This is a genomic window from Rothia sp. HMSC073B08, from assembly GCF_001812975.1.
Taxonomy (GTDB): Bacteria; Actinomycetota; Actinomycetes; order Actinomycetales; family Micrococcaceae; genus Rothia; species Rothia mucilaginosa.
On sequence record NZ_KV811082.1, the window covers coordinates 115343 to 173013 of the forward strand.

At 60.6% G+C, this 57671-nt stretch carries 44 protein-coding genes and 1 pseudogene (2 of these 45 running past the window's edge); 4 read left to right on the forward strand and 41 right to left on the reverse strand.

The annotated features are described in order from the left end of the window. From HMPREF2884_RS06735 to HMPREF2884_RS06760, 6 genes are all read right to left on the reverse strand, one after another. Nucleotides 1–437 carry the beginning of an FKBP-type peptidyl-prolyl cis-trans isomerase gene (locus HMPREF2884_RS06735; protein WP_070616357.1) on the reverse strand. It extends 622 nt beyond the left edge of the window, so only the first 437 of its 1059 coding nucleotides appear in the window; the start codon lies at nt 435–437; its stop codon lies beyond the left edge, outside the window. A gap of 220 nt (nt 438–657) precedes the next feature. Continuing rightward, the gene (gene pafA / locus HMPREF2884_RS06740; RefSeq protein WP_070616358.1) at nt 658–2130 is read right to left on the reverse strand and encodes a Pup--protein ligase; all 1473 of its coding nucleotides are present in this window, start codon (nt 2128–2130) and stop codon (nt 658–660) included. 29 nt (nt 2131–2159) lie between these two features. After that, nucleotides 2160–2354, reverse strand: a complete 195-nt coding sequence (locus tag HMPREF2884_RS06745) for a ubiquitin-like protein Pup (RefSeq protein ID WP_005506016.1) — start codon at nt 2352–2354, stop codon at nt 2160–2162. 195 nt (nt 2355–2549) lie between these two features. Continuing rightward, entirely contained in the window at nt 2550–4361 is a 1812-nt protein-coding gene (gene dop / locus HMPREF2884_RS06750) for a depupylase/deamidase Dop (protein WP_070616359.1), read from the reverse strand. A gap of 117 nt (nt 4362–4478) precedes the next feature. Continuing rightward, nucleotides 4479–6305, reverse strand: coding sequence for a proteasome ATPase (gene arc / locus HMPREF2884_RS06755; protein WP_070616360.1), 1827 nt, complete (start codon nt 6303–6305; stop codon nt 4479–4481). A gap of 141 nt (nt 6306–6446) precedes the next feature. Beyond that, on the reverse strand, nt 6447–7544 hold the full coding sequence (locus HMPREF2884_RS06760; RefSeq protein WP_070616361.1) for a tRNA (adenine-N1)-methyltransferase: 1098 nt from the start codon (nt 7542–7544) through the stop codon (nt 6447–6449). A gap of 274 nt (nt 7545–7818) precedes the next feature. Between HMPREF2884_RS06760 and HMPREF2884_RS06765 the strand changes: the two genes are divergently transcribed. Then, nucleotides 7819–11193, forward strand: a complete 3375-nt coding sequence (locus tag HMPREF2884_RS06765) for a type ISP restriction/modification enzyme (protein ID WP_070616362.1) — start codon at nt 7819–7821, stop codon at nt 11191–11193. Nucleotides 11194–11314: 121 nt separating this feature from the next. On the opposite strand, the gene HMPREF2884_RS09440 is transcribed toward HMPREF2884_RS06765, so the two are convergent. The 12 genes and pseudogenes from HMPREF2884_RS09440 to dnaJ form a co-directional block, all read right to left on the reverse strand. Continuing rightward, complete coding sequence (locus tag HMPREF2884_RS09440) at nt 11315–11437, reverse strand: hypothetical protein (RefSeq protein WP_256388080.1); 123 nt, start codon at nt 11435–11437, stop codon at nt 11315–11317. 1 nt (nt 11438) lies between these two features. Beyond that, the gene (gene mshC, locus HMPREF2884_RS06770; RefSeq protein WP_005508676.1) at nt 11439–12755 is read right to left on the reverse strand and encodes a cysteine--1-D-myo-inosityl 2-amino-2-deoxy-alpha-D-glucopyranoside ligase; all 1317 of its coding nucleotides are present in this window, start codon (nt 12753–12755) and stop codon (nt 11439–11441) included. 158 nt (nt 12756–12913) lie between these two features. Beyond that, on the reverse strand, nt 12914–13762 hold the full coding sequence (locus HMPREF2884_RS06775) for an undecaprenyl-diphosphate phosphatase (protein WP_044145830.1): 849 nt from the start codon (nt 13760–13762) through the stop codon (nt 12914–12916). Between the two features lie 243 nt (nt 13763–14005). Beyond that, nucleotides 14006–14908, reverse strand: a complete 903-nt coding sequence (locus HMPREF2884_RS06780; RefSeq protein WP_070616363.1) for a hypothetical protein — start codon at nt 14906–14908, stop codon at nt 14006–14008. A 171-nt stretch (nt 14909–15079) separates the two neighbouring features. Beyond that, nucleotides 15080–16828 (reverse strand): 2-isopropylmalate synthase, encoded by a 1749-nt coding sequence (leuA, locus tag HMPREF2884_RS06785; RefSeq protein WP_005506000.1) that lies wholly within the window; start codon nt 16826–16828, stop codon nt 15080–15082. Nucleotides 16829–17230: 402 nt separating this feature from the next. Further along, complete coding sequence (locus HMPREF2884_RS06790; protein ID WP_070616364.1) at nt 17231–18670, reverse strand: LCP family protein; 1440 nt, start codon at nt 18668–18670, stop codon at nt 17231–17233. Nucleotides 18671–18895: 225 nt separating this feature from the next. Beyond that, nucleotides 18896–20053: a GTPase Era gene (locus HMPREF2884_RS06795; RefSeq protein WP_210398947.1), complete on the reverse strand. Its 1158-nt coding sequence runs from the start codon at nt 20051–20053 to the stop codon at nt 18896–18898. 125 nt (nt 20054–20178) lie between these two features. Next, nucleotides 20179–21645 (reverse strand): hemolysin family protein, encoded by a 1467-nt coding sequence (locus HMPREF2884_RS06800; RefSeq protein ID WP_070616365.1) that lies wholly within the window; start codon nt 21643–21645, stop codon nt 20179–20181. A gap of 9 nt (nt 21646–21654) precedes the next feature. Next, nucleotides 21655–22176, reverse strand: a complete 522-nt coding sequence (gene ybeY / locus HMPREF2884_RS06805; RefSeq protein ID WP_005505992.1) for an rRNA maturation RNase YbeY — start codon at nt 22174–22176, stop codon at nt 21655–21657. Nucleotides 22177–22179: 3 nt separating this feature from the next. Then, on the reverse strand, nt 22180–23307 hold the full coding sequence (locus HMPREF2884_RS06810; protein WP_070616366.1) for a PhoH family protein: 1128 nt from the start codon (nt 23305–23307) through the stop codon (nt 22180–22182). A gap of 127 nt (nt 23308–23434) precedes the next feature. Beyond that, a pseudogene (locus HMPREF2884_RS06815) lies at nt 23435–24348 on the reverse strand (16S rRNA (uracil(1498)-N(3))-methyltransferase). A 21-nt stretch (nt 24349–24369) separates the two neighbouring features. Next, nucleotides 24370–25506: a molecular chaperone DnaJ gene (gene dnaJ, locus HMPREF2884_RS06820; protein ID WP_049337409.1), complete on the reverse strand. Its 1137-nt coding sequence runs from the start codon at nt 25504–25506 to the stop codon at nt 24370–24372. Between the two features lie 217 nt (nt 25507–25723). Between dnaJ and HMPREF2884_RS06825 the strand changes: the two genes are divergently transcribed. Beyond that, a complete protein-coding gene (locus tag HMPREF2884_RS06825; protein WP_070616367.1) occupies nt 25724–26593 on the forward strand; it encodes a DUF3097 domain-containing protein in 870 nt (289 codons plus the stop codon). 262 nt (nt 26594–26855) lie between these two features. After that, nucleotides 26856–27275: a DUF4870 domain-containing protein gene (locus HMPREF2884_RS06830; RefSeq protein WP_005508694.1), complete on the forward strand. Its 420-nt coding sequence runs from the start codon at nt 26856–26858 to the stop codon at nt 27273–27275. A gap of 656 nt (nt 27276–27931) precedes the next feature. Here the strand turns inward: HMPREF2884_RS06830 and hemW are convergent. From hemW to pyrR, 23 genes are all read right to left on the reverse strand, one after another. Beyond that, nucleotides 27932–29209 carry a radical SAM family heme chaperone HemW gene (gene hemW / locus HMPREF2884_RS06835; RefSeq protein ID WP_070616368.1) on the reverse strand — a complete coding sequence of 426 codons (1278 nt, stop codon included), beginning with the start codon at nt 29207–29209 and terminating at the stop codon, nt 27932–27934. 196 nt (nt 29210–29405) lie between these two features. Then, complete coding sequence (lepA, locus tag HMPREF2884_RS06840; protein ID WP_371260001.1) at nt 29406–31247, reverse strand: translation elongation factor 4; 1842 nt, start codon at nt 31245–31247, stop codon at nt 29406–29408. Between the two features lie 96 nt (nt 31248–31343). Then, nucleotides 31344–32366, reverse strand: coding sequence for a PAC2 family protein (locus tag HMPREF2884_RS06845; protein ID WP_070616369.1), 1023 nt, complete (start codon nt 32364–32366; stop codon nt 31344–31346). Between the two features lie 157 nt (nt 32367–32523). Next, complete coding sequence (locus HMPREF2884_RS06850; protein ID WP_049341900.1) at nt 32524–32859, reverse strand: hypothetical protein; 336 nt, start codon at nt 32857–32859, stop codon at nt 32524–32526. Nucleotides 32860–33359: 500 nt separating this feature from the next. Further along, nucleotides 33360–33623, reverse strand: a complete 264-nt coding sequence (gene rpsT / locus HMPREF2884_RS06855; RefSeq protein WP_005505969.1) for a 30S ribosomal protein S20 — start codon at nt 33621–33623, stop codon at nt 33360–33362. Between the two features lie 260 nt (nt 33624–33883). Next, a complete protein-coding gene (locus HMPREF2884_RS06860) occupies nt 33884–34546 on the reverse strand; it encodes a type II toxin-antitoxin system PemK/MazF family toxin (protein WP_049356901.1) in 663 nt (220 codons plus the stop codon). A 15-nt stretch (nt 34547–34561) separates the two neighbouring features. Next, nucleotides 34562–35596, reverse strand: coding sequence for a DNA polymerase III subunit delta (gene holA, locus HMPREF2884_RS06865; protein WP_070616370.1), 1035 nt, complete (start codon nt 35594–35596; stop codon nt 34562–34564). Between the two features lie 168 nt (nt 35597–35764). Further along, the gene (locus tag HMPREF2884_RS06870; RefSeq protein WP_246827941.1) at nt 35765–37708 is read right to left on the reverse strand and encodes a ComEC/Rec2 family competence protein; all 1944 of its coding nucleotides are present in this window, start codon (nt 37706–37708) and stop codon (nt 35765–35767) included. A gap of 65 nt (nt 37709–37773) precedes the next feature. Then, a complete protein-coding gene (locus HMPREF2884_RS06875) occupies nt 37774–38931 on the reverse strand; it encodes a ComEA family DNA-binding protein (protein WP_070616372.1) in 1158 nt (385 codons plus the stop codon). A 221-nt stretch (nt 38932–39152) separates the two neighbouring features. Further along, on the reverse strand, nt 39153–40118 hold the full coding sequence (gene whiA / locus HMPREF2884_RS06880) for a DNA-binding protein WhiA (protein ID WP_005505961.1): 966 nt from the start codon (nt 40116–40118) through the stop codon (nt 39153–39155). An 83-nt stretch (nt 40119–40201) separates the two neighbouring features. Continuing rightward, nucleotides 40202–41254, reverse strand: a complete 1053-nt coding sequence (yvcK, locus tag HMPREF2884_RS06885; protein WP_049345462.1) for a gluconeogenesis factor YvcK family protein — start codon at nt 41252–41254, stop codon at nt 40202–40204. A gap of 109 nt (nt 41255–41363) precedes the next feature. Beyond that, nucleotides 41364–42278, reverse strand: a complete 915-nt coding sequence (gene rapZ / locus HMPREF2884_RS06890; RefSeq protein WP_049337430.1) for an RNase adapter RapZ — start codon at nt 42276–42278, stop codon at nt 41364–41366. A gap of 355 nt (nt 42279–42633) precedes the next feature. Then, on the reverse strand, nt 42634–44043 hold the full coding sequence (locus HMPREF2884_RS06895) for a bifunctional phosphopantothenoylcysteine decarboxylase/phosphopantothenate synthase (RefSeq protein WP_070616373.1): 1410 nt from the start codon (nt 44041–44043) through the stop codon (nt 42634–42636). Between the two features lie 31 nt (nt 44044–44074). After that, nucleotides 44075–44533: a DNA-directed RNA polymerase subunit omega gene (gene rpoZ, locus HMPREF2884_RS06900; protein WP_070616374.1), complete on the reverse strand. Its 459-nt coding sequence runs from the start codon at nt 44531–44533 to the stop codon at nt 44075–44077. 286 nt (nt 44534–44819) lie between these two features. After that, entirely contained in the window at nt 44820–45377 is a 558-nt protein-coding gene (gene gmk, locus HMPREF2884_RS06905) for a guanylate kinase (RefSeq protein ID WP_005505951.1), read from the reverse strand. Nucleotides 45378–45418: 41 nt separating this feature from the next. Next, on the reverse strand, nt 45419–45799 hold the full coding sequence (gene mihF / locus HMPREF2884_RS06910) for an integration host factor, actinobacterial type (protein ID WP_005508715.1): 381 nt from the start codon (nt 45797–45799) through the stop codon (nt 45419–45421). Between the two features lie 440 nt (nt 45800–46239). Continuing rightward, nucleotides 46240–47115: an orotidine-5'-phosphate decarboxylase gene (pyrF, locus tag HMPREF2884_RS06915; protein ID WP_070616375.1), complete on the reverse strand. Its 876-nt coding sequence runs from the start codon at nt 47113–47115 to the stop codon at nt 46240–46242. Next, complete coding sequence (carB, locus tag HMPREF2884_RS06920) at nt 47115–50435, reverse strand: carbamoyl-phosphate synthase large subunit (protein ID WP_049341909.1); 3321 nt, start codon at nt 50433–50435, stop codon at nt 47115–47117. The genes pyrF and carB overlap by 1 nt, the downstream gene beginning before the upstream one ends. Then, on the reverse strand, nt 50436–51623 hold the full coding sequence (gene carA, locus HMPREF2884_RS06925) for a glutamine-hydrolyzing carbamoyl-phosphate synthase small subunit (protein ID WP_049327218.1): 1188 nt from the start codon (nt 51621–51623) through the stop codon (nt 50436–50438). Between the two features lie 166 nt (nt 51624–51789). Then, nucleotides 51790–52329 carry a PH-like domain-containing protein gene (locus tag HMPREF2884_RS06930; RefSeq protein WP_005508722.1) on the reverse strand — a complete coding sequence of 180 codons (540 nt, stop codon included), beginning with the start codon at nt 52327–52329 and terminating at the stop codon, nt 51790–51792. A gap of 144 nt (nt 52330–52473) precedes the next feature. After that, on the reverse strand, nt 52474–53775 hold the full coding sequence (locus tag HMPREF2884_RS06935; RefSeq protein WP_070616376.1) for a dihydroorotase: 1302 nt from the start codon (nt 53773–53775) through the stop codon (nt 52474–52476). A gap of 30 nt (nt 53776–53805) precedes the next feature. Further along, nucleotides 53806–54807, reverse strand: coding sequence for an aspartate carbamoyltransferase catalytic subunit (locus HMPREF2884_RS06940; protein WP_070616377.1), 1002 nt, complete (start codon nt 54805–54807; stop codon nt 53806–53808). Further along, on the reverse strand, nt 54804–55472 hold the full coding sequence (gene pyrR / locus HMPREF2884_RS06945; RefSeq protein ID WP_070616378.1) for a bifunctional pyr operon transcriptional regulator/uracil phosphoribosyltransferase PyrR: 669 nt from the start codon (nt 55470–55472) through the stop codon (nt 54804–54806). Before pyrR ends, HMPREF2884_RS06940 begins: the two co-directional genes overlap by 4 nt. Nucleotides 55473–55744: 272 nt before the next feature. Here pyrR and HMPREF2884_RS06950 point away from each other — a divergent pair, with 272 nt between their 5' ends. Further along, on the forward strand, nt 55745–57671 hold the 5' end (the start) of the coding sequence (locus tag HMPREF2884_RS06950) for a DEAD/DEAH box helicase (RefSeq protein WP_070616379.1). 2969 nt of this gene lie beyond the right edge of the window; 1927 of the gene's 4896 nt are visible here — the first part of the coding sequence; its start codon is at nt 55745–55747; its stop codon lies off the right edge, out of view.

A 57671-nucleotide genomic window follows, 5' to 3' on the forward strand; every position in this document is an offset into this window, starting at 1 on the left:
GTCACGCCCGCAGTGCTGCGCTGCTGCAGAACGTTGGTGGTGTACGAGAAAGAACCGCCAACCTTAATCTTCTTCAGGGTTTCGTACACCTGCGGTGCAGCCTGCTTCAGCTGATCGTTAATCGGCAGCAGAATCGGCTCGCTGGAGTAAGTGGAACCGTTAAGCTTGCCGTCGGTGCCGTTGAACACGGCAGCCTCAACGAGCACGTAGTCACCATCATTGATGGAGTCGCCGTTGCCTTCCTCAATCACGTACGCGGAGGGGCTAGAAGCGGCGAAGGGAGTCGCGAAGGACGCCTCAGGCTCAGCGGTCGCGTTCTTTAGGGTGTACTGCACCTTAGACAGGTCGCTGCTGGACTGCGCGCCACATGCAGACAGCGCAAGCGCGAGAGCTGCCGCGCTGGCACCGAAAATAGTGAGCTTAGAGCGTTTGGTCATAGTGTTATCCTCTGGGGTTTTCTGTGAGAGTGGGGCGTGTGAGTGCCCGTGTGCCACAGAACAGTTTACAGGTATAGGTTTAGCTGTTTTATGCTACGGCACGTAGCTGTGTTCAGGCTGTGTCGCGGCCGGGGTGTTCCCGAAGGCCCACAACCCCGACCGCCGGCGGGTTTCCCCTCATCAGAGCGTTTCTAGCAATGCTGTTTAGCAGTGCTGTTTATTAGCAGGGCGGCGGGAATGCCGCCTCCTGATGCTGACGCGCCTTAGACGCCAACAGGCTCAGCACCTCCTCCAGCTCATCGCTACCGGTAGCAAACGGGTCCTTACACACCAGCGTGTGCTGCGGGTAGGCGTTGAGCTTCAAATGCACCCAATCCACGGTGAACTGCTCCCCCGCCGCAACCGCCGCATTAATGAAACGCGAACGCTGCAGAGCGCGAGTGTTCGGCGGCTGAGTCTTCGCCGCCTCCGCAGCCCCCTCAGGCAGGATGCGCTTGACCGCACCGCGACGAACCAGCGCATGGAAGACGCTACGCTCCGGGTCGATGTCGTGGTACGCCAAATCCAGCTGACGGATGCGGGCACTCGCATAATCGGCAGGCTGACCAGCCGCGCGGGCGCGGGCAATATACGCATCCAGAAGCTTCTTCTTAATCGCCCAGTCAATCTCAGTGTCAATGCTGCTGTAGTCGCCAGACTCGATAGCGTCCAGGGTGCGCTGCCACAGGTCCAGGGCGTATTCCACGTGGCGGTGGTGCGCACCGTACTGCTGCACGTACTGACGTGCCGCATCCAGGTAGTGACGCTGAACGCTCAACGCCGTGTAGTGCTTACCGTCCGTGGTTTCGAAGGTCGCGGTGCCGGTCAGATCGTGGCTGATAGCGCGCAGAGCCGCCGGAACAGACACAATATCCAGGCTGGTGACCGGGAAGCGGTCCTCCAGCATGCGCAGCACCAGGTCGGTGCTGGCAATCTTCAGCAGGGTCGTCGGCTCCGCCATGTTCGAATCACCATTAATGACGTGCATGCGGCGGAACTTCGAAGCGTCCGCGTGCGGCTCGTCGCGGGTGTTAATGAGCGGGCGAGCGCGCGAAGTTGAGGTGGATGCCGCCTCCCAAATATGGTCGGCACGCTGCGAGAACGAGTACGAGGGCACACCTGTGCTGGACGCCGGGTCGGTCGAACCGGGCACCGGGCCGCCGTTCGGGTGGGTCTTACCGGCGCCGACCAGAATCTGGCGGGTCACCAGGAACGGCACGAGCTGCTTAATCAGGTCGTTGAACTGCAGTTTGCGGCTGATCAGGTAGTTCTCGTGGCTGCCGTAGGAGTTGCCCGCCGAATCCACGTTGTTCTTGAACAGGTACAGTTCACCGTCGAGGGGGCGGCCCTCCGAACCTGCGAGCAGGCGCTTGCGGGCGGTACGCGCCAGGTCAGCGAAAAGCAGCTCACCGGCGCGTTCCTGCGCGAGTAGTTCGTCAATGTTGCCGCATTCGGCGGAGGCGTACTCGGGGTGCGAACCCACGTCAAGGTAGAGCCTACCGCCGTTGGGCAGGAAGACGTTCGTTGAACGCCACTGATCCAGGACGGGCTTGAAAAGGGTGGCGGCGGACTCTTCGATGCTCAGCCGACCGAGCCCGTGCGGGACGTAGCTGAGCCCGAATTCGCTTTCAATGCCGAAAATACGGTGTTCCATGATGCTGACCCGGCGCGCAGGTGCGCCGGTTACTCGCCGCCCTTCTGGACGAAGCCGGTGACGAAGTCTTCAGCGTTCTCAGCGAGCAGGCCGTCAATTTCGTCGAGCAGGTCGTCGACCTCGCTCACGTCAGAGACAACGTGGGAGGCGGCGAGGGTCAGTTCCTGCTCCTGCTCGGCTGCGGTGGTTTCGGTCTGCTGTGCGCTGATGCGTTCGCGGCTCATGGTTCTCTCCTCAAGGGGTTTTCGGTTGTGGACAAATAAGTTTTTAGTGGGGTCGGGTGCGGGGTGTAAGGGTTTTGGTACCCGGATTCTCCTGCACCCTAACTGTGGGTTATGTGGTTTTTACTCTTCCGAATGGGGGTATTCACCCCGGGGAAGAATATGAGTTTATGTGGGTTTAGGGGTGGTGAGGTGCCACTAGCGCAGGCGGTTCAGCAGCTCATCCGAATGGTTCACCTCATCCAGTAGCGGCTCCACCTGGGCGGCACCGTACCGGGTCGGCTCCATCATCGTAAAACGAGTCAGATCCTTCGAATACCTGCCACGGCAGGACACCGTATCCCAGTTGATACCCAGAATCTCCTCCGGCCAACGCGCCATCAACGTGCCACGCAAAAACGCGCGCGTCTCACGCGGCGGCTCAGTCGTCGCACGCTCAATCTGCTCCGCAGAGAACAGCGTGCGCATGCGGCCACGCGACACCAGACGGTGATACAGGCTCTTCGACGGGTCAATATCAGCGTACTGCAAATCCAAAGCCTTCAACTTCGGATTCGCATAATCTACGCCCTGAGCGACATACCCGCGCACCAGCGCATACTTCGCCACCCAATCCAGACGATCCGCCAGCGAGAGCGGGTTGGTTTCCAAGGCGTCCAGAACCTCGCCCCACAGATCAAGGATCTGCGCGGTCGCAGCGTCCACGCCCGCCGGGTTCGACTCTTCGTGCGCACGGGAGGCCTCATAGTAGGCGCGCTGAATCTGCAGGGCACTCGCCGAACCACTCGTGGACACCGGGTTCGGCAGGGTCGCCGAAGACGGCGCCAGCGGCAGCTGAACCGACAGCGACAAATCGTGGCTGACCGCGTGCATCGCCGCCACCGGATCGGACAGGCGCACACCCGGCAGCACCGGAGCCTGCTCGCTATGCGACTCAATCAGGTTCATCACCAGCGCCGCCGTACCAAACTTCAACAGGTTCGAATAGTGCGAGAGGTTCGCGTCCGCCGGAATCACGTGCAGGCGGCGGTACTTCGACTCATCCGCATGCGGCTCATCGCGCGTATTCACAATCGGGCGGCGAATCGTAGTCTCCAGACCAATCGTGCGCTCAAAGAAATCAGCACGCGAGCTAATCTGAAAACCCGGAACCTCACCGTGCGTACCAATACCCACACGGCCCGCACCCGTAAAAATCGCGCGAGTCGCAAAGAACGGCAGGAGCGCATCCGCAACCTGCTCGAACGGAACATCACGGCTAATCAGGTAGTTTTCGTGGGCGCCGTACGACTGGCCCTTCGAATCGGTGTTGTTCTTGTACAGCTTCACCTGCGGCAAATCCTGCGCGTGGTTGCCCAACTCCACCAGCGACTCGTACGCCAGCGCGTCACCGGCAGCGTCATAGAGCACCGCGTCGGCGGGGGTCAGAACCTCCGGCGAGGAATACTCCGGATGCGCATGATCCACATACAGGCGCGCACCATTGGGAAGAATCGCGTTCATGGTCACGCGGTCCCAGTCCAGACGCTCCGGGAAACCACCGCGACCGTGCACACCGGCGAGCGCATCCAGGGCGCTACGCGGCTCGGCGGGTTCACCCGGTGCCTGAACGCCCGCCTCACGCATAATCTCCAGGGCGATGTCTTCGCTGGTCAGCTCGGTACGGGTGTGCGTCATCTGGCTCGAGTGGGCGGTGGATGCGTCCTGAACCTGACCGAACGCATCACGCAGCGGCGACTCGGACTCACCCAGCCACTGACCCTCGGGGGTTGCGGTCGAGTAGTTCTCTGCCTGGCGTGCCTGCTCGGCGGTCAGCTCATCCGCCAGGGCGCGGCGCTGTAGCTGTTCGCGGAAGGCGGCGCCGCGGCGGAAGGCGAGCTTGGCGTAGGTGTTGACCACCAGTGCGGACAGCACGGTTGGGTTGGTGCCCGGCGCGGAGGGGGCGATGACGCCGTACTCGGTTTCGGCACCCATAATGCGGTGCACGCCGTAGCTGGGGGTGGAGTTCATGGGGTTCTCCTGAAAAGTTCTATACCATCTAAAGGCTTTGGACCTGCGGTAATGCTGGGGTTGATGCGGGATAAGCGCGGGGTGTGGGCTGAGCGCACAGTTGAGCGGGCGCGCGGTTTAGCGCGGCGGCTCCACCGACACCAAGCGGCCACGTACACCGGCAACGGTGAGCGCATCCTCAATATCGGGCAGCGGCGGCAAGTCCACCTGATCCTCAAACTCGGCGCGTACCGCCTCCAGCAGGTGGCGGGTGCCAATACCCACGCTCGAGGCGTCCGCACCGGCGGTCAGCGCCTGCAGCTGCTCCTTAATCGCGGCCTTCTTCGCGCGGTCCACAATATTGCGAATCACCGCACCCGAAGCGAAATCGCCGCGGTACAGCGTGTGAGTGGACAGGTTCGCGCTCGCACCAGAACCAACGGCCATGGAAGAATCCACGGTCGCCACAGCGTACGCCGTGGAGGGGGTGCGCGCGTACAGCTGACCTGCCGCCGCCGCAATCATCGCGGTCAGGGCGGCGCGGGTCGAACCGGCGGCGGCCACCTCCGCAGCGTCCAGGGGCAGGTCCTCGGTCAGGTACAGGCCGAAAATCTCTGCCGCACCGGCGGCATCCGGGCGGTTAATGCGGATCTTCAGGTCGAGTCGGCCCGGGCGCATCACCGCGGCATCAATCAGGTCTTCACGGTTGGTCGCACCAATAACGATGACGTTCTGCAGCGACTCCACGCCGTCAATTTCAGCAAGCAGCTGCGGCACGATGGTCGTCTCAATATCGGAGGAACGACCCGAACCGCGCATACGGAACAGCGACTCCATCTCGTCGAAGAACACGACGACCGGGTGGCCCGCCTCCGCCTTCTCACGGGCGGCAACGAAAATATCGCGAATCTGACGTTCGGTCTCACCAACGAACTTATCCAGCAGCTCGGGGCCCTTAATGTTCAAGAAGTAGCCGCGAGTAGCCGAACCCGGGTTCAGCGCAGCCGCACGAGCCGCCAGGGAGTTCGCCACAGCCTTAGCAATCATGGTCTTACCGTTACCGGGAGGACCGTACAGCAGAATGCCCTTGGGCGGCGCCAGGTGGTAGCGCTCAAAAATCTCGGGGTGCAGGTACGGCAGCTCCACCGCGTCGCGAATCTGCTCGATCTGCGCGCCCAGGCCACCAATCTGCTCGTAGGTGACGTCCGGGATCTCTTCCAGAACCAGCTCCTGCGAGCGGGAGGCGGGAACCTGCGAGGTCAGCATGCGGGTGCGCGTGTCAAGGGTGACCGCGTCACCGGTGCGCAGCTGCTCAATGTCGAGGGAACCAGCCACGCGCGCCACCTGCTGAGCACCCGAGGACGTATCAACCAGCACGCGCTGCTCATCCAGCACCTCGCGCACGGTCACCACGTCACCGAAGGGTTCGGTGTCCAGGGCGAGTACCGCCTCCGTCTTGTCGTTGAGCAGCACGGTCATGCCGGGGGTCAGTGTGGACAGGTCAATGAGCGGGGACACGGGAATACGCATCATGCGGCCGCTCACCTGAACATCCAGGTAGGTGTCAATCTCGGCGGGGGTCTTATCGTCCGCGACCTGCTCGTAGGTCATGGTCTGACCCTCATGCACGGCCAGCACAATTGCCGAATTCAGCGGCGGCATAACGTTCTGCGACAGGGACGCGCGCAGACGCTCCACCTGGTAGCGCATGCTGGTGATTGCCTCAACGAGCTTGCGGTTCTTCTCCCCCGCACCACGAATCTGTCGGCTCATATTGTCGCGGGTTGCCTCCGCCGCAGAGAGTCGACGCAGCACGGCGTCATACTCCTGCGCACTGACGGGCTGACTGCCGGGCAGGGAGGTCGACCCGAAAGCAGCCGAGTAGTGCGGTGCCGCGCTGGCTGCACTGTGGGCGGTGCCGTACTGGGGGGTTCCTGCCTGATCTGCAGATTCGTGGGTGGACACGGTAGCTCCTTTAGCTGTTCGTCCTAATCGGCGGCTACTCGGTGCGGGTACTGGGTGGGTATCGGGCAAGGCGAGTAGCCTGGTGAGTGCACTGCGGGGGCTCCAGGCAACGCCCGTGCCCCCGCAGGTCAGTGGTTCAAATTATTCGGTGGATTCAGTCGCCTCAGCCGCTGCGCCGTTATTCTGCTCAGACTCCATGGCGTTTTGCGCAGTACCGTTCTGTTCCAGCGCAATCTCGTTTGCGCGTGCGGCGTGAGCGGCAAGGTTCTTCGCATCGCGGGCTGCGCGGCGAATCTTCTTATCGGTCACCTCACGCTCACCCACGTTCATGGGAATCCACGCGTTCATATCCTCTTCAGAGAAGTCAGTCTTGGACGCGCGACGCTTCGGCGCCAGGCGCACCGCACCGTCAGCCAGGCGACGAGCCACGACCAGGAACGCGGTGTGCGCAACCATGCGGTGGTCGGGGCGGACCGCCAGGCCCTCCACGTGCCAGCCACGCACAATGGTTTCGTCACATTCGGGTTCGGTGAAGCGGCCGTCCAGGCGCATGCCCTCAACCAGGCGGGACATCTGGGTCACGGTCGCAACGTAGCAGATGAGCACGCCGCCGGGTGCGAGCGCCTCCGCCACGGCGTCCAGGCATTCCCAGGGTGCGAGCATGTCGAGTACGACGCGGTCGACGCTGCCGGGCTCTTCAACCTGCGGCAGGGTGTCCTGCAGGTCACCGATGCTCAGCTTCCACGCCGGATGGGGGCCACCGAACATGGTTTCAATGTTGCCGCGGGCGACGTCTGCGAACTCTTCACGACGTTCGAAGGAGTGCACGCAACCGTAGTCGCCGACTGCACGCAGCAGCGCGATGGACAGTGCGCCGGAGCCGACGCCGGCCTCGACGACGCGTGCGCCGGGGAAGATGTCTGCCTTGACGATGATCTGGGCGGCGTCCTTGGGGTAGACGACGGCTGCGCCGCGCGGCATGGAGAGCACGAAGTCCTTGTAGAGGGGGCGCAGCGCCTGGTAGAGGATGCCGTGAGTGTTGGGGATGACGGTGCCTTCGGGTGCGCCGATGAGGTCGTCGTGCTTGAGGAAGCCCTTGTGGGAGTGGTATTCGCCGCCTTCGGCGAGGGTGATGGTGGTGATGCGGCCGCGTTCGTCAGTGATTTGGACGCGCTCGCCGGGGCGGAAGGGGCCGCGGCGGTTGATTGCGCCGGTGGGGGTGTGGGTGCCGCTGCTCACGGGGTGGTTCTCCTCGGGTTTGGGTCAGTCTGTGCTGTTCGCGCTTTGCGGCGAACTCTGGACGGAAAAAGTCCTTTTCTATTTTAGCGGAGTCTGCAAATCGGCTGTGGCGCATTACCCCGCGGGCGTGATAATGCGGGGCACGAATGAAGCGATGACCACTGAGCAATGAGAGCTACTCATTTTTAGTTAGACTTGAGGAGAGTTCGCCAGAATCCTTGGCGGGCAGAAACACCTTAGTGCCCACGAATTATGGGGCAAAGGAAAGAGTATTGTGACTGATTTCAACTCACTGATTGCCGAGTTCGGCAGGCAGGTGCGGGAGAATCTGCGCGTTGGGGATGGTGAACCGGAGGCTCAGCTGACGAACCCGGTTGCTACCCTGTTGCAGGACTTTGGCGCTTTGCATTCGATGAAGGTTGTGACCGTCCGTGAAACCTCGCTGAAAACAGCGGGGGGGGGTCTAATTTCTGAGGGTCTGGTGCGCCCTGATTACGCCATCATGGTCGATGGTGTTTTAACCGGTTACGTGGAGCTCAAGGCTCCGGGTAAGAACATTGACCCCGCTTCTTTCACTAAAAAGAGCCACGAGTATAGGCAGTGGCAGCGCCTGCGGAACCTTCCGAACCTTTTGTACACCAACGGCACCGAGTGGCGCCTGTATCGTTATGGCGAACCGGTGCTGACGAGCACCGGGTACGACGCAGTGCATATGCATGGTTCTTTTAGCGGCCATGGCACGCTGAGTGCACCGGATGCTCTCGCGACGTTTTTCCTGAACTTTTTGCGGTGGGTTCCTGCGCCGATTAAGAGCGCTGACCAGTTGGTGGAAACTCTCGCTCCCCTTGCGGCTTTGCTCCGTGAAGAGATGCTTTTGGGTCTTGCCGTACAGGAAAAGACATATAAAGCGGATCAGGCAAAGGCTAAGAAGAAGGGCGAAGAGGATTTTGTGATTCCTCCCCCGCTGGTGGGTCTGCGTAAGGATTGGCGCGATACTCTCGCCCCGAGTACCAGCAATGAGGAGTTTGCCGATAGTTTTGCGCAGACGGTGGTTTTCTCACTGGTGGTTGCTCTCTCAGAGGGGCACGACCTGAGCCTTGAGACATTCTCGACCATGGCGGGTCGTTTGCGTTCCCAACACGGTCTGCTGGGTAATGCGCTGGGTCTGCTGACCGAGCACCTGGATGAGAAGAGCTCCCTATATAACGCTCTAGCCGTGATTGTGCGCGTCATAGGTGCCGCCTCCTGGGTTGATATTTCCGGCGGCAAGTCGGATGTGTATCTGCACCTCTACGAGCACTTCCTGAAGGTCTATAACCCGGAGCAGCGTAAGAAGACCGGTAGCTACTACACCCCCGTTGAGGTGGTGGACCAGATGGTACGCCTGGTGGATGACGCCCTGCGTACCTACCTGGGTAAGGAGCACGGTCTGGCGAGTGAGGGTGTGTCCGTGATTGATCCGGCGATGGGTACCGGCACCTATCCCCTGTCGGTCATGCATCAGGTGGCGAAGGCGGAGAGCCTGGCTCCCGCTGCGCGTACTCGTGCTCTGAATCGTCTGGCGAAGAACCTGTACGGCTTTGAGCTACAGTCCGGCCCTTTCTCTGTGGCAGAGCTTCGCCTGAACCAGACTCTTAGGGAGATGGGTGCTGAGGTTCCTGAGGACGGTCTGAACCTCTATGTGGCGGATACTCTGGGTGACCCCTACGCTAAGCAGAAGCCGGTGAACGGTAATACTCTGCGTCTGCTTTCTCAGTTGTCGAATAAGGCAACTAGGGTGAAACGTGAGGTGCCTATTCAGGTGTGCATTGGTAACCCGCCGTATAAGGATAAGGCGGAGGGTATGGGCGGCTGGGTGGAGTCGGGCTTCCGCTCTGCCGATGTCGCCTCCCCTATTCTGGATGACTTCCGTGCGCAGGGTATGGGCAAGTACGAGTATGTGTTGAAGAACCTGTACGTCTATTTCTGGCGCTGGGCGTTCTGGAAGGTTTTTGAGGATTCTTTCCGTGCTCTGGAAGGTCAGCCCGATAGTGCTCAGCGTGCGGGTGTGGTCTGTTTTATTACTGCATCTGGCTATCTGAATGGGCCCGGTTTCGCGGGAATGCGCGAGTATATTCGTCGTTCGTCTAGCCGCGGATGGATTATCAATGTGACTCCTGAGGGCAAGCGCCCGCCGGCGAAGAACGCTGTCTTTGCTATTGAGACTCCGGTGTCTATTGCCCTGTTCTTGCGTGAAGAAAATACCGATGAGGAAACCCCCGCGGATATTCGCTACGTTGCCCTGCACGGTACCTTTGCGGAGAAAATGCAGGCTCTTGCAGCCCTCGAACTGGATAGCGCAGAGTTTGAACCGGTGCGTTCCGGCTGGGGTGATAAGTTCGCTCCCGAAGCGGGTGGTGATTGGGATAGCTACCCTGAATTGCCTGATTTCTATGCCAGCTGCTTCCCCGGTGTGAAGCCCAATAAGACCTGGGTTTATGCTCCTTCAGAGAGCGTACTACAGGAACGCTGGGCTGAACTCATTGAAGGTAATAATCTGGAAGTACGTGCTGAGCGGTTTAAGGAAACGCGTGATACCAAAATTACGGAGGGCAAGAATCCGCTTCCTGGGAGCGATACGTTCCAGGGAAGTCTCGAAAGCCTGAACGACCAGATTGCACGTGAGCTCATTCCTGATACGCCGAATATTGTGCAGGTGGGGTATCGTTCCTTTGACCGGCAGTATATTTTGGCTGATGCACGTCTTGCCGATATGCCCCGCCCCAAACTATGGGAGCATCGCATTCCCGAGCAGATTTTTATTGTGGAGCAGCACGCGCACTACCCCAAAGCGGGCCCGGGTTTACATTTCAGTGCCCTCATTCCTGATATGGATGCATTTAAGGGCAGCGAAGGAGGCCGTGCCCACCCAGTACTGAACATCAACGGCACCCCGAACCTCACCGAACCTGCCGCGCAGATGCTACGTGAACGCTTCGGCAATAATGCTCCGGATGACCTCGTCTACTACCTGGCGGCGCTCACCGGACACCCCGGCTACGTGCGCACCTTTGACGAGCCCCTCCAACAGGCGGGTATCCGTGTGCCCCTCACCGCCGACCCTGCACTCTGGGAACGCGCTGTTCAGCTCGGCAAGCAGGTTGTGTGGCTGCACACCTACGGTGAGCGCGGTGAGCCGCTACCGGGTATGAAGTACCTGCACCAGCTTCCCGAAGGTGCAGACTACGTCCTGCCGACCCCGACGGTAGACATGGGTAGGACGATGCCGGAGAAGAAGCCCAGCTTCTCCCCCGACCCGGTCGATAGCCTCTCTGAGGAAGAGAACAACCCCGTCATGGGCACCGTCTCCTTCGGTCGGGCACGCTGCGAGAACGTGGAGAAACGCGTCTTCGACTACACCGTCGGTGGCAATCAGGTATTGGGTCTGTGGGCTAAATACCGCCTCAAGAAGCCAGTAGTGCGCCGTAGTTCCTCACTCAACGATATTGTTCAGCGAGAATGGCCAGAAGCCTGGAGCGAAGAGTACGAGCGCCTGTTCTACACCCTTACGCACCTGGTGCACCTGGAACCCGCTCAGGAGAAGCTCCTGGATGAGGTTCTCGTCGGTGAACAGATTTTCCGTGAGGAGTTTGTAGACACCGAAAACTAGCCACTGAAGAGCATCATCAGTTATTGGGTTCTACAACCGGTTAAACGCAAGGGGGTGGGTGACCCTGGACTATTCCAGGATCACCCACCCCTTTGTTGGGCTCATATTGCTCTCAGAAGCCCTACGCTTCCTTCTGCGCCTCGTACGTGCGAACCTCAGCTAACATCTCTGCGGCGAGCGCATCGACCGTCTCACGGTCGTACGGGCGAAGAGCGTACAGCTCCTCCATGACCGACGAAGCCATCTTAGAGGACCACGCCCAGGCGTGCCGCCAGGATGTCACGCACCAGCGCGCCACCGCCGACGGTGGTGTCCGCCAGAGCCTTCACAGCCCACGCATCCACAGCCGCCAAAGCAGCCGGCGCGTTCAGGTCCTCGCCGAGTGCCTCACGCACAGCAGCCAGCAGCTCAACAGCCGCCTCATCGGTGACACCTTCGGAACCCTCACGGCCCTCAGCCACCGACACCGCATGACGGTACGTATCCAGGCGAGCCTTCGCGTGCTCCAGCAGCTCATCAGTCCAGAACCAATCCGAACGGTAATGCTGACCCATAATCGCCAGGCGCACCGCGTTCGCATCCTCACCGGCCGCGCGCAGACGCGAAACCAGCACCAGGTTGCCGCGGGACTTGCTCATCTTGTGGCCGTCCAAACCGACCATGCCGGTGTGCGCGTAATGCTTAGCGTGCGGGCGTGCAGACACAGCCCACGAATGGCCCGCACCCAAATCATGGTGCGGGAACGTCAAGTCGTTACCGCCTGCCTGAACGGTCAGCGAACCATCCACAAAACGGCGGGCAATCATCGTGCACTCAATATGCCAGCCCGGGCGGCCCGCGCCCAGCTCGCCGGCATCCCAGCTCGGCTCGCCCTCACGCTCAACACGCCACAGCAGCGGATCCAACGCGTCACGCTTACCGGCACGGTTCGGGTCGCCGCCGCGCTCAGCGAAAATCTCCAGCATCTCATCACGGCTCAAGTGGCAGACCTCGCCCGGCGCCCACGAGTAGCCCTCAGCGTTCGCGGGCAGCTCACGCACAGCCTTCAAATCCAGGTACACGTCACCGTCAGGATGCACCACACCCTGCTCGTCCGTGAAACCGGGCACGCGGTACGCCAGACCGCGGCGGAACAGGTCCTCAATCAGCGGGAACAGCCACTCAATGGACTCCACCACACCCACATAGTGCGCCGGCGGAATCACGTTCAGCGCCTTCATGTCGGTGCGGAACAGCTCAGTCTGATCCTCAGCCAGCTCACGCCAATCAACGTTCGTCGCGGTCGCACGCTCAAGCAGCGGGTCGTCCACATCGGTCACGTTCTGAACGTACGTCACCGGCACGCCCGCATCCAGCCAGGCGCGGTGCAGCAAGTCAAAAGCAACATAGGTGGAGGCGTGACCCATATGCGTCGCGTCGTACGGGGTGATACCGCAAACGTACAGGCTCGCCGCCTTATCCTCCTGAACCTGAACAATCTCACCGGCAGAAGTATCAAAAATACGCGGCAACGCGGCCTGACCGGGCAGAGTCACAGAGGCGGGGGCATCCCAAGCTCGCATGGGTTTCCTTTCCGTAAAAACGCCCACAACCGGTGGACGCGCCACACCCGCCGCCCAACCTCAAGGCATGCGGGTGCCAAAAAATCTACTCCAATAAGAATACCCGCCCGTGAGAAACTCACGGACGGGTATGTCATATCACGCTGAGGGCTAAAGCCTTAGAACGCCGAAGAAGTAGCGTTCAGAACGCCAGTGCCCAGACCAACGAAAATCAGGATACCGAGCGCAATACGGTACCAGATGAAAATGCCGTAGGACTTCGACGACACGTACTTCAGGAACCAGCCAATCATCAGGTAACCCACCACGAACGCGACCAGAGTAGCCACGATAGTCGACGGGATACCGTAGTAGCCGGTCGCCTCCTCGCCGGTGACCACCTTGAAGGTCTTGTACAGGCCAGACATGAACACGGCAGGCATGGCCAGCAGGAACGAGTAACGTGCCGCAGCCTCACGGGTGTAACCCATGAACAGACCCGCGGTAATGGTACCGCCCGAACGAGAAACACCCGGGATCAGTGCCAGCGCCTGTGCGCAACCGTACAGCAGGCCGTGACGGAACGTCAGGTCCTTCAGCTCACGCTGCTCGCGGCCAAAACGGTCCGCAAGGCCCAGGAACACCGCAAAGACAATCAGCATGGTCGCCACAATCCACAGGCTACGGAACTGGGTGTCAATGTAGTCTTCCAACAGCAGACCCAGAACACCGATAGGCAGAGAGCCAATAATAATCAGCCAACCCATGCGGGCATCCGGGTCATTGCGCGGTACGCGGCCGGTAAGAGCGCCAAACCACGCCTTCACAATGCGCACAATATCGCGCCAGAAAAAAATCAAGACCGCGGTCTCAGTACCCAGCTGGGTGATTGCGGTAAACGCGGCGCCCGGGTCAGCCTTCTCCGGCAGAATCTGGCCAACAATGTTCAGATGCGCCGATGACGAAATCGGCAGAAATTCGGTCAGGCCCTGAACAAAGCCCAAAATAATTGCTTGAATCCATTCCACGCATTCAAGGATACAGGAGGCGCACTCGCCCGGGGCGGTTCGCCGAAGGTGATGTGGAACCTCCGCAAACCGCCCCGTCCACACTGTGAAACGCTCAGGGTGCCGTTTCAGGAGGTACACCGCGGTGCAACCGGGGCTTATCCACGGTTCATCTACGGCTCAGGAGGCCGCCCAAACACCTCAAATGCGCGCTCTCCGGCGCATCAAAGGTGCGTCAACGGCGCGCTCTCCGGCGCAAGCGTACTAGCCGCACGACCAGTCAAAAACACCAGTCTCAAAATCAAAAACAGCGCTACCGCACCCAAAATTCAGCACATCAAACTCATCGAACTCAATATAACGAGCCGTCAGACCCTTCGGAAGAGCCTGCGCATAAAAATGAGTGCCACCCAGGTGAGTACCCACCGCAATCAGCGGCTTCGCCCACTCAAACCACGCCGAATCCTCCGCATCCCAATCGAAAGGACTCAAATAACCAGTCTGCGGGTCAACATTCTCAAACACATCACTGGGGACCTTACCGGCATTCGGGTCATCCGTCGGAACCCACCCCACAAGAGCAGGCTTACGATCCAGCGGTTGCTGACGATCCGCCAAAGCCCAGGCGCTGAAGCTCTCCTCCTCACCACGATGCTCACCCGGCCGGCGCACATCCTGCGGCGGCTCCGTACGGGACGAGAACTCCTCCTCACTCAGGTACAGCACCGCAAACTCAGCATCCAAAATATCGCGCAACAACAACTGATGCGGATGCACCCGCGCCTGCGCATACTGCACCTCAAACGGGTCATCACTAGCAGCATTAGCAACACCCTCAGTCGCCTCATCCTCAGCGAACTGGCCATCACCGGCGAAGAAAGAGAACGCCACAACGTCCGGATACTTCTGCGCATCCGGCAGGTACTCCCCCGGCAACCTCACCGTAAAAATATGCTGCATCGGCAAACCAGTGAACGTACTGCGCGGCCACTGATCCTGCTCAATACCGGGACCAGTCGAACCCACCCAGCCAGCCTCCCACACCTCGGTGGAACCGGTAGGCAGAGCAGTATCATCACCACCGCGCAGCTCATAATTCCAAGCACGAACAGAAGAATCGGTGCCCGCCGCATCAACGGGGCTAAACACCATCGCGTAGCTTTTCATGAGAGTTCCTCTCTGCAGACTATTCGCCCCACAGCACGCCGATGCACACAACACCTGCGCACATTAAACGAGTAAGGGCGGGATACATACTCCCAGTATGCATCCCGCCCCCACATCATGCACGGCTAACGGTCACCCGCCAACCCCGCACAAAGCATGTACGGCTATCGCCTACGCCTGGCGCTCATCACGCAGCGCACGGTTCACAGCCGAAATCATCGCCTTCAAAGCCGCACGAGTCGTCGAGTTGTCCACACCAATACCCCACAGCACGCGAGAACCAACAGCAGCCTCAACGTAGCAGGCAGCGTTAGCAGTCGACGAAGACGACATGGTGTGCTCCGAATAATCCATCACGCGAATATCCACGCCCTCGCCCGACAGGATGTTCTGCAGAGCATCCACCGGACCGGTACCCGAAGCCGAACGGGTGTAAGTGTGACCATCAATGTTCAGACCAACACGCAGAGTAGTCGCACCGGTATCAGCCGAATCAATGTTAATCGACTCAATACGGTACTTACCCCAACGGTTCTGCGGATCCGGAGCCGGCAGGTACTCATCCGCGAAGATGTTCCACAGCTTCTGGCTGGTCATCTCGCCGCCCTCAGCGTCAGTACGAGCCTGAACAATCTTCGAGAACTCAACCTGAGCACGACGCGGCAGATCCAGGCCGTGATCCTGCTTCAGCAGGTACGCCATGCCGCCCTTACCGGACTGCGAGTTCACACGAATAATCGCCTCGTAGGTACGACCCAGGTCGCGAGGATCAATCGGCAGGTACGGAACCTCCCAGTACACCTCATCCACGGTCTTACCCGCCTCAGCAGCGGTACGCTCCAGAGCCTCAAAGCCCTTCTTAATAGCGTCCTGGTGAGAACCAGAGAACGCGGTGAACACCAGGTCGCCACCATACGGCGAACGCTCGTGCACCTTCAGCTGGTTGCAGTATTCAACAGTCTTACGGATACCGTCAATATCAGAGAAATCAATCTGCGGATCCACACCCTGGGTGTACATGTTCAGGCCCAAAGTGACCAGGTCAACGTTACCGGTGCGCTCGCCATTACCGAAGAGGCAACCCTCAATACGGTCAGCGCCCGCCAGGTAACCCAGCTCAGCAGCAGCCACGCCGGTACCGCGGTCATTGTGCGGGTGCAGCGACAGCACAATGTGCTCGCGGTGGTTCAAGTTGCGGTGCATCCACTCGACAGAGTCGGCGTACACGTTCGGGGTAGCCATCTCAACGGTAGCGGGCAGGTTCACAATCAGCTCGCGGCCGTTCTGACCGACCTCCAGCTCCTCAGCTACAGCGTTCACCACGCGAGCCGCGTACTCCAGCTCAGTGCCGGTGAAAGACTCGGGCGAGTACTCGTAGATGACCTTAGTATCAGAGATCATCTGCTCTTCGTACTTGCGGCACAGGCGCGCACCCTGCAGGGCGATGTCCAGCACGCCCTCCTGATCCTGGTTGAACACCACGCGACGCTGCAGCACGGAGGTCGAGTTGTAGAAGTGCACAATCGCCTGCGGTGCGCCCTCAATCGCCTCAAAAGTGCGGGCAATCAGGTGCTCACGCGCCTGCACCAGAACCTGAATGGTCACGTCCGAAGGAATGTGGCCATCCTCAACGAGAGTACGCACAAAATCGAAGTCAGTCTGCGACGCCGAAGGGAAACCAACCTCAATTTCCTTGTAACCCATCTTCACCAGCAGCTTGAACATCGCAAGCTTACGGTCGGTGTCCATGGGGTCAATCAGCGCCTGGTTGCCGTCACGCAGATCCACTGCGCACCAGCGCGGAGCCTTCTCAATGACCTTATCCGGCCAGGTGCGGTCCGGCAGGTCAACAACAATCTGCTCGTGGAAAGGGCGGTACTTGTGTACCGGCATGGGGCTGGGCTTCTGGTGGTTTTTCATGATGAATTTCCTGTTGGTTGGTCCGTCTCGCTCTACCCCAATTGTGGGGCTCGTACCGTACCGGGTATCGGTCCCCGGCAGCCGTGTTCAAGGCGGTGCATCAGAAAGGATGCAAAGGTGAGATGCCGCGTCAAAAAGCCGGAACGGTCGCGGCAGATTCTAGTGTGCCCCGTTCCGGCGAATAAGCAGCAGATTCACTGCCTGGCGAGTAACCCCGCGCATGCTCTCACCGTCAATAGTCATGCCTCCACGCTATCACAGGGGTCGGAGGCGGCGGCAGGGCACCCGGGAAGCCGTCCATCATCTGGAAAGAATTAACGGCAAAGGGGCGCAGCCACCATTTCTGGCGCTACGCCCCTTCTGTTCGCTATTCACGCATCTGCGCTATGCCCTAGCTAGAACCTAGTAGGCGAAAGCAGTCTGGCACTTGTGCTGATCAGCAGTCTGACCGGTCGCGTTACCCGCAATCGCAGCCTCCTGCTTCTCCATCGCCTCACCGGACGGGAAGTCAGTACCAATCGTCACAGACACGCCCAGAACCTCTTCAGTCGCTACCACGCGGGTCACGTTCAGCTTCGCGGCAATTTCCTTCGCCTCCGCCTCGTAACCGGTCGAGTAGAACACCGTGGTGAAGTTCGTCGGGCTAGCGGAAGTACCGGGAGTAACATTCGAGTAGCCCAGGCCCTCAATCACCGAAGCGATCGTAGCCGAGCGGCCATCCAGACCGGTCGCGTTGTACACGTTCACCGGAACCGTACGATCCAGCTGAACCGGAGCGGCAGAAGTAGCCGGTGCCTCCGGAGCCTTCTCCTCCTTCAGCGACTTATCGTCACGCAGACGCTGGAACACGTTCGCAGCATCCGCAGAAACCTGCAGGCGGTTCTCATCCTGGCTCCACGGCTCAGTCGGCACCGTCGCAAACACAACATTCGACAGGTCCACGCCACCAAGAGCCGCACCAACACCCACCAGAGTGCTGATATTACCCAGGTTCTTATCCACCGTCACGTTCTGAGTAATCGCCTCAGCAATGTTAATCAGACGGCCCGGATTCGACAGAGTACCCTCGCTCTTCACCTTACGCAGCAGCGAAGACAAGAAGCCCTGCTGAGCCTGAATACGACCAATATCGGAACCATCCGAGAAGCCGTGGCGGCTACGCAAGAACGCAAGAGCCTGCTCACCCTCAACAGTAGAAGTACCCGCAGGAAGCTTCAGGCCACTGTACTCGTCATCAATCGGAGCGTCCACACACACCTGAACGCCGCCAACAACCTTCGACAGCTCCTTCACAGCGTTAAAGTCCACCAACATGAAGTGGTCAATATTCACACCGGTCAGCTTGCTAATGGTTGCCACAGTACAACCGGGGCCACCGCGAGACAGAGACTCGTTAATCTGAACGTTCTCCTCAGCCGGGTACACGGTGCCGCTCTCAGGGTCAGTACACTGCGGCACATCAACCATCAAGTCACGCGGGAACGACAGCACGCTCACATTCTTACGGTCCTTGCTGATCTGCAGCAGCATCATCACGTCCGCGCGAGCCTCAGAATTGCGGTCATCCTCATCACCGTACGCACCGTTATTACCTTTACGGGTATCGGAGCCAATCACGAGAATGTCCAAAGCGCCGTTCTCCAGGCCGTCCTTGTAATTGCTGATGTTCAGCTCCTGAGTATGCAGATTATTGCGCATACGCAGAGCCACCACGCCACCAAAGCCAACAACAATGACGAGCATGCAAGCAGTAAGCAGAGCAATCCACTTATTGCGATTTGAAGTCATCACCGTCGTGCGCATATGACGACCGGTGCTTCGTAAACGAGGTGCCTGGGGCATACCTTTTCTCTTTCTGCCGGTGAGCAAGTGCTTTCTCAGAGTAACACTCTTCCCTATGAGCGCCGAATGAGAGTGAAAAGTTTCACCCGGAGGCATGCACATATTTCTGCAAGTCACCGGGTGAAAACTATGGATGCGCGCCCACCCCGAAGACAACCTCTCAGGGCCACCTTTCGGGGTGACCTCTCAGCGCAAATTCTCTGGGCGATGCGCTCAGGAAAACTACTAGAATCCCAGGCGATTCAACGCACGCGCGTCAGACTGCCATTCCTTCGCAACCTTCACATGAATATTCAGGTAAATGCGGGTACCGAGCATCGCCTCAATCTGCTCACGAGCCTTCGTACCAATCTTGCGCAGGTTCGAGCCGCCCTTACCGATAATGATGTACTTCTGCGACTCACGCTCCACATACAGGTTCACGTGCACATCCAGCAGCGGGTTATCCTCCGGGCGGCCCTCACGGAACTCCATCTCCTCAACCGTCACAGCAATCGAGTGGGGCAGCTCCTCACGCGCACCCTCCAGTGCCGCTTCACGCACGAGCTCCGCGATGAGGGTTGCTTCTGGCTCATCGGTCAGCTCACCGTCCGGGTACAGCGGCGGCGACAGCGGAGTGTACTGCGCCAGCAGGTCAGCAACCGCATCCACCTGGAAATGCTTCACAGCAGACACCGGGATAATCGCAGCCCAGCCGCCCTTACCGTCAACCGGCATCGGCTCAGCAACCTCACCGGCATGGCGCTTAGCCGCAGGACCCGAACCCTTCGCGAAAGGCACAGCATCATTCTTGCCGCCCTTACCCTTGGGGCCCTTACCCTTCTGCTTCGCACGATGCGCGGCACGCTTAGCACGAGCCGCACGCTCAGCGCTCATGACCTCCTCGCCGAGCGCCTCAACAGCCAGCAGCTGCTCACGCAGCTCCTCAGAGCTCACAGTGTCAGCCTTCGTCACAATAGCAACCACCGGCTTATTGCTCGACGCCACCAGCTGCGACGCAATGTAACGGTCACCCGGGCCAATCTTCTCATTCGCCGGAATGCAGAAGCCCAGCACATCCACCTGCGAAAGGGTGCTTGCCACCAGGTCGTTCAGACGCTCACCCAGCAGAGTGCGGGGGCGGTGAATACCCGGGGTGTCCACCAGAATCAGCTGGTACTCGTCCTTGTGCACAATACCGCGGATCGTGTGGCGGGTCGTCTGCGGACGGTTCGAGGTGATAGCCACCTTCTGACCGACCATAGCGTTCGTCAGAGTAGACTTACCCGCATTCGGGCGGCCCACCAGCGACGCGAAGCCCGAACGGAAATCCGCCGGGTAGGTCGGCAGCGGGGTGCTCAAGTCCAGAGTGCTCAAATCGAGCGGGGTGTACTCCTGGTCCATTGTGTTTCTCCTTATCAAACCCCGTGCGGGGTGTATGGGATGCCAGCCTCATCTGCCTGCGCCTTCCGGGGCGGGGCGGCCGACTCAAAGTGTGTTAGGGAAATTGCGGCGTCTATGTTCGATGTCTAGCGGTTGCCGTGCTGATCGATTGCCGGCTCAGCCTCTGCAATATCTCCCGGAAGATCCGGATGCGCGTGCGGCTCAGCCACAGCGGGAGGCTCCGTATCCACGGTGAGGATGTCAGCAACCTCCGCGGAATTAGGCTCCGAGGAAGACGCAGAGGAACCTTCAGCGGTCTGCTGCTCATCACGAGGCGGCTCATACCACGCCTGCAGCATATCCACCTGGTGGCGGCGGCCCGACGAACCAATCGCACGAATATGAATACCGTCAATCTCAATCTCAGAACCGACAATCGGCACCATACCCAGATGCTTAGCGAGCAGACCGCCCACCGTATCAACATCTTCATCGTCGAGTTCACGACCGAAAATCTCGCCCAGCTCATCAATACCCAGACGGGCAGAGAGACGGAACGTGCCGTCATCGTTCAGCGTGTACTCGGGGCGCTCATGGTCGTACTCATCAGAAATGTCACCGACCAGCTCCTCAATCAGGTCCTCAAGCGTGATCAGACCGGCGGTGCCGCCGTACTCATCAACAATGATCGCCACGTGCGTGGACTCGCGCTGCATCTCACGCAGCAGGTCCATGGCGCGCTTCGACTCGGGCTCAAAACGAGCCGGGCGCATCAGCTCAACCACGGTCGGCAGGGCGGTACCTTCGGGGGCCTCACCGTGCAGGATGAAGGCGCGCATCGCGTCCTTCAGGTAGAGCACGCCCAGAATCTCATCGCTCGAATCACCAATCACCGGCATACGCGAATAACCCGAACGCAGGAACAGGCTCAGCGCCTCACGCAACGTGGTGTCGCGGCTAGCGGTGAGCATGTCGGTGCGCGGAACCATGAGTGAACGGATGCGGGTATCGTCCATCTCAAAGACGGACTGCACCATCTGCGCCTCGTCGTCCTCGATGGTTTCAGCGTCGGAGGCGCGGTCCAGGAACTCGCGCAGCTCCTCCTCATCGAACACGCCCACCGGGGCCTCAGCCGAACGTTCCGGCGCCAGGCGCACACTGAGCTTATCGAGCAGACCGGTCGCCGGGCTCAGCAGAACCGACAGGTAGTGCACCGGGCGAGCCAGCACACGAATCGACGTGACCGGGCGGTTACGACCCAGAGCACGCGCCAGCACGTGCAGAATCGGGTAGCCCACCAGCGCAACAATCACGAGGGTCAGCACGACGGCGAGCGCGTGCACCTCGACCAGGTTCAGCAGGCAGGTCATGGTGGCGAGCACCGCGGCGGCGGCGGCAATGAGGCGGGTCAGGCGTAGCGGGTGCGTGTACGCTTCGGAGTCACCGTCGAGGGTGCGCTGCAGGACGCGCGCACCGAGGGTGTCCGGGTGTGCCTCCACTGCTTCCTCAGCCTCGTTGTGCGGCAGGTAGGTGAACGCGGTTTCGGCGATTGCCGCGACCACGGTCAGGCAGAGCGCGAGAACGGCGAGGAGGGCTGTGAGTAGAATGTCCACGCCGCTCCCCTAGTGTCGGGTTTCGACCGGTGCCGGGCGGCCCAGGAACTCTTCGAGGATGGACCGCTGAATGCCGAACATTTCAGCTTCCTCTTCGGCGGTGCCGTGGTCGTAGCCGAGGCAGTGCAGAATGCCGTGGGTGGTGAGCAGGCACAGCTCGTCCAGGGTGCTGTGACCCGCGTCTGCGCCCTGACGTGCGGCGACGGGCGGGCAGAGGATGATGTCGCCGAGCATGCCGCTGGAGGGGTTTTCGGGGGTCCCCGGTTCCAGCTCGTCCATGGGGAAGCTCATCACGTCGGTTGCGCCGGGCAGGTCCATCCATTCGATGTGCACGCGTTCCATTTCGTCTTCGTTCACAATGGCGATGGACAGGTAGGTGTCATCGGCAAGGTGCATGCGTTTGAAGGCGTGCTCGACGAGGCGGGTGAGCACCTCGGTGTCTACCGCTTCGAAAGATTCGCGGATGAAGGCGTCGGTTGCCGGGTCGGCACCGGTTGCGGGTTCTTCACAGTCGAATTCGATCTCTGCCACCGTTTAGCGTCCTTCCGGGGTGGTCTGTGCGTTGTCGGAGTTGTTCTCGGCGTTCTTTTCGGAGCCGCCGTTGATGCCGGCGCGGTCCAGCAACTTCTCGGCTGCGGCCTCGATGGTGGCGCGCTTGACCTTGCGGTTGCGCTTGCGTTCCATTGCCTTCTGGTCTTCGCCCCACTGGTCGTAGGCGGACACAATGTTCGACACCAGGGTGTGGCGAACCACGTCAGAGGATTCCAGGATGCTGAAGTGAATATCCTCCACACCCTGCAGAATGTTGCGCACCTGCTTCAGGCCGGAGGCGGCGCCACCGGGCAGGTCAATCTGGGTGATGTCACCGGTAATGACCATCTTCGAGCCGAAGCCCAGGCGGGTCAGGAACATTTTCATCTGCTCGGCGGTGGTGTTCTGCGCCTCGTCAAGGATGATGAATGCGTCGTTGAGGGTACGGCCACGCATGTACGCCAGCGGTGCGACCTCGATGGTGCCCGCCTCCATGAGCTTGGGGATGGTTTCGGGTTCGAGCATGTCGTGCAGCGCGTCGTAGAGCGGTCGCAGGTACGGGTCGATCTTCTCGTTGAGGGTGCCGGGCAGGAAGCCCAGACGCTCGCCAGCCTCCACGGCGGGGCGGGTGAGGATAATGCGGTTCACTTCGTGGGTCTGCAGCGCCTGCACTGCCTTCGCCATGGCGAGGTAGGTCTTACCGGTACCCGCCGGGCCGATACCGAAGATGACGGTGTTCGCGTCGATAGCGTCCACGTACTTCTTCTGGTTAATGGTCTTGGGGCGAATCGTGGTGCCGCGGGTGGAGAGGATGCTGGTGGACAGCGAGTGCGCCGGGTTGCTCAGTTCGTCGCCGAGCATGCCCATGAGGCGGTGAATGACCTGCACGGTAATCTGTGTGTCGTGGCTGGAGAGCACGCGCAGCTCGTTCAGCAGCTTTGCGGCGGTGTTGACGGCCTCGGAGGGGCCGGTGATGAGCACGTCCAGGTCTTTGGGGCGCAGGCTAATCTGCTCGAAGTAGTCCTCGATAATTGCCAGGTGCGCGTCCTGCGGGCCGAGCACGGCGATCATTTCTGCGGCGCTCTTGAAGGATACGGTGCGCGCGGTCGAGAGAGGTCGGGAGGTAGTCATATGGGCTCCTTGGCTAGTGATGTATTTACAAGTATAGATGCGCGTGATGCACCACGCCCTGGTGGATGCCTGTCAGTTGGATTCCTGTCAGCTAGGTTCTATCGGAGGGAATCCAGTAGCGGGCGCTCTACCAGCGGCCCAGCACCACGTTCAGGGTGCACATGGCGGCAGAGCCAGCGGTGGAGGAACGCAGCACCTCATCGCCGAGTAGTGCCAGTTGCGCGCCGGCGTCGGTGAAGAGCTGCACTTCGCGGTCGCTGATGCCGCCTTCGGGGCCGACGAGCAGGTAGATCTCTTCGGGCAGGTTCTCTGCCTCTACAAGCTTGCATACCAGGGCGCTGAGGCGTTCGGTCGCCTGCTCATGCAGGATGAACACGGCGGCGGACTGCTCAGAACCCTCCCCAGCAACTTCTTCAATGAGTTCCACCAGGTCGGCGGTGCTGTACAGGTCGTACACTTCGGGAATGAGCGCGCGGCGGTGACAGTGTTCTGCCACTTGGTGTGTGCCTTGGAGGCGCGCTCCCCCTTCCAGCGCACGATGGAGCGGTCCGCGCTCCACGGAAGCACACCGTACACGCCCAGCTCGGTGGCGGTTTCGATGGCGAGCAGGTCGCGGCCGTCCTTCGCGAGCGCCTGCACCAGGTAGATGGAGGGCACGCTGCGTTCCTCGCGTAGCTCCTGCACCTGCACGCTCACGCCGTCCGCATTAATGGAGGCGACCGTACCGAGTGCGCGGCGGCCGGTGCCGTCACCCAGGTCGATGCGTTCGCCAAGCTCAAGGCGCTTGACGAGGGCGTGCTTGCCTTCGGAACCGCTAAGCGCGCAGGTGGCGCCGGGGGTGAGTGCGTCGTATTCTTCCGTGCTGATGTAGAAGATGGGGGCGCTCATGGTTCTCCTTGAGGTGCGGTTTAAAAGCGTGGGTAGTGTGCGGGTGGCGTGTGAAATAGGTGTGCTGCTTAGCGCGGGCGCGTACAGCGCAGCGCTGACAGCAGTGCTGACAGGAATGCGGCGGGTGCGGGGTGAGTACCGCACCCGCCGCATCCTCAGCTTGGTGTAGGAATCCTACTTAAACTGGTCCTTCAGGCGGGAGAAGAGACCGCCGCGGTGCTTGACCTGCGAACCCTCGGTGAGGGATTCACCGCGCAGGGCGGCGAACTGGCGCAGCAGTTCACGCTGTTCTTCGGTCATGTCGGTGGGGGTGACCACCTGGATACGCACCAGCAGGTCGCCGCGACGCTCGGTGCCGAGCACGGTTGCGCCCAGGCCGTTGAGGGTGATCACGTCACCGCTCTGAGTGCCTGCGGGGATCGCAACTTCCTGGTCGCCGTCGAAGGTCTTCAGCGGGATGGTGGTGCCCAGTGCCGCCGCAACCATGGGGATGTTCACGGTGGTAACCAGATTGTCGCCCTCGCGGCTGAAGTACTTGTCGCGCTTGACGTTCAGGTCAATGTACAGGTCGCCGTTGGGGCCACCGTACAGGCCTGCCTCGCCCTTGCCGCGCAGGCGGATACGCGCCTGGTCGTGCACGCCGGCGGGAACGTTGAAGGTCAGCGGCACGTCTTCACGTACTCGGCCCTGACCGTGACATTCAGGGCAGGGGGTCTTGATGACGGTGCCGTAGCCGTGGCAGTCGGGGCATTCGACCTGCTGCATGACGGTACCGAGGATGGACTGCACGCGGCGCTGCATGAAACCGTGACCGGAGCAGGTGGTGCAGGTTTCGGGCTGGGTGCCCTCTGCGGTGCCTTCGCCGTTACAGGACTTGCAGGTCACGGCGGAGCGACGCTCAATGGTCTTCTCAACACCGAACACGGCGTCCTGCAGGCTGATGGAGACGGTAATCAGGTCGTCCTGGCCTTGACGCATGCGGGATGCGGGGCCGCGGGCACCTGCCGCGCCGCCGGTGAACATGTTCAGCAGGTCCTCGAAACCGCCGAAGCCGCTGAATCCGCCGCCCGGGTAGCCGCCGCCTCCGGGGTAGCCTGCGCGGCCCTGTTCGTCGCCGGTGGTGTCATAGTTGCGGCGCTTTTCGGGGTCGGAGAGCACCTCGTAGGCGAGGGTGACGCGCTTGAATTCTTCGGCTGCGTCCTCGGAGGGGTTCACGTCCGGGTGCAGCTGGCGTGCCTTCTTTCGGTACGCCTTCTTGATCTCTTCGGGGCTGGCGTCGTTCGATACGCCGAGAGTATCGTAGTGGCTCATGCGTTTCCTTCCTCTCGAGACGATGGCGGTGCTCGATGAGTGCACCGCCAATAATGGTCGTATCAATTCTAGGGGATACTACCCCCGACCCGATACAATGGCTAGGCTGAATGGGGGTCGCTCCCGCTATCCGCTTAATCTGCGGTGCGTGTGCCCCTGAAATCGGCTCCGTAGTCCTATTGCGATTTTCACCCCTACCGCCCCAAAGGAGAATACGTTGAGTACCCACCACTCCCCCTACAGCTGGGGTGCCCAGGATCTAAACGCCGCCCGCATGAGCCGTCAGGCGCCGGCCCCGCGTAAGGTGCCGCTGCGCCGCGGCCTGCTGATTGAGGATATTAACGGCTGGGTGGGTGAGGTCGTGAAGGCTGAACGCATCGGCGGTGCCCTGTTCTTCGGACTCGAGGATGCGAAGGGTCGCGTGAAGAATTTCCCGTTGGGTCCGGGCTACCTGATTGAGGGTGAGCCCGTTGAGATTGTCGCTCCGGTGGCGGCAAAGGAGCCGAAGCGCACGATTTCTCGTTCCGGTTCTATTGCGGTGAAGAACGCCCCGGCTCGGGTGGCGCGCGCCTCCCGCATCTGGGTTGAAGGTCTGCACGACGCCGAGCTCGTGGAGAAGGTCTGGGGCCACGATCTGCGCGTTGAGGGCATTGTTGTGGAGCCGCTGCACGGCGTGGATGATCTTGCCGGCGCTATTCGTGAGTTCGCGCCGGGCCCGGGCCGCCGCCTGGGTATTCTGGTCGACCACCTGATTGAGGGCACGAAGGAGCAGCGCATTGTTGCGGATGCGATGGCTGTGCCGGGTGCCGCCGGGCATGTGAAGATCGTGGGCCACCCGTTCATCGATATTTGGCAGGCGGTCAAGCCGTCGGTGCTGGGTTTGAAGGTGTGGCCGCAGGTGCCGCGCGGTGAGGATTTCAAGAAGGGCACACTGCGTCGTCTGGGTCAGCCGCACGAAACGCAGGCGGATGTGGCGCAGGCATGGAAGCACATTCTCTCCCGCGTTGACTCATACGCTGACCTGGATCCGACGCTGCTCGGTCCGGTTGAATCGCTCATCGATTTTCTCACCGAACCGGGTGCCTAACCACACGGAAACCCGCTATTGCGCCCCCGTCTGCGGGCGCAGGTGTGAATTTGCTCAGAACCTTTCCCTCGAGGGCATTATCCTGTGGGTTTTGTTCCCTAAAGCGGTACAATAGTTGAGCGTGTGGCATTGCCCCTGTGGGTTTATGTTGCACCCTCACTACACTCTGGGTCACCACCGCTCAAACGATTTGCCTCTTCGGAGGGTATTTCCACCGGCTTAGGTGATCACCACAAGAAACTTCTATCGAACCAGGATTTTCGTGACTAACGATGTTCGCCCGGCAACCGGGCCTCAGAAAACCCGTAAGATTAGCGTGATTCAGGACCGCAACCGTGCGACTTTCGCGCATTTCGGCGGCATTCTCGGCATCATCCCTTCCGCTGCGGTTTTCTACGTCAGCCGCAATAACGCGCCCTTCGCTGAGCAGGAGGCTCGCGAGGCAATGAACTTCACCCTCCTGCCCTCCATTGCTCTGGTGGCGCTGTGGGTCGTGTCGTTCCTGCCCGGCATGGGCAACATTGCCATGGTTCTAGGTGCGCTCGTGTGGCTGTTCATGGCTATTGCGTCGCTGCGTGCCGGTATTGAGGTGAATCGCGGTGAGCCGTACAGCTACCGTATGAACCCGCGCCTGCTGGACCGCTTCTACTCCACCGAGAACGCAGAATCCGCAGAGTCCTAAGAACTGCCGGTCCTAAACCGCGCTGTCTCAGAACCGCGCTGATAACTTTTACGATGAACGCCCCGCACGTTGTGTGCGGGGCGTTCTACGTTTAAGTGGGGCTTCTTTGCCTAGTGCGCGTGAATTGCTGCAAACTCTACCGAATGGTGCTGTAGATAATCGTTGTTAAACGATCGTGGGCCCCTGTTACCAGGAGCCCACAACCGTATTCACTCAACTTCAGCAAAGACGAGAACACGCTGTTAGACATATACCGTCCTGCCATGACCTATTATGGCACAGCGTAACCTTCAACCACAACTTGAAATTGGGTGTTTTGGAGAATTTTTTCTAAGGAAAGTAATCGAAAAATACGCATCCCAAAAGCGGCATGAAGGAGTGGAAAATTCTTTCGGCTAGTCCAGCACAAATGCGAACAATTAGCACACCGGTGTAAGGTGTGATGCTCCCCCAAAGTCCCTCCAAACAGACCCGAAAAAATTTTTTAAAAGTTTTTCTGAACCCACAAAAACACCCCGAAATCACCGAAATATTACGGCAATACCGGGGTGCACGCCGCGTGCAGGCGGCGGCAGAGACAAGGGGCAAATGAAGTTGAACCAGATCTGAGCCAAGACACAGCTCCAGCTGAAAAGCCCCTAATCAAGCAGGTATTTCTAGTGCTCTTCAGAGACCTCCGGGAGCAGCTCACGGGTCACAGCGTCGCCCAGAAGTCGCCCCTTGAGGGTCAGTCGCACGTGGGCTTCAGGGTCAGGTTCAGCTTGAGAATTCAAAGCATCAGGCTCAATCAGAGCTTGAGAAACTAGCCAGCGCAACGAGGCGCCCAGCTGCGCCTCATCGTGCACCGCGAGCAGCTCGCGCATCGCCAAACCCTCACGCACACGGATCATGAGCATAATCGTCTCAAAAGCACGGGTGGCGGTCTCCAGCACCTCACGTGCCGCCGCCGGGGACTCCCCCGCACGCACCTTCTGCGCGTAGGGCACCGGGTGCTTCACGTTCCACCAGCGGGTACCGTTCACGTGCGAGTGCGCGCCGGGGCCAATGCCCCACCAGTCCTGGTTGCGCCAGTAGGCGAGGTTGTGGTCGCTGCGAGTGTCCGCGCTGCGCGAGTAGTTGGAGACCTCGTACCAGTTGTAGCCGGCTTCGGTGAGTAGCTCCTCGGCGAGCAGGTACATATCCGCCATGAGGTCTTCATCGGGCATGGTGTATTCGCCACGGCGGATCTGCGCGGCAAGCTTGGTGCCGTCCTCCACGATCAGAGAGTACGCGGAAATATGGTCCGGCTCGTAGGAAATTGCGGCGCGAACACTTTGCTCCCACTGCTGCTGGCTCTCCCCCGGCGAACCGTAAATCAGGTCCACGGACACCTGCAGGCCGACCTCCTTGGCCCAGGCGACGACCTTCGGCACGTTGGAGGGTATGTGGGTGCGGTCGAGTACCTGTAGCACCTCGGGGACGACGGATTGCATGCCGAAGGAGACGCGGGTGAAGCCACCGTCCTTGAGGGTTTGCAGGTCTTCGCGGGTGACGGAGTCGGGGTTCGCTTCGGTGGTGACTTCTGCACCCTCGACGAGGCCGAATACGTCGATGGCTGCCTGCAGGATGCGTACGAGGTCGCGGGCGGGCAGTTTGGTGGGGGTGCCACCTCCGAAGAAGACGGTGTGCATGGGGCGTTTTGCGACGCCGGAGGCTTCGAGGGTGCGGGCGGCGAAGAGGATTTCTGCGATGGCGTCGTCGGCGTAGGTGCCGAGGCCGATGCCGTCGCCGAAGTCTTCGGTGGCGTAGGTGTTGAAGTCGCAGTAGCCGCAGCGTACGGAGCAGAAGGGGATGTGTACGTAGAGGCTGAAGTCGCGGGTTTCGCATCCTGCCGCGCTGGTGGCGGGGATGCGCCCGTCGCGGGGTGCGGGGGCGCCGGTGGGCTGGGCGGGCATTCTGCCTCCTGGAACTAGGTGTAGAGGTCGGGGGGATCAAATATGGGCACCGCGCATGCGGCTACGCGGGTAGTATCAGCAGGCGGGTAGTATCAACAGACAGCGTGCAGAGAACCCGGCGGTACACGAGGCACCAGCCGGGTTCTCCACAATCAACAGGTCAGCACACAGCCGGAAAAGCTACAGCAGCGAAAGGCTACTTCTTCTTTTCCTTCTCCTCGCTCGAAGACAGTGCCGCAATGAAGGCTTCCTGAGGAACCTCCACACGACCAACCATCTTCATGCGCTTCTTGCCTTCCTTCTGCTTCTCCAGCAGCTTACGCTTACGCGAAATATCGCCACCGTAACACTTCGAAAGAACGTCCTTACGCATCGCGCGAATATTCTCGCGGGCAATAATACGCGAACCGATAGCCGCCTGAATCGGCACCTCAAACTGCTGACGAGGAATCAGCTCACGCAGCTTAGAAGTCATCATCAGGCCGTACGAGTACGCCTTATCGCGGTGAGTAATGGCGCTGAACGCATCCACCTTCTCACCCTGCAGCAGGATGTCGACCTTCACCAGGTCAGCCTCTTCCTCACCGTCGAACTTCCAGTCCAGCGACGCGTAACCGCGGGTACGGGACTTCAACTGATCGAAGAAGTCGAACACGATCTCTGCCAGGGGCAGGCGGTAACGCATCTCCACACGATCCTCGGAGAGGTAATCCATGCCGCCAATCTGGCCGCGGCGAGCCTGGCACAGCTCCATAATCGCGCCAATGTACTCGCTCGGGGCAATAATCGTACACGCCACCATGGGCTCGCGAATTGTCGCGACCTTACCCTCGGGGAACTCGCTCGGGTTGGTCACGCGCTTAGCGTTACCAGCCTCATCCACCACGTCGTAAATAACGTTCGGAGCGGTCGAAATCAGGTCCAGGTTGAACTCGCGTTCCAGGCGCTCACGCACAATCTCCAGGTGCAGCAGACCCAGGAAGCCACAGCGGAAACCGAAGCCCAGAGCAGCAGAAGTCTCCGGCTCGTAAATCAGCGCGGCATCGTTGAGCTTCAGCTTATCCAGCGCGTCACGCAGCGCCGGGTAGTCCGAACCGTCAATCGGGAACAGGCCAGAGAACACCATCGGCTTGGGGTCCTCGTAACCGCCCAGGGACTCCTGCGCAGGCTTCGCGGCGGAGGTGACGGTATCACCCACACGGGACTGACGGACGTCCTTCACACCGGTGATGAGGTAACCCACCTCGCCCACGCCCAGGCCCTTCGACGGGACGGGCTCAGGGGAAATCACGCCGATTTCAAGCAGGTCATGCTCAGCGCCGGTGGACATCATCTTAATCTTCTGACGCGGCTGCAGGCTACCGTCCACAACACGCACATAGGTGACCACGCCGCGGTAGGAGTCGTACACCGAGTCAAAAATCATGGCACGCGCCGGGGCGGATGCGTCACCCTGCGGGGCGGGAATCGCCTCCACAATACGGTCCAGCAGAGCCTCAACACCCTCACCGGTCTTACCCGATACGCGCAGAACCTCGTCCGGCTCGCAACCAATCAGGTTCGCCAGCTCCTCAGCGTACTTATCGGGCTGAGCCGCCGGAAGGTCAATCTTGTTCAGCACCGGGATGATGGTCAGGTCGTTCTCCATCGCCAGGTACAGGTTCGCCAGGGTCTGAGCCTCAATACCCTGGGCGGCGTCCACGAGCAGAAGCGCACCCTCACACGCAGCCAGGGAGCGGGACACCTCATAGGTGAAGTCCACATGGCCGGGGGTGTCAATCATGTTCAGCGCGTAGGAGGTGCCGTCAACATCCCAGGGCATGCGCACAGCCTGGGACTTAATGGTGATACCGCGTTCACGCTCAATGTCCATGCGGTCTAGGTACTGCGCCTTCATATCGCGCGGGGCAACCACGCCGGTGGCCTGCAGCATACGGTCTGCGAGGGTGGACTTACCGTGGTCAATGTGGGCGATAATGCAGAAGTTGCGAATAATCGCGGGGTCGGTCGCCGCTGGAACGGGCGGGTTCTTCGACATGGGTGCCAATCACATCATCCTTTCGAGATGCTGGCTGCGGGTATGGGCATAGTTACCTATCATTTTCCCATACCCGCGCCATATGTGCGAACGGACCTAACGTTCCGAAGAATCCTCCGCGGAATCCGCACCATCATCGGCAGGATTTACGCCCTCGGAGGCGCCGCTGAGGGAATCCAGGTAGCCCTCAATATCCTCGGCAATCACTTCGCCGGAGACAGTGCGCAGAGTCGAATCCATCTTCTGCTCAATCTCACGCACCAGCTCGACCTTCTCGTAGTCCTTCGCCATTTCTTCGGCGAGCTCCGCCTCCCACTCATCAGCGTGGGCACGCAGGCGGTCGTACTCCTCAGACTCGACCTTAATGCCGAGGATGACCTCCAGCGCCTCGATCAGGCTCACGACTGCGCGCGGGTTCTGCTGGTCAAAGCTCAGATACCCCGGGATGCTCATACGCAGCATGACCGAGGAGGACAGGCCGTGCTCGGCGGCGAGCGCAGACATTGCCATCGTCACCGAGGTAGAACCGGTGAAGTACTCGTGCAGAATACCGGGGATAGCCGCCAGCTTCTCGTCGTAAGTGGTCAGCGTGTACGGGTACGGGCGGGTGTGCGCCACCTGATCTTCAAAGGTCTCAACGAAGATTGCGTGGTCCACGTGGAGCTTCTTCACGTACTTGAAGAAGCGGGTCATGAACCGCCGCAGGCACAGGCTGGGTGCGGGGCCGGTCACCACGAGCAGGCGCAGGCGGCGCTCCGGGATGGTGACCATGTTGTAGAACATCTTGGGCCACACCAGAACCGTGGAATCGGAGTCGTCGCTGTTCTGCAGCTGCGGGGCGACGGAAGCATAGTCGTAGAAGTCGTCCATGTCGAAGCCGGGGCTCTCATCGCACGGGTCGAACGCGCGGTGAATCACGTCGAGGGCGTCCTCACCGTTGCCCGGGGGTTCCTTCACGGAGTTGAAACCGACCAGCATGACGGTCGTGTAGTTGTCCTCCTCGGAGGATTCGCCCAGGCCCAGCTTGCCGAGCAGGCCCTTCTTCGCGGGCTGTTCGGTGGAGGCGGGCTTGGCGAAAGCGTCAAAGAGTCGGGCGGGTGGGAAGTTCGGCTGGCTCATCGTTGGTCCTTAGCTCGTGGTCGGTTCACCGGGTACATGGGGGTGTATGGAAAGTTACCGGTGAACTGTCGGTGGTTGTGTAGTGGGTGGTGTTGTAGAAAATATGTTCTATATTCGGTTATGCCGCCCAAGACCCCGGGCGGAAAGGGAAACTATGTTAGAAAGGCAAAAGCGCCAAATCGTATGGAGTGCCAGCATAAACATCCGGCAACTCACCATTAGCTACCTTCTCACGATACAAAAGGGTTACTTCGCTATCGTCGAAGGGGAATTCCTTAGCTTCATACCTACGCTTAATCTCTGCTAAACCCCACTCATATTCGGCACCGGGGCGCGCAGCCGGAGCATTAAAAGAACGCCCCATCAACTCAGCACGCATCCACCCCTCCGGAGTATTTACGTCAAACGTGGGCTTCGTAAAATCGAACGGAGCACGCCAATACTCAGGGTCTTCACGATAATCGTAAGCTTCTTCTGCGATCTCGCTACTCATGGGGAACCTCCTGATAATATGCAAAAATGTGTACCCACACCGGCGCTATGTGCAACGCCGCTTAGGGCGCTACATGTAGGCGCGGGCGGTGTGCGGTACCGCCGATAGTTCCCACTATACGGGCTTCCACGCGACCCGCAAGCGGTTTCGTCACCGGGCGGGCGCCTCCCCGAATCTGGGCAGGGAATCTGGGCGTCATAAAACCACAGCGTGCGGGTATAGCAAAAGGCACCCCGCCACTTAGCAGGATGCCTTTCACAAAAGTTATGAGGAGTTAACCGGTGGTGCCTCCGGTGTCTTCTAGACCGAAGCATAAAGCCGCGGCCGCCCAAGCGTTATTGCCACACCAATAGGTGAGGCTCAGGGTTTCAGAGGGGTCGTTTAACTCCTTGAGCCCAAGTATACACGATAAAGAAACCCCCTGCGTTCCCCTTAGAGGAGGGGGAACACAGGGGGTCTCTGCCCTTAAACCAGAGAGGTACTCACGTACCCCGCAAGTTTTAGAAAGCCTTATTTACCAGCGCAGCAAGACCGGACTTCTTGTTTGCAGCGGTCTTCTTGTGCAGAACACCCTTGGAAACAGCCTTGTCCAGCTTACGGTTCACAAAACGCAGAGCCTCAACAGCAGCTTCCTGGTTCTGTGCCTCAACAGCAGCCTTGACCTTGCGGGTCGCGGTCTTCAGCTCGGACTTTACAATGTTGTTGCGCAGGCGAGCCTTCTCGTTGGTGAGGATACGCTTCTTCTGAGACTTAATGTTAGCCACAATTAAACTTTCTGTTTTGTCTTATTGGTCGGTGAGGGCGACGCTGGCCGATCATCGACTGAGCGGCGTGGGGATGCCTTGGCAACCGGCCAGCAGTGCCCGATGACCATCGGACACTCAACCACACATAATACCAGATGAACAGCCTCCACGACAGACCCTCGCGGAGAGAAAAATACTGTGAAAACCGCTACACGCAGCCTCCACATCCGGCGCAGATAATCGGCACCAGTCGCCGGTGAAACTACCGGCACAGGGCGTTAGCCGTTATGGCGAGTCCACGCACACTCAATCAGGCGGAACGTATCCTCCGGCATAATCGCACCCTCACGGCGCATCGAATCCGGGCGAACACGAATCACACGGTTCAGCTTCACCTCAGAAGCGCGGCCCTGCGGATCCCACGGACCCGAACCAATATCAAGGTAGTTCGGATCAGCGTGCTCACGGTTATTGTGATCCTTGCTGGTCATCATCAGCGCCAGCAGGTACTCACCGTCACGACCCACCAGAAGCACCGGGCGGTCCTTACCCTGCGAGTGGTCCTCCTCGAAAGGAACCCACGTCCACACGATTTCACCCGGGTCAGCGTCGCCGTCCAGGGAGGGCGAGTACTCAAAGTTAATCATGTCGCGGTAGTCGCCCGGGTAATCTGAACCGTCGGATGCGCCGGTCGAAGCCGGTGCGGAAGGCTTAGGCGCCGAGGAAGACTTCGGGGCGCTCGGCTTAGGCGCCGAGGAGCTGGAGGTATGAGCCTCACCCTGACGAGATTCACGCTGACGAGATTCATCCTTGCGGGACTCACTCTTCTGGGAGGACTCGGAGCCGCCCTTAGACGCAGTAGCGTCGTTGAGGGCATCCTCTGCCGCCTTCTGCAGGAAGGGCAGCAGAGCAAAGAAAATTTTCTTCAGAATTTCGAGCATGGGCTCTATTATGCACTACAGGCGCGGAGGTAGAGCAATTGCCAAAACAGCCTGCTCCACCGCATACACCGCGTCCTGCGACTCGCCCTTCAGCTGGGCGTCCGCATCAGCCAGAAGCTGCACAATATGCGCCAACTGGGCGCCGGTAAAACGGCGGCCGTCACGCTGAGCCTGCTCCACCTGCCACGGTGACATACCCACCTCACGCGCCAGTTCGTTAGCGCTCATGCGCACGTGGTGTACGCGCGCAATATTGCGGATACGCATGGCGAGCGCGCCCAGCATCGGAATCGGTTCCGTGCCGGTGGCGAGGGAATGGCGGAGCAGACGCAGAGCCTCCGGGGCGTTACCGGAAATCGCGGCGTCACTGACGCGGAACGCGGTGACTTCGGTGCGGCCGCCGTAGTAGCGGTTCACCGCCTCTTCGGTGATTTCGCCGGGCACGTCTGAGAGCAGCTGCTGGCATGCGGCGGCAAGCTCAGCAGTGTCGGAGGCGGCAGCAGTCAGCAACGCCAAGGCGCCGCCGGTAATCGGGCGCTGGGCGGCGGCGAACTCCCCCGCCAAGAACTCGCTCTTCTCACGGTCGGTCTTGAGCGCCTTGCAGTTAATGAGCACGAACTGGGAGCGCACCAGGTCGATGAGCTTCTTGCCGCGGTTACCGCCCGAGTGGTTCAGAATGAGCATGATGTCCGGCTCGGGGGCGTTCAGGTAGGCGAGCGTATCGGTCAAAAACTCGTCGCTCATGGAGGCGAGGTTCTCAACCTCAATGATCTTTGCCGAACCGAACAGGGAGGGCGAAGCGTGCAGAATCAGCTCTCCCGCCGTGTAGGTGGCGGCGTTAATCTGAACGCGGTCCACCTCCGGGTGGATGCTGCGGAACAGCTCACGCAGGCGTGCCGCGGCGCGGGAGGCGAAGTACTCCTCGGGGCCGTAGAGCATGACGGCGGGTGCCGGGGTGACGGTACGCCACGCGGTGTCGAGGGCGGGGCCGCCTCGGCGGGCGTAGCCTCGGGAACCACCACGCTGGGTTGCACGCTTACGCTCGGACACGCTTATCACTCGCCTTTATCTGCAGGGTACGGGCTGAACTCGGCCCCACTGCGCACGGGGTGCTGCGCGGGTAGAGTCTCGAGTATCCATCATAGCGTTTTCTTCTCAGATGCCTCCTAGCGTTGGTTAGGGTTAGTCGGTCAAAGGTAGATGCCCAGGGTTAGCTAGTCAGGAACGGGCGGGCTGACGGGAGCGCGCAGTGTGCGGTACCACCCGCAAATACTGCCGGTGCGTGACCGCACGGTAGCGGCGCGCATCCACCCACCACAGGGCAACGCTCAACGCCAGCACGCAGAGGGCGCTACACACCACCGCCGGAACGCTTGAACCGGGCTCCCACGGGTTACCCGGCGCGTGCGCAGCAGTGTGTGCCGCCCACTCGATGCCCTGCGCGGCAAGGCCACCAGCGCGCAGGCACACATCCGCCGCAGTGGGCAGACCCAGGAGCATGAATCCGAGCGCCGCCAGCCCGGCGAGCATACTCAGCGGCGCCAAAGGAGCAGCAATCAGGTTCGCCGGAACCGAGTAGAGCGGCACCTTACCGCTCATCGCCAAAATCAGCGGAGTGCACCACAGGGACGCCACAATCGGCGCGGCAAGCATTTCCGCACAGAACACCGGCATGACGCGCATAAGCAGACGAATCAGCGGAGGGCCCAGCAGAATCAGCGCGGAGGTTGCCGTCACCGACAGGGCGAACCCCATATCCACGGCGAGGTGCGGGGCGGCAAGCAGACAGATCAGCACCGTTGTTTGCAGCGCCGCCAAAGACTGGCGACCCGAACCGCGCAGCATCGCGTAAGCACCGAGCAGACCCATGGCGAGGGAACGAATCACGGAACCCTCAGAGTCCAGCAGCATGGCGTAGGCGAGCACCGCCGCAACCCCGCACAGCACCATGACGCGGTGCGGAATGGCGAGGGTGCTCAACCGGTGCACGAGCGGCGGCAGGGTGTAGGTGTTTGGCGGGGTAGGTTGTTGAGGGTGGGCAGGGCGGCGAGAACGAGCCGCGCCTCTCCCCCGCAACCGCTGCATCCAGGAACAGAACAGCAGGTATGCGCTGGCGAAACGGTACGGACGAACCGCCAACACCAGCCGGTACGCACCCAAAAACACAATGGCAATATTCGCCCCGGACACCGCCGTAATATGGCTGAGCCCGCTGAGCTTATACTCCTCCCGCGCGGTGGAACTCATCAGCGAATCGTCCCCGTAGGCGGTACCCAAAACCAGCGCCGCCGACTCCGTGCCGAGAGTGTCCAAGGCGCGGGTGCGCAGCTGCTCCTTGACCGTGGACAGGTACGGCTCCGCCGCCGTCCGGGTGACAGCGTTCGATCCGGCACCGTAGGCGGGCGCAGGAAAAATAGTCGCGCCGCTCAGCTTCGCCGTGGAGCCGTTGAATTCCACCGTACCGAGGGCGGTCACCTTCATGCCTGGATAAATCGCCTGCGAGCGCACGGTGCCGCTCCCCTGTTGTTGAGTCGCCGAACTCGCCGCCGAACGTGCCTCTAGACGCTGCGCAGTGCTCTTTGCCGAACCGTCACGCCGGTACACGCGCACCCGCTCATTCACCAGCGCACGCACGCTCCGCCCCTGAATTTCCTCCAGTTTAATAACCACCAGAGTAGTGCGCGGATCCACGCGGCGAACCTGCTCCACCGTGCCATTCAAACGAAGCGAAGCACCCTGAGCCTGCTGTAGCGTGGCGCGGGATGCATCTACCCCCGTAGCACACAAAAGCACCGCCTGAACCGTAACAATACACGCCAGAAAAACCAGCTGACCGGTCGTGCGAAAGAGCAGGATGTAGGGCATCACCGCACGCGGCGGAAAGAACAGCAGAATCGCCAGGCACCCCAGCAGGGCAATAAGTACGCACGCCAGCGGATGCACCACCCGCCACGTGCCCACGGTCAGCGCCGCCGCGGTAAAAGCCCACAGTGCCAGCACCGTAAAACTCAGGCGAAAGTCCAGGTGAATGAGGCTTCCCTGGGCGCGCAGCTCCTGCTCATCGCGGCGGGTACGCCACCGTTCAGCGCCGATGCTCCAGCGGTAGCGGGCACGGTCATACGCCGTAGCCGCCGACCCGGTGAGGCGCCGGGTGAGGCGCAAGGAACCGGGAAAGAGTTCCCGCTCCCCTGCCTGCAAGCGATTCGGCCTGCGGTTCTGCCGGGGCATTAGACCGTCACCAGCGGGCGCAGATTCTCCAGCATCGACGGACCAATGCCGGGCACCGCATCCAGCTCATCCACGCTACGGAAACCGCCGTGCGCCTCACGCCAGGCAATAATGCGCTGAGCCATCGCCGGACCAATACGCGGCAGGGTCTGCAGCTCCTCAGCGGTGGCGGTGTTAATGTTCACCGGGGTTGAGCCCTTCTGCGCGCTGCCTGCAGGAATTAGCGTGCGCGCAGGCTGAGGCTGAGTGCCACCCTGCGATGCACCATTCGCCGCGTTAGCCTGACCCGCATTCGCCGTGCCACCGTTGGGCTGAATCTGCGCCGGAGCAGCCGTCTCACCACGATGCGGCACATAAATCTGCACCCCGTCACTGAGCGCACCGGCAAGATTCACGCGGTCCAGGTCAGCATCCGCGGCGGCACCGGAGGCGGCGGCAATCGCATCCACGGCACGACCCTGCGCAGGCAGCGTGTACACGCCGGGATTGTTCACGGCACCCGCCACGTGCACTCGCACGGTAGTCTCACCGGAGGCGCCACCACCCTGCGCAGATTCACTCGGGTTAGCGCCCGGCTGAGCAGTGGACTGGGTGCCAGGCTGAGCACCGGGGCTCTGCTGGGCACCCACCGCCTGCACCGACTCAGCGGAAGCACTCGGGGAAGTGCTCGGGGAGGCGACCTGCTCGGCACGCGGCGCCGCCGAAAACTGGGTCACACCCCACACCACGGCAACCAACGCCAACACCGCCACCAGAAGCAGCACGCGCGGCGACAAGCCCCAACGGGTACTGCGGGTGGTGCCGGGCTGATCAGCCTGCTCCCACTCCGCCCAGTCGTCCACCTCGTTCCAATCGGGTTGCTGATCCCAGTCAGCCCAACCATTCGACTCCGGCTGGGATGCCGCGGGCTCGGCAGGTGTTTCTTCGGCAGGCGCCTCCGCGGGCGTTACCTCAGTTGAGATTGCCAGCGGCACGGTGTCCTCAGCATCCGGCGCACCGTTCTTGCGGGCGCGCGGGCTGCGGTAGAGGCTGTTCATCAGGGAGCGGGCGCTACGCTGCGCACCGCTCGGCTGAGTTGTGCCGCCCTGCTGGGCTGCACTATCCTGCACAGGGCTCTGTACAGCGTTCTGGTCGGGGTTGGGGGTCATGCTCGTCATACCCCTACCCTAGGCTCACGCGCGCGAACGCACGAGCGCACGCAAAGAACCTGTGGATAACTCCCCTCGCACAACGCGAAAGGGGCCATCCACAGGCTCATTTTTGAAAAATATGCGGTTTTTGTTCAAAAACAGCGGGTTATGGTTTGTCACAAAACCGTCACAAACACCTCAGCCACACGAGCTTCCCGCACCGTTTAAGAGCAGAATCTAGCCCTCGCTTAGTCCTCACGCGGCAACTCAGTACCCGGAACACCCAGCTCCGAAGCACGCTTATCAGCCATCACCAGCAGGCGACGAATACGGCCCGCAATCGCGTCCTTCGTCATCGGCGGATCAGCCAGACGACCCAGCTCATCCAACGACGCATGCTTATGCAGCACACGCAGCTCACCGGCATAGCGCAGATGATCCGGCGCCTCATGACCCAGAATCTGCAGGGCACGCTCCACGCGGGCGCTCGCCGCAACAGCCGCCTGAGCGCTACGGCGCAGGTTCGCATCATCAAAATTCGCCAGACGGTTCGCAGTCGCACGAACCTCCTTGCGGGTGCGCGCCTCACGCCACGTGGTCAGGGTGCCGGTCGCGCCCATACGCTCCAGCAGCTGCGAAATCGTCTCGCCGTCACGCACCACCACACGGTCGGTGCCGCGCACCTCGCGTGCCTTCGCAATAATGTCCAGGCGACGAGCCGCACCCACCAGCGCAAGCGCAGCCTCCGGACCGGGGCAGGTAATCTCCAGTGAGGAGGAACGACCCGGCTCAGTCAGCGAACCGTGCGCCAGGAACGCACCGCGCATGACCGCCTCGGCGTCCTGCAGGGAGCCGTTCACCACAGCCGGCGGCAGGCCACGCACCGGGCGGCCACGCAGATCCAGTAGACCGGTCTGGCGAGCCAGCGCCTCACCGCCGTGATCCACACGCACAATGTAGCGGCCGCCTCGACGCAGGCCACCACCGCTGACGCTGGTCAGCTCAGAGTCGTGGCCGTAAATCTCCGCGATGGTGCGGCGCATGCGGTGGGCGGTTGCCTCGTGGTCGACCTCAGACTCCACCACGATTCGCCCCGAGACAATGTGCAGGCCTCCGGTAAAACGCAGAATCGTAGAGATTTCTGCCTTACGAGCAGAGACTTTCGTTGCCTCGTAGTTGGCGAGTTCGTCCTTGACGAGCGTGGTTAATGCCATGAACAGGTCCTTCTAGGCGTAGTGTTTAAAGTCTATAAATTCGGTAAAAAGGGCACACCAAAATAGCAGCCGCAACGGTGATTCTAGGAGCTCAGCTCAAACGCTTCGTTGTACGCAGCCGCAAGCTTCAGTGGGTCGTGCACATTCGGCTGGGAGCTCGAACGCAGATGCGCCCACACAACCTTCGCACCCATCGCAGAAGCTTCACGCTCCAGCTCGGAACGGTGATCAGCCTGCATGTCAGCGTCAGCAATCACCGCGTCAAGGTGAAGCTTCGGGGCGTACTGGCGCAACAAATCCAGGTGCGTTGCCGGGGTGAAGCCGACCGTCTCCTTATCGTCGGAGAGGTTCATGACCACGCAGCGGCGCGCCTCCGTGCGGATAATCGCCTCACGCTGAGCATCCAACAGCAGATGCGGCAGAACCGACGTACGCCACGAACCCGGGCCCAAAACAATCCAATCGGATTCCTCAATAGCGGAGAGCGCCTCCGGGCAAGGACGCGCATTTGCGGGAGATAGACCAATATCGTGAACCCGCTCCTCCTTCGAGAGGTTCACCTGACCGACCACCTTCACACGCTCAATACCACCACCGTTATGCTCACGCAGCACGGTGCCGTAAATGACCATCGGATCCAGCGCCATCGGCAGCACGCGGCCGCGCGCATTCAGCAGGGCACCCGCCCAGTCCAGGCCGGCAACCGGGTCATCCAGCAACTGCCAGAGAGTCGCAATCAGCAGGTTACCGAGAGCATGGTAATCCAGCGGGAACTCGCCCTCGTAACCCTCGGGCGCGCTAAAACGATGCTGCATCACATCACGCCACGTGCGACCCCAATCGGTGTCATCACACAGTGCAGAAAGCGCCATACGCAAATCTCCCGGAGGGAGAATACCCATCTCCTCACGCAAACGACCCGACGAACCGCCATCGTCAGCAACCGTCACAACAGCCGTCAAATCAGGCGTGACGTGGCGCAACGCAGACAGGGAACCGTACAGCCCGTGGCCGCCGCCCATCGCCGTGACCTTCGGCGAACGGTGCGTGGTCTTCAACAGGCGCAGAGCCTGAGTCGGCAAAGCCGGCAGGCGCGGAATACCCTGAGTGTCATAACTGGTCGAATGGGTGGACATAGTAATACCTCACATACCCGGAAGGAATGGTATGCCGGCCCCACGGTGTGCGGGGCCGGACGGCGGCTAATGAAACACGACGCGGTGGTTGGGACGCGCCGGGCGGAACTTACTCGCGACCCTTGTCGCGGTGCTGAACATTCACGTTCAGCTCACCGAAAGCAGAGAGACGACGAGCCAGTTCCTCCGTCACAGCCACGGAACGGTGCTTACCACCGGTGCAGCCAATTGCGATGGTGGCGTAGTACTTACCCTCACGGCGGTAGCCCTCAAGCACGGGGCGAAGAGCCGCAAGGTAGTTGCTGATGAACTCCTCGGTACCAGCGTGCTCCAGCACGTAGTCGCGCACCGGGGCGTCCTGACCGGTCAGGGGGCGCAGCTCCGGAACCCAGTGCGGGTTCGGGATGAAACGCATATCAGCCATGTAGTTAGCGTCCGACGGCGCACCGTACTTGAAGCCGAAGCTCATCACGGTCAGATTCAGCTTCTTATCCGCACCCTCAGCAAACATTTCACGCACGGTACGAGCCAGCTCGTGAACGTTCATGCCGGTGGTGTCAATGGTGCGGTCAGAAGCGAGGCGCAGACCTTCGAAGAGAGTGCGTTCAGCGCGGATACCGTCTAGGACGCGGCCCTCACCCTGCAGCGGGTGCGGGCGGCGTTGAGCCTCGTAGCGGGCGATAATGGTCTCGTCCTTGGCGTCAAGGAAGAGCATGGAGAAGTCAATATCGGACTTGCGCAGAGTCTCAATCGCAGCGGGAAGATCGGAGAACAGCGCGCGGGCACGAACGTCAATGCCGAGCGCCACCTTCGGAACTCGTGCACCGTCACGGGTCACCAGCTCAGCCAGGGAACCGAGCATCTGCGGCGGGATGTTATCGATAACGTACCAGCCCTCATCCTCCAGTACATTTGCGACAGTGCTGCGGCCTGCACCGGAAATACCGGTGATCACCAGAATCTGAGGACGCTCCTCACTCTGGGCGGACTGTACCGTGGCGGGCTTGCTCTGATTCACGGGCATGGTGCTTCTTCCCCTTCAACGCGAAATACTCTCTATGCCATGATACAAGACCTTTATCTGACGGTTCGGGGGTACGGTCAGAAATTTCACCAGTATGACAGAAATATGAGACGCTCCCCCGGCGAACCCCGGAAGGAACCCCAGAAGAAAGAAACCCGCATCACAAGTGCTTGCACATAATGCTCTCCGAGGGGTCTACAGAAGGAGGCGGACGGCAGAGTCTGCAGGGTACAGCAGAGTCTGCAGGGTACAGCAAAGCCCGCACGATACCTCCCACAGGAAGTACCGCACGGGCTTTGAAGATATGTAAGCAAGCGCGCACCAGCTGAGTAGCTACGCGGACGCATGAGGATTCTCAGGCAGAAAGCTTAGGCAGGAACGCCGCCACATGCTCCAACAGACGCACCGACAGCTCCTTCTTCGAACCGGAGAACACCGGCGCCTCATCATTCAGAGTCGACAGCAACGTAATCGTGTTATCGTCCGTGCCGAAACCACGATTCACACCCACCGTATTGACCGCCAAGAAGTCCGTGCCCTTACGCTGCAGCTTCTCACGGCCCAGCTCCAACGGAGTCTTCTCCGCCGAACCGGTCTCTGCCGCAAAACCAACAATGAGCTTCGGACCGAGGGTGCTCTCCCCCGCCTCACGAGTCTGCTGGCGGCGCACCACGACCTCACGCAGAATATCCGGGTTGCGCACCAGCTGAATCACCGGCGCATCCTCAGAATCGGCGCTCTTCTTAATCTTGAACTCGGCAAACTCGGCGGGCCTAAAATCAGCCACAGCCGCAGACATGATCAGCACATCCGCCGCCGCGCTCGCCTCAAGGGTCGCCTCACGCAGCTCCAGGGCGCTCACCACGCGGGTCACCTGCACACCCTCCGGCACGGGAACCTCAAGGTTCGCACCAATCAGGTGCACGGTCGCGCCCAGGTCGCGTGCCGCCTCCGCGAGCGCCACACCCTGCTTGCCGGTCGAACGGTTGCCGAGGAAGCGTACCGGGTCCAGTGCCTCACGGGTGCCGCCAGCGGTAATGACCACGAGGCGACCCGCCAGAGGACCACGCAACGATTCGGATGCGCCAGTTGCCTTGCCCGAATCAACCTGACCCAGCAGCGCCGAAGTCAGCGTCGCCGCACGCGCCGCCGCCATACGCTCCTGCTCCGTACCCGTGTACAAGGGCTCAGTCGGCGCGTAACCGGGCGTGTACACCGGGTGCACCTGCCCCTTCGGGAAGCGGGCAATCACGTCCAGAGCCACCGCGAAAATATCCTCCGGCTCAGGCATGCGACCCGGACCAGAATCCGGGCCCGTCAAACGCCCAATCGCAGGCTCAATCACGTGATAACCCCACGAACGCAGAGTCTGCACATTCGCCTGAGTCGCCGGATGCTCCCACATCTGGGTGTGCATCGCCGGCGCCAAAATCACCGGCGCGTGCGTCGTCAACACCGTAGAGGACAGCAAATCATCCGCACGACCAGCCGCCAAACGAGCCAGCAAATCAGCGGTCGCCGGGGCAACCACCACAGCGTCAGCCTGCTCGGCCTGACGCACGTGGTTCACCTCCGGTACACGGTCAAACACGTCCGTTGAGACGGGGTTGCCGCTCAGCGCCTCCAGAGTAGGAACACCCACGAACTTCGTCGCGTTCGGGGTGGGCATGGCGATCACCTCGTCGCCATTCTTCGCAAAAAGACGAAGGAGCATCGCCGCCTTATACGCAGCAATGCCCCCTCCAATACCAACGATAATGCGCATGGTACGTCAAAGAATCCTTGTAAAAAGCAGATTACTCAGCGGACTCGTCGAGGATAACCTCTTCGATAGCAATAACCTCTTCGCTACCTGCGGGGATGTACTCCTCCTCGATAGCGCCAGAGAACTCAGCCGCGCTGAAATCAATCACAGCGGACAGATCCTCGGGAATCGGGTAGCCGTCCTCGTCGAACTTAACGTCCGGGCGGTGCTCCGCCACAACACGGTCAGCAATGATTTCACGCATTGCCACCGACAGGGACTTCTCATTCGACTCAGCGTCAACCAGCGGGCCAACGTGCGCAGCAGTATTGTCCTGCAGGTTAGCGTAGTACGCGTTAATCTGGCGTGCACGGCGGGCACCGAAAATCACCAGGCCGTACTTGGACTCCGCCTTCTCAATCAGCGCGTCAGCGCTGGGGCTCACGATGCCCTCGGGAGCGACACCGTCAACGAAGTTGTAGTCCTCGTGTTCCTTGATTTCGTTTGCCACTAAAAACTCCAAATAGCTTGATGGAATGTACGTACCGAACGCCCCCGCACACCGTTCGCGCTATGGCGCAAACCGGGCAGACTGAGGGCACGGTCAAAACTAAAGAACTATTCTACCCTCTCAACGGCTAAAACGCACGTACCAGCCTGGACAAAAGGTGTCAGCACAGCCAAAAAGGTGGGGGCCCGAAGAAAACTCTTCGAAACCCCCACCCTTCACAACGCCTCACGGCAGAACTACAGGTCGGAAGAAACTCTAGCCCCACCGCAAACGCAAAGCATGCAGATTAGGCGGCGCCAATCAGCTCAGCAATCTCCTTCGCTGCACGCTCAACAGAGTCGTTGACGACCGTGACGTCAAATTCCTTCTCAGCAGCCAACTCAACCTTCGCGGTTTCAAGGCGACGAGCTTGCTCCTGCTCACTCTCTGTACCTCGACCCACCAGACGCGACACCAGCTCATCCCAGCTCGGAGGAGCCAAGAAAATCAGGCGAGCATCAGGCATGGTCTCGCGAATCTGGCGAGCACCCTGCAGGTCAATCTCAAGAATCACCGGGCGACCAGCATCCAGAGCCTCCTGAACCTTAGCGCGCGGAGTACCGTACTTGTTCTTACCGTGCACCACAGCGTACTCAAGCATCTGACCGTCAGCGATCATCTGGTCAAACTCTTCCATCGAAACGAAATAGTAGTGAGTACCGTCAACCTCACCGGGGCGAGGATCACGAGTAGTAGCGGAAACAGAGAACCACACGTTCGGGTAGTTCTCACGAATGTACTGGCACACCGTACCCTTGCCAACAGCAGTGGGGCCAGCCAGTACGGTGAGAGTCGGCTGAGACATAGCTTCCTTACTGCGCCTTCATCGGCTGAAGGCACGAGGTATTAGGACTGAGAAGACTCGGAAGACTGACCAGCAGTCTTACGACGTGCACGGTTCAAATACCGCGAATTACGGTTGAAGTACTCCACCATCTTGCGACGCTGGTGTACACCAAGGCCGCCAAGGCGGCGAGTCGGTGCAATATGAAGTTCTTCAATGATGCGTTCAGCGCGAACGGCACCAATGCCCGGAAGTGCGCGCAGCATCTGCCCCACCGGCATTTTAGCCAGTGCAGGGTCGGAATCGACCATATCGAGCACCTGACGCACGGAAAGTTCACGTTCACTCAGTGCACGCTTAATTTCCTGGCGGTGTGCTCGGGCAAGTACTGCCTTCTCGCGGGCGGAGGCGCGCGCATCCTCAGTTAGCGGAGTCAGCGGCATGGTTGGGTCCCCCATTTCTGCGAGTTATAGAATTTTACTTATCAACTAATGTAACACGGATAGCACGAGAACCCTCGTTCCACCCGCGGCACTCCCCCTCGCACCAACAATGCGTCTACGCACGTCAGCACGTAAATATCAGGGAGTACCCCTATAGCATAGCGGAGTATTCGCCCTATCAAAAGCGGAACCGCGGGCGTGAGTCTTGACGGAAACACACTCCCCCACTACAGAGGTGAGAAAACTCGCATCGGCGCGAGTGTGCGGCGGCAAAATTATGCATGCGGATGTACCCAAAAATTGCGATAAAACACCCAAAACTGCCGCGCTACCGGCACAAACTACCAATAGAAAAACCAGGCACGCAAAAGGGGTGCGCACCCCGAGCAGACCCTCAACAGAATCCACCCGGAGCACACGCCCCTCACGCAACACGCGAACTATGCGCCGCGAGCCGCCAACAGGTCATCACGAGCCGCCTGCGCAGCCTGCGCCAAACCCTCAACCGACGGGCCTGTAGCGAGCACGCCGCGGCTGGAATTCACCAGCACCTGCGACTCAATACCGGCAAACACGCGGTACAAATCAGCCGCCGAAGCGCCCTGCGCACCATAACCCGGCGACAGAATCGGGCCGTTGAACACGCTCAGGTCAATACCCAAATCAACCAGCGCCTGACCAACGGTCGCGCCAACCACCAGGCCGCACGGGCCCATCTGCTCCCACTGGCGGGAAGCATTCTCAGCGGTAGCCGCAGCGATAATACGCTTAGCCACAGCGCCCTCAGACTCACCCGAATGACCAGACTCCGACGCGCCCACGTGCTGAACGCTCTTACCCTCAGGGTTCGAGGTCAACGCCAACACGAACGTGCCGCGGTCATTCTGAGCGGCCAAATCCAGCGCTGGACGCAGCGACTCAAAACCCAGGTACGGGCTCAAAGTCACCGAATCGGTACCCAGCGGCGACGAGGAGCCGAGCCACGCATCCGCGTACGCCTTCATGGTCGAACCAATATCGCCACGCTTAGCGTCAGCAACAATCAGCACACCATCAGCGGCAGCGCGGGCAAACAGCGCCTCCAGCACAGCAAGACCAGCCGAACCGTGACGCTCAAACAGCGCCACCTGAGGCTTCAACGCCGCCGCAAACGGTGCGCAACCCTCATAGACCGCCTCAGTAAAAGCAGCCAGACCGGCAGCAGAATCCTCAAGACCCCACTGCTCCAGCAGGTTCGGATGCGGGTCAATACCCACACACAGCGGGCCGCGCTCCGCCATCGCCTTCGCCAGACGATCACCAAAAGCAGCGGACATTACGCCTCGCCACCCTCGGAACGAGCATCCACAGCGGCAGCCAGCTGAACGCCGTGCTCCTGCAGGCTCATGATGTCCCAGCTGTGCTCACGCAGAGCATTAATCGCCTGAACAGCCGCAGCGAACTCAGAAATGGTAGTCATGACCGGGCAGCCCACCGAAACCGCAGCGGCACGAATCTCGTAACCATCGCTACGAGCAGCACCACCGGCAGGGGTGTTCAGAATCAGGTCAATGTCACCGTTGCGGACCATGTCCACAATCGAGTGGTCGCCATTCGCCTCAGCGAACTTCGAAGCCACAATCACCGAGTTCAAGCCGTTACGGCGCAGAATCTCAGCGGTACCACCGGTCGAAACGATCTCAAAGCCCAGCGACTCCAGCATCTTCGCGTAAATAATGACGTTACGCTTATCGTGGTTAGCCACCGAAATGAACACCTTACCGGAGGTCGGCAGCGGCGAACCAGCACCAGCCTGAGCCTTCGCGAACGCGGTGTCATAGTGCTTATCCAGACCCATGACCTCACCGGTCGAACGCATCTCCGGGCTCAGCAGCGAATCCACCACAACACCCTCGGGAGTGCGGAAACGAGCGAACGGCAGAACCGCAGCCTTCACAGCAATCGCGGTCTCCTCCGGCAAGGATGCGCCATCCATGTTCGACGGCAGGTAACCCTCAGCCTTCAGCTCCGCAATGCTCTTACCCAGACCAATCAGCACAGCAGCCTTAGCCATCTGCACGCCGGTAGCCTTCGACACGAACGGAACAGTACGAGACGCACGCGGGTTCGCCTCAATCACGTACAGGTTCTCAGACACGTACGCGAACTGAATGTTAATCAGGCCGCGCACACCGGTGCCGCGAGCAATCTTCTCGGTAGCGTCCTTCACCTTCGCGATGATGTCCGGGCCGAGAGTAATCGGAGGCAGAGTACAGGAAGAGTCACCCGAGTGAATACCGGCTTCCTCAATGTGCTCCATGACGCCGCCCAGGTACAGCTCATCGCCGTCGAACAGGGCGTCAACGTCAATCTCGATAGCGTCCTCAAGGAACTTATCAATCAGAGCGGGCTGCGAAGGCGAAACCTCGGTAGCGTTCTCCAGGTAGCGTGCCAGGTTCGCCTCATCGTAGACGATCTCCATGCCACGGCCACCCAGCACGTACGAAGGACGAACCAGAACCGGGTAACCAATCTCGTCAGCGATGCGCTTAGCACCCTCGAAAGTGAACGCGGTACCGTTCTTGGGCGAAATCAGGCCGCCCTCCTCCAGCACGCGGGAGAACTCGCCGCGGTCCTCAGCCAGGTCAATAGCCTCGGGGGTGGTGCCCAGAATCGGCACGCCCGCATCCTTCAGGGCACGAGCCAGTTTCAGCGGAGTCTGACCGCCCAGCTGCACGAACACGCCCATCAGACCGCCGGTACGACGCTCCGACTCAACAATCTCAAGCACATCCTCAAGGGTCAGCGGCTCAAAGTACAGGCGAGTCGAAATATCGTAGTCAGTCGAAACAGTCTCAGGGTTGCAGTTGACCATGACAGTCTCGTAGCCGAGCGAACGCAGCACCAGCGAAGCGTGCACACAGGAGTAGTCGAACTCGATACCCTGACCGATACGGTTCGGGCCCGAACCCAGAATCATAATCGAGGGCTTCTCGTGGTGCGCAACCTCATCCTCCAGGTCGTAGGAGGAGTAGTGGTACGGAGTGAACGCCTCAAACTCGGCTGCACAGGTGTCAACAGTCTTGAAGACCGGGCGGATACCCAGAGCGTGGCGAACACCGCGCACAACATCCTCAGAAGAGCCGATAATCTCAGCAATCTGAGCGTCCGAGAAACCGTGACGCTTAGCCAGCTTCAAGGTCTCCGGGTCAAGGTTGTCACGCTTAGCGTGAACCACGCCGGCAACCTCATTCAGCAGCACCAGCTGATCCAGGAACCACGGGTCAATCTTGGTCGCCTCGTGCAGCTGCTCCACGGTAGCGCCAGCCAGCAGAGCCTGCTGAACCTGGTAGATACGCTGAGTGGTCGGAACCTTAGTCTTCTCAATCAGTTCAGCCAGCTCAGCCTCAGACAGGGACAGCGGCTTGAACGAGAAGGACGCACCCTTCTGCTCCAGCGAACGCATCGCCTTCTGCAGAGCCTCAGTGAAGTTACGGCCCAGAGCCATAGCCTCACCAACACTCTTCATGGTGGTGGTCAGGGTCGGGTCAGCAGCCGGGAACTTCTCAAACGCAAAGCGCGGAACCTTCACAACCACATAGTCGAGGGTCGGCTCGAAGGACGCCGGGGTCTTCTGGGTGATATCGTTCGGAATCTCATCCAGGGTGTAACCCAGAGACAGCTTGGTCGCAATCTTCGCAATCGGGAAGCCGGTAGCCTTCGACGCGAGCGCCGAGGAACGAGACACACGCGGGTTCATCTCAATGACGATGATGCGGCCGGTCTTCGGGTCGATCGCAAACTGGATGTTACAACCACCGGTGTCCACGCCAACCTCACGAATCACGTTGATCGCGATGTCGCGCAGCTTCTGGAACTCACGGTCGGTCAGAGTCAGTGCGGGTGCCACGGTAATGGAGTCACCGGTGTGCACGCCCACGGGGTCGAAGTTTTCGATGGAGCAGACGACCACGACGTTGTCGTTGGTGTCACGCATCATCTCCAGCTCGTATTCCTTCCAGCCGAGGATGGACTCCTCCAGCAGGACCTCGCTGGTCGGCGAGTACTGAATACCGGCGCCGGCAATACGGTAGAGGTCTTCCTCGTTGTACGCCATACCCGAGCCGAGACCACCCATGGTGAAGGAGGGGCGGACCACCATCGGGTAGCCCAGCTCCTTAGCGGCTTCCAGCGCCTCCGGCATGGAGTGAACAATCACCGAGCGGGCAGACTCGCCGCCGGCGCGCTCTACCACGCCCTTGAATGCTTCACGGTCCTCACCGAGGTTAATCGCCTCAATGTTCGCGCCGATCAGCTCAACATTGTACTTGGAGAGCACGCCGCGCTCATCCAGGGAGATAGCCGCGTTCAGCGCGGTCTGACCACCCAGGGTCGGCAGGATTGCGTCCGGCTTTTCCTTCTCGATGATCTTCTCAATCACCTCGGGGGTGATGGGTTCAATGTAGGTGGCGTCCGCGAACTCGGGGTCGGTCATGATGGTTGCCGGGTTCGAGTTCACGAGGATGACGCGCACGCCCTCCTCCTTCAGCACGCGCAGCGCCTGAGTGCCGGAGTAGTCAAATTCCGCTGCCTGACCGATGACGATGGGGCCGGAACCGATGACGAGGACGCTATTAAGGTCAGTACGACGAGGCATTTATGCTTCCTTTGCAGTCTTGGTTGCGACCATCAGGTCGATGAAACGGTCAAAGAGGTAGGCGGAATCGTGCGGGCCCGCGGCAGCCTCGGGGTGGTACTGCACGGAGAACGCGGGGATATCCTTACAGGTCAGGCCCTCAACCACGTTGTCGTTCAGACCCACGTGGGAGACCATGACCTGACCGAACTCGGCGTTCGGTGCGGTCACGTAGTCGCCAATCGGCGCGTCCACAGCGAAGCCGTGGTTCTGCGCGGTGATTTCGACCTTGCCGGTGGTCTTGTCCATGACCGGCTGGTTGATGCCGCGGTGGCCGAAGGGCAGCTTGTAGGTGCCGAAGCCCAGGGCGCGGCCAAGCAGCTGGTTACCGAAGCAGATGCCGAAGAACGGGGTGCCCTTACGCAGCACGCCCTGCAGCAGCTCAACCTGCTCGTCAGCGGTTGCCGGGTCACCGGGGCCGTTGGAGAAGAACACGCCGTCGGGGTTGTGGGAGTAGATGTCCTCGAGGGTTGCGCTTGCGGGCAGCACGTGCACGCGCACGCCACGCTCAGCGAAACGCTGCGGGGTCATCGACTTGATGCCCAGGTCCAGGGCGACGATGGTTGCGACCGGGGGTGCGAACCAGTTGAACTGGTGCGGCTCAACGGTGTAGGCGGTGTCAACCGAAACGGAGTCAGCGAGCTTACGGCCAGCCATCGGCTCGGAGGCGCGCACCTCCTCCAGCAGTTCAGCTTCGGGGCGTTCTGCGTGCTCACCGGAGAACACGCCCGCACGCATCGAACCGCTCGAACGCAGGCGGCGGGTCAGGGCGCGAGTGTCAATGCCCTGAATACCGACGATGCCCTGCTCGATGAGCTCTTCGTCGAGGGTACGCTCGGAACGCCAGTTGGATGCCACGCGTGCTGCGTCGCGAACCACGTAGCCGGCAACCCAAATCTTGCGGGACTCAGCGTCGGTGGTGTTCACGCCGGTGTTGCCGATATGGGGAGCGGTCTGAACCACAATCTGACCCGCGTAGGAGGGGTCGGTCAGGGTTTCCTGGTAGCCGGTCATACCGGTCGAGAAAACCGCCTCGCCCAGGGACGCGCCGGTTGCGCCGTAGCCGTAGCCGCGGTAGACGGTGCCGTCCTCCAGGACGAGCAGCGCGCGGTCCGTACGCAGGGCGCCGGATCGTGTCATGTCAGTCATGCTCTTCTTCCTTTTCTCTGGTGTTCTCCCCCGCTTCCTGTACGGCCTCTACCGTGCAAGTTCCGGGGTAGTCTATGGTGCCTTCGGCGGGGTTTTCGCCTGCCGTGGGGCAAAATCTATGGGTGTGGGTGCGCAGGGATATTGCGCCGGGATATTACACCGGGATTTAGGCTTCCGGTTCTGCCGCCCACTTCTCGGGCGCATCCACCGCGTTCGGGGCGATGCGGCGCAGCTCCCGCAGTACCGCCTGCTTGTCCTCGGCGTAGCGGGTGCGGAAGCCGGTCTGCACGCGGTGACCGTCCAGGGTCCAACCAATCACGACCAGGCCGTTCTTCTCCACAACCTTACCCGCCATACCGCGGTCGGTGGTGATGACTGCGAGCTTCTTCGCCGGAATCCACAGGTCCTTCGCGCCGTTACGGGTGAAGATGATGCTGTCCGGGTAAATCAGCAGGGTGGACTTGCTCTTAAATCCGAGCGAATCGAAACCCACACGGTCCAGCCAGTTACCGAAGATCGTGGTGCTGACGTACTCGCCCTCAAAAGCGGCGTCAGCGGTCATGCCCTCGTAGCGTTCGGGAACTTCCTTGAGGGAGCCGAACATGTTCGCCTGGCGTGCCAGGCGCGAGCGCCATCCGTGCCACATGCCGTAGATGCACAGGGCGACCAGGGCGATGCAGATGACGGCGGTCAGGAACTTTCCCACGAAGGTTCTCTCTTTCGGTTGGGGTCTCGGTCGATAATCTCGACCTGGGTTGGTGAGGTTGGGGGCGGTGCTCCCGGCGAGGCGGTGGCAGGCGTGAACCTACCACCGCCAGGCACGGTCACCACGTACGTTCGCCTCGCGGGTTTAGCGACGCGGGGTTGCCAGCTCGCCGTTCAGCACGGTCGGGTGGCCAGCGTAGAAGGTTGCACGGATCGAGCCGGGTACCTCCATGTCGCGGTAGGGGTTGTTCTTGCCCTTGGTTGCCTGCTCCTCCGGCTTGATTACGCGGGTTGCCTTCGGGTCGACCAGCACAATGTTTGCCGGTTCACCTTCGGCAAGCGGGCGGCCCTGCTCGTGGTCCAGGCGACCAATCTTCGCGGGCTCCTCAGAGAGGATGCGTGCCACATCGCGCCAGGTAATCATGCCGGTGTCAACCAGGGTCATCTGGATGATGGACAGCGCCTGCTCCAGGCCGGTCATACCATTCGCGGCGCACGCCCACTCACATTCCTTGGTCTCTGCCGGGTGCGGTGCGTGGTCGGTACCAATCACGTCGATGATGCCGTCAGCAACTGCCTGACGCAGCGCCATGACGTCCTCTTCGGTGCGCAGCGGCGGGTTCACCTTGAAGACCGGGTCGTAGGTGCGTGCGGTCTCGTCGGTGAGCAGCAGGTGGTGCGGGGTTGCCTCCGCGGTCACCTTCACGCCGCGGGACTTGGCCCAGCGCACGACCTCAATGGAGCCCTTGGTGGACAGGTGGCAGATGTGCAGCTTGGAGTCCAGGTGCTCAGCCAGCAGCACGTCGCGGGCAATGATTGCCTCTTCGGCGACGGCGGGCCAACCGGCCAGGCCCAGGTCAGCGGACACCTTACCTTCGTTCATCTGGGCGCCTTCGGTCAGGCGCGGCTCCTGCGCGTGCTGCGCAATAACGCCGTCGAAGGTCTTGACGTATTCGAGGGCGCGGCGCATCACGGCGGGGTCGTACACGCACATGCCGTCGTCAGAGAACACGCGCACGTTCGCGGTGGAGTTCGCCATGCCGCCAATGTCGGAGAGGCGCTCGCCCTTCAGGCCCACGGTTACTGCGCCGATGGGCTGCACGCGGCACCATGCGGATTCCTTGCCGAGGCGGTCAACCTGCTCAACGACTGCGGCGGTGTCTGCCACGGGCATGGAGTTTGCCATGGCGAACACTGCGGTGTAGCCGCCCAGGGCTGCTGCACGGGTGCCGGTCTCAACGGTTTCGGATGCCTCGTAGCCGGGCTGACGCAGGTGGGTGTGGATGTCGACCAGACCGGGCAGTGCCACCTGGCCTGCCGCCTCGACGACCTGTGCGTCTGCGGCGTCGATGTTCTCTGCGATGCGGCTAATCACGCCGTCCTCGATGAGGATGTCGGCGACCTTTTCGCCGTAGAGGCTTGCGCCCTTGATCAGGTACTTGCTCATGGTGTTGGTTCCTCTCGTTAGGAAGGTCGTTTAGGATTCGTCGCCGGCGTAGAGCTTGGCGCTGGAGCCGTCGGTCAGAAGCAGGTAGAGCACCGCCATGCGCAGCGCCACGCCGTTGCTGACCTGGCGCAGGACCCAGGAGTTGGTGGCGTCGGCTGCTTCGGTGCAGATTTCCAGGCCGCGGTTCATGGGGCCCGGGTGCAGGATTGCGACCGGTTGCGGCTGTGCCTGCAGGGTTGCGAAGCGTTCGGCGGTCAGGCCCCACAGCTCGGTGTACTCCTCGGCGGAGGGGAAGTACGCGGCGTTCATGCGTTCCTTCTGGATGCGCAGCAGCATGACGGCGTCGGGGTTGGTGGCGATGGCTTCGTCGAAGTCGTGGAAGATTTCCAGGCCGGCTTCTTCAACCCAGGAGGCGGTATTCAGCGGTAGCAGGGTCGGCGGTGCGACGAAGACGACCTGTGCGCCGAGGGTGTGCAGCAGCCAGAGGTTGGAGCGTGCCACACGCGAGTGCAGGATGTCGCCGACGATGAGCACACGCATGCCGGACAGGTCGGTGCCGCGGGGGCTGTCGAGGCCGTCGCGTTCTGCCTTGTACTGGCGCAGGGATACGGCGTCGAGCAGTGCCTGGGTGGGGTGTGCGTGGGTGCCGTCGCCCGCGTTAAGCACGGGAATGTCGGTCCAACCTGCCTCGGCGAGGCGCTGCGGTGCGCCGGATGCCGAGTGGCGGATCACGAACGCATCCGCGGCAATCGCCTTGAGGGTCTGCGCGGTGTCCTTGAGCGACTCGCCCTTAGACAGGGAGGAGCCAGATGCGGAGAAGTTGGTGACGGCGGCGCCCAGGCGCTTCTCTGCGGCTTCGAAGGAGAGGCGGGTTCGGGTGGAGTCCTCGAAGAAGAGGTTGACGACGGTCTTGCCGTTGAGCACGTTGAGGGTGCGGTTTTCGGCTTTGACCTGCGCCATGTAGTCGGCGACGTCAAGGATTTCGATGGCTTCTTCGCGGGTTAGTTCGCGGGTGTCGAGCAGATGCTTCATGAGAGCCCTCCCAGCTGGATAATGTCAACTCGGTCTGTTGCGTTGTCGGTTTCAGTCAGTACGACGCGCACGGTTTCGCTGGCGCTGGTGGGCAGGTTTTTGCCCACGTGGTCGGCGCGGATGGGTAGTTGCCGGTGTCCGCGGTCTACGAGGACTGCCAGGCGTACGAGGGCGGGTCGTCCGTGGGCGTTGAGTGCGTCGAGGGCGGCGCGTACGGTGCGGCCGGAGTAGAGGACGTCGTCAACGAGGACTACGGTTTTGCCTTCAATGCCGATGGTGGGCATGATGCTTTCCCCTGCGGTTTCTAGGGAGGTGGTGCCACCGGTTCGCTGGTCGTCGCGGTAGGCGGTGATGTCCAGGGCGCCGATTCGTGTTTCTGCGTTGAAGTTCGGCTCGATGGCTTGGATGCGGGCGGCGAGTCGTACGGCGAGGGGCACGCCGCGGGAGCGGATGCCGATGAGTACGAGGTTTTCTACGCCTTTATTGGTTTCAATAATTTCGTAGGCGATGCGGGTGAGGGCGCGGCGGATTTCGTCCTCGCTGAGGATGGTGCGGCCGACGGTGGTCGCGTCCTCGGAGGTGCTTTGAGGGGTTGCCGAATGGGGGGCTGCGGTTAGATTTCGCCCCTGATTCGCGCCGGATGTGGGTACAGTTGACCCAGGCATAGCCGTCTCCTTCCCCGCCTCACGGGACGGATTTAAAGGTTTTGTGCTTCTAGTAGGGTACCACATTCACAGGCTACGTTCAGGTTCGGCGAGAGACCGCTCACTTGCATGCAACGCATAGAAAGACTTCCTGACCGGCGCGTACCCTCGGTAAGTTCACCACACATTGGACCGGGGAGAGCCCCAATAACCGTTGGAGAGGCTATCTGACCCGCCGCAATATAAGATGAAGAGGTTACATCTCTATCAACTCACACCATTTAGGAGAGTTCATGACCGCCTCCGGCACCCCTGCCGACGTTTCGACGAAGACGTCGAGGGACTTTGACAGCTTGATTCATCAGCTTCGAGATACTGCCCGTAATACCCGCGAACAGGGTGACCGTTTGGAACGTCTGACTAAGCTGTTCCTGACCCAGGACAGTATCCAGAGCCGCCTGTACAAGGGTGTGCATCTGTGGAACGAGTGGGAGGGCCGCGAGGGCTACGGCGATATTGGTATCGACCTGGTGGCTGAGAATGTTGACGGCGGCGTAACCGCTATTCAGTGCAAGTTCTACGATGAGCAGAGCACGATTGCTAAGGAAAATATCGATTCCTTTATTTCGGCTTCTGGTCGTGAGCCGTTTACGCACCGCATTATTGTGTCCACGACCGATAAGTGGTCGAAGAATGCGGAGAAGATGCTGGAGGAGCAGCGCTTCCCTGTGCAGCGCATGGGCCTGCAGAATTTCCGTGATTCTAATATCGATTGGTCGACCTATTCCCTGGATGACCCGAGCGAGCAGCAGGTTGGTCACAAGCCGCATAAGGAGCTCCGCCCGCACCAGGACCGAGCTATTACGAATACCTTGATTGGTCTGCAGGAGAACGACCGCGGTCAGCTGATTATGGCTTGCGGTACGGGTAAGACTTTTACCGCTATTCGCTTGGCTGAGAAGTTTGCCGAGCAGAATGGCGGTCACGCGCGCGTGCTCTTTATGGTGCCTTCCTTGGCGCTGATGTCGCAGTCCATTTCGGAGTTCTCGAACGAGATTGAGGGTCCGTTCCATGCTTATGCGGTGTGCTCCGATTCGAAGGTGGGCCGCGAGAAGAAGCGTGGTGGCGCTAATGCAGACCTGGCTGACCTGCGTGTTGAGGACCTGCAGCTACCCGCGACGACGGATGGTGCCGCGTTGGCAAACGCGATGAACGCCAACCCGCTGGATGAGGGCCTCGAGGTGGTCTTCTCTACTTACCACTCTATTGACGCGGTGTCCGAGGCTCAGGATGCGGGCATTGGCGAGTTTGACCTGATTATTTGCGATGAGGCGCACCGCACGACCGGTGTGACCCTGGCGGACGAGTCGGAGTCGAATTTCGTGAAGATTCACGACGATACGTGTGTGTCGGGCCGCAAGCGCGTCTACATGACGGCTACCCCCAAGATTTTTAATGAGGACACGAAGTTCCAGGCGAGCGAGAAGGCCGCCGTGCTCTGTTCTATGGATGACATGGATACCTTCGGTCCGGTGTTCTACCGTATCGGCTTTGGTGAGGCTGTTGAGAAGGGTTTGCTGACCGATTACAAGGTTCTGGTGCTGGGCGTTTCCGAGTCTCAGGTTGCGACCTCTTTCCAGAGCCTTCTGGCTAACGAATCCAACGAACTCGTCATTGACGACGTGGCGAAGCTGGTGGGTTGTTGGAACGGCCTCGCCAAGCGCCGCAGCGGCGAGCTGGAGGCTTCCTTCGGCGATGACATTGCCCCCATGAAGCGCGCAGTGGCATTCAACCGTTCTATTAAGGATTCCCAGAAGATTGAGCGTGAGTTCGAGGATCTCGTGCATATTAACCTGCGCAGACCCGAAAACGACGACCCGACTGACGATTTGGGAGTGCAGGTTCGCCACATTGACGGCGGTTTTAACGCGCAGAGCCGTGCCGAGCTCCTGAACTGGCTCAAGCAGGAGCCGAATGAGGAGGGCCCGATTTGTCGTATCCTGACGAACGCCCGCTGCCTGACCGAGGGTGTGGACGTTCCGAACCTTGATGCGGTGCTCTTCCTGAACCCCCGCAACTCGATGGTGGATGTCATTCAGGCTGTGGGCCGTGTGATGCGCCGTGCAGAGGGTAAGAAGTACGGCTACATTATTCTGCCGATTGCTATTCCTGACGGCGTGTCTACCGCTCAGGCGCTGAATGATAACGACCGCTACAAGG

Coding starts and splice junctions, on each gene's coding strand:
- HMPREF2884_RS06845 (WP_070616369.1), bottom strand. CDS start 32,366: ATGAGCCAGCCGAACTTCCCACCCGCCCGACTCTTTGACGCTTTCGCC.
- HMPREF2884_RS06875 (WP_070616372.1), bottom strand. CDS start 38,931: ATGACGAGCATGACCCCCAACCCCGACCAGAACGCTGTACAGAGCCCT.
- whiA (WP_005505961.1), bottom strand. CDS start 40,118: ATGGCATTAACCACGCTCGTCAAGGACGAACTCGCCAACTACGAGGCA.
- HMPREF2884_RS06940 (WP_070616377.1), bottom strand. CDS start 54,807: ATGAAGCATCTGCTCGACACCCGCGAACTAACCCGCGAAGAAGCCATC.
- lepA (WP_371260001.1), bottom strand. CDS start 31,247: ATGTCGAAGAACCCGCCCGTTCCAGCGGCGACCGACCCCGCGATTATT.
- dnaJ (WP_049337409.1), bottom strand. CDS start 25,506: ATGAGCCACTACGATACTCTCGGCGTATCGAACGACGCCAGCCCCGAA.
- dop (WP_070616359.1), bottom strand. CDS start 4,361: ATGAACTCCACCCCCAGCTACGGCGTGCACCGCATTATGGGTGCCGAA.
- hemW (WP_070616368.1), bottom strand. CDS start 29,209: ATGCCCGCCCAGCCCACCGGCGCCCCCGCACCCCGCGACGGGCGCATC.
- HMPREF2884_RS06745 (WP_005506016.1), bottom strand. CDS start 2,354: ATGAGCCGCGAACGCATCAGCGCACAGCAGACCGAAACCACCGCAGCC.
- HMPREF2884_RS06795 (WP_210398947.1), bottom strand. CDS start 20,053: ATGGACCAGGAGTACACCCCGCTCGATTTGAGCACTCTGGACTTGAGC.
- pyrR (WP_070616378.1), bottom strand. CDS start 55,472: ATGCCTGGGTCAACTGTACCCACATCCGGCGCGAATCAGGGGCGAAAT.
- pyrF (WP_070616375.1), bottom strand. CDS start 47,115: ATGTCCGCTGCTTTTGGTGATCGTCTGGCGAAGGCGATGGCGGAGCGC.
- pafA (WP_070616358.1), bottom strand. CDS start 2,130: ATGGAACACCGTATTTTCGGCATTGAAAGCGAATTCGGGCTCAGCTAC.
- mshC (WP_005508676.1), bottom strand. CDS start 12,755: ATGCGAGCTTGGGATGCCCCCGCCTCTGTGACTCTGCCCGGTCAGGCC.
- carB (WP_049341909.1), bottom strand. CDS start 50,435: ATGCCTCGTCGTACTGACCTTAATAGCGTCCTCGTCATCGGTTCCGGC.
- HMPREF2884_RS06780 (WP_070616363.1), bottom strand. CDS start 14,908: ATGAAAAGCTACGCGATGGTGTTTAGCCCCGTTGATGCGGCGGGCACC.
- HMPREF2884_RS06790 (WP_070616364.1), bottom strand. CDS start 18,670: ATGCCCCAGGCACCTCGTTTACGAAGCACCGGTCGTCATATGCGCACG.
- HMPREF2884_RS09440 (WP_256388080.1), bottom strand. CDS start 11,437: ATGGCTTCGTCGGTCATGGAGGAGCTGTACGCTCTTCGCCCGTACGAC.
- HMPREF2884_RS06895 (WP_070616373.1), bottom strand. CDS start 44,043: ATGCGCATTATCGTTGGTATTGGAGGGGGCATTGCTGCGTATAAGGCG.
- carA (WP_049327218.1), bottom strand. CDS start 51,623: ATGACTGACATGACACGATCCGGCGCCCTGCGTACGGACCGCGCGCTG.
- rapZ (WP_049337430.1), bottom strand. CDS start 42,278: ATGCCCGTGAATCAGAGCAAGCCCGCCACGGTACAGTCCGCCCAGAGT.
- leuA (WP_005506000.1), bottom strand. CDS start 16,828: ATGAAAAACCACCAGAAGCCCAGCCCCATGCCGGTACACAAGTACCGC.
- HMPREF2884_RS06860 (WP_049356901.1), bottom strand. CDS start 34,546: ATGCTCGAAATTCTGAAGAAAATTTTCTTTGCTCTGCTGCCCTTCCTG.
- yvcK (WP_049345462.1), bottom strand. CDS start 41,254: ATGTCCACCCATTCGACCAGTTATGACACTCAGGGTATTCCGCGCCTG.
- mihF (WP_005508715.1), bottom strand. CDS start 45,799: ATGCCGCTGACTCCGCTAACTGAGGATGCGCGCGCCTCCGCCCGCGAG.
- HMPREF2884_RS06810 (WP_070616366.1), bottom strand. CDS start 23,307: ATGACTACCTCCCGACCTCTCTCGACCGCGCGCACCGTATCCTTCAAG.
- HMPREF2884_RS06935 (WP_070616376.1), bottom strand. CDS start 53,775: ATGAGCAAGTACCTGATCAAGGGCGCAAGCCTCTACGGCGAAAAGGTC.
- HMPREF2884_RS06850 (WP_049341900.1), bottom strand. CDS start 32,859: ATGAGTAGCGAGATCGCAGAAGAAGCTTACGATTATCGTGAAGACCCT.
- gmk (WP_005505951.1), bottom strand. CDS start 45,377: ATGTCTCAGCCGACTCTCACCGTACTGGCTGGCCCCACTGCTGTTGGC.